Here is a 55,260-nt window from a genome sequence, read left to right as displayed (position 1 = left end):
ATATCCGGCGATGCCGCTCAGCAAGGCGCGAGAAGTGTACAACCGCGATTTCGCGGGGATGATTCAGAAGGGCCGCAGCATCAAGATCGCCGGAGACACCCGCCCCGGTACGGTCGCTGACCTGTTCGAAGCCTATGTCGCGGCCCTCAAGGAGGCCGGAAAGCCATCTTGGAAAGAAGCCGAAAAGGGCCTCAACAAAATCGCCGATACGCTCGGGCGCAACCGCCCGGCACGCGACATCGAACCGGAAGAGATCACGGCGATCATTCGCCCGATCTATGAGCGTGGGAAGCGGTCAATGGCCGACCATGTGCGATCCTACATTCGATCCGCATATAGCTGGGGTCTTAAATCCGAGCATGACTACCGCTCGACCGCAGCGCGCCGCTTTCGGCTCGTTTACAATCCGGCGGCGGGCATTCCGACAGAGCCCAAGAACGTCGGCACACGCTGGCTGGACGAAGATGAGTTCCTCCGGCTCTATCGGTGGCTGGAATGCCCCGACACGCCGGTCCACCCGCCCTATGCCCGTGCCGTCAGGATTCTCCTGTTGACCGGCCAGCGCGTCGAGGAGATCGCGCGTCTGCATGTCGATCAGTGGGACGCCAAGGAGCGGATCATCGACTGGTCCAAGACCAAGAACGGTAAACCCCACGCCATTCCTGTGCCCAAGATCGCGGCGGATCTCATCGAAGAGATAAAGCCCAACGAGCATGGCTGGTTTTTCCCATCGGCCAAAGACCCGTCAAAGCCCGTCAGCCACGGAACGCTCTACTCTTTTATGTGGCGCCAGCGCGAACGTGAGGTCATCCCTGTGGTGACGAACCGCGACCTTCGGCGCACATGGAAAACGCTTGCCGGCAAGGCCGGGCTCTCAAAGGAAATACGCGACAGGATTCAAAACCATACGCTTCAGGACGTCAGCTCGAAACATTATGATCGCTGGAACTACATGGCCGAGAAGCGCGCGGGCATGGCGAAGTGGGACAAGTTCGTCCGCGCCATGCTGGCGAAGAAGCGCCTGAAGGCGGCAGCTTGATGACGCGGCCGCCCAAATCCCCCGCCCCGCGTCGCGCCGGGACAGCCGCGCCGGCCGCCGACATCGACCCGCAAAGCTATGCTGCGTTCGTCGGCGACCTGAAGCAGAGGATCATCGAAGCCCGGCACCGCGCCAGCCTGTCGGTCAACCGCGAGATGATCCTGCTCTACTGGACCATTGGGCGGGATATTCTCACCCGGCAGGTGCGTGAGGGTTGGGGCGCCAAGGTCGTCGACCGGCTCGCCGGGGATCTCCGTCAGGCGTTCCCCGAAATGACCGGGCTTTCGTCCCGAAACCTCAAATATATGCGGGCCTTGGCCGATGCCTGGCCCGATCCCGAAATTGTGCAACGGATCGTTGCACAATTACCGTGGGGCCATAACGTCAGCCTGCTCGATACCGTAAAGGCGCCAGAAGAACGCGCCTGGTATGCCCGGCAGGCCATCGAGCATGGCTGGACGCGGCCCGTCCTTGTCCATCAGATCGAGAGCAATTTGTTCGCCCGCCAAGGCAGCGCGCTAACCAATTTCTCACGAACCTTGCCGGCCGCGCAATCCGAACTTGCCCAACAGCTTCTCAAAGACCCCTACACCTTCGACTTCCTCTCGCTCGGCCCGGACATGCTGGAGCGCGATCTCGAACGCGGGTTGATCGAACATCTGCGCGCGCTGATCCTCGAACTCGGCAAGGGTTTCGCCTTCGTCGGGAGCCAGTATCATCTCGAAGTGGGCGGTCAGGATTATTACCTCGACCTGCTTTTCTATCACCTCCGTCTGCGCTGCTTCGTGGTGATCGAACTGAAGATCGAAGACTTCAAGCCCGAGTTCGCGGGCAAGATGAATTTCTACCTCTCGGCCGTCGACGACCAGCTCCGTCACCCGGACGATCAGCCGACCATCGGCATCATTCTCTGCAAAGGCCGCAACGAGGTGATCGTCGAATACACCTTGCGCGACACCAGCAAGCCGATGGGCGTCGCGCAATACCGCCTCTCGCCGGTCCTGCCGCCACAGCTTCAACGCGACCTGCCGACCGTTGAGGAACTGGCGCGCGAATTTCCGCTCATGTCCGTGGTCAAGCTCCGCATCGAGATCGAGCGGACCTTGAGGGATTTCATGATCGACAATGGCGGCACGCCGGAACGACCGGCCGGTATCACCGAGATGGTGAGCGCCCTGCAGAAGCGCAGGGTCGCGCCCGCCAGCACGAAACCGTTCCTCGCTTCGCTCCGCGTCATGCTGGAAGCCTCGCATGGTGTCGATGTGGACGGGACAAGCGCGCAGCGCGCGATCGATGTCGGCACGACGTTCCTGGCGGAACTGAGGGAGCTGCGGGCACATAGCGGAAAGGACGGCTGAATGTTCCGTCGTCTCGCCGCCTGGATCGAGAAGCGCAGACAAATCCGCCAACGCTGGCAGCAGGACGCGCGGGCGATGATCGTGAAGCACGGCCATCACGCCTATTATGAAGCGCAGCGGCTCGCCGCACGCTGTCGTGCCCAGGGGAACGGGTCCGAGTTCTGGCATTGGGCCAAGGTTGCCTCGGAGGTCGCGCGCCTGTCGCCTGATGCGGAAATGGACATGAAGGTGGTGCAGGCCATCGCCGATGAGGAAATGCGATAGCTTCGGCATCATGATGAAATGGTGGTGGGGGAAAGCCTTCCCCCTGGCCGGCGCCAAGGTCGCCGGCACACCCCCTTCTGCGGGAGATTCCCCCGCAACACCCCCTTTTAGAGTGAGAGTGCGGACGGGTTTTGTCGTGACGGGTTGAGGGCTGGGAGAGAGGCTTCCGGCGCCCGTCGCGGAGAACCGCGATGTCCAGACATGAACGCACCCCTCGGACCGGCACCGACCGAGCGAACCTCTATGACGAAATCACCGGCAAGATCATCGCCGAGCTGGAGGCCGGCCGCGTACCGTGGGTCCAGCCCTGGGGCACCTCGGCGGCTAAGGCGCCGCTCGGCCTGCCGCGCAACGCCACGACCTCCCGTTGCTATAGCGGCATCAATGTCCTGATCCTCTGGGGGGCCGTCATCGAGCACGGCTTTCCCGGCCAGGGCTGGCTCACCTTCCGCCAGGCGCTGTCGCTTGGCGGCCATGTTCGCAAGGGTGAGCGCGGCACCACCGTCGTCTATGCCGACCGCTTCACGCCGGAGGACGAGAAGCGCCGCGCCTTCGAGGCAGGCGAGGAAGCCCACGCGATCCCGTTCCTGAAGCGCTTCACGGTGTTCAACACGGCGCAATGCGACGGCCTGCCCGACGACATCGAGGCGGCTGCGCCCCCGCCGCCGCCCGGCATGATCGAGCCCCAGGTCGAGGCGCTCATCAAGGCGACCGGCATCGACTTCCGCATCGGCGGCAACCGGGCATTCTACGTCCCGTCGCTCGACTATGTTCAGGTGCCGCCGCCGGCCGCCTATTACGAGCCGATCAACTGGCACCGGACGGCGCTGCACGAACTCGGTCACGCCAGCGGCGCAGAGCACCGGCTGAACCGAAATCTTTCCGGCTCCTTCGGCTCGAAGCTCTATTCGGTCGAGGAAATCACGGCCGAGCTGATCTCGGCCTTCTGCTGCGCCTCGCTCGGCATCGTCCCGACCGTGCGCCATGCCGACTATATCGGTTCGTGGCTGGAGGTGCTGCGCGAGGACAACCGCGCAATCGTCCGGGCCGCCTCGCAAGCGAGCAAGGCGGCGGACTGGCTCCTGTCTTTCGCGCCGGGCGCCGAGCGCCTTCCCGACACCAACGATATGCGGAGGGCCGCGTGATGCGCTTCCGCCCTGGGCATCGCCCCGAACCATATCGGGACACGTCGCGCAAACGCGCGGCGTTCCACCGCAAGCAGCGCCTCGAACGCGAGGCCCTGCCGCTCTTCGCCGAGGACATCGCCGCCACCCAGCATGGCGTCGACGAGGAAATGGCTCGCCGCACCATCTGGTGGGACGAGTATGAACGCGATCGCCGCGATCAACGCGCGGCCTGGTGGCGCAAAGGCCGTGCCCGGCTCTTTGCGCTGCCCGATCCCTTGCGCGCCCGCGTCCGCGAAATCTGGCGGACCTGCCCATATCCCGCCGATCCGGCGAGCTTCGCCGATTTCCTGCATCAGATCGCCGTCGGCAAGCTCGATCCCGAACGGCCGCCATGGGTCTTCCATCAGGCGCGCTCGGCCCGCATCACCCGCAATCCGTCGAGCTTCCACGACGCCTTCCGCCAGATCGGCAAGCGAAAGGTCACAGGCGGCCCGAACAGAGCCGACAGCGACGAGCGGCTGTTCTGCGGCAATCTCGGGTCGGGCATCCTGTTTCTGAACGAACGGGTGCATCCCATTGATCGCTCGGCGGGTTTCTACGCCGTGTCCGACCATCGCCTGCGCGATTCCCATCTTCGCCATGCCGATCATCGCGTTGAGATCGAAGTGCGCGGCGAATGCTCGGATGCCGACGTCGCGCTGATCGAGCGGCTGGCGCAGGCCGGCGAGACGCGGCCCGTCACCGTCCAGCGGATCGTTCCTGTCACGATCGCCGGAGGTACCCGGCCATGAGGCGCGGGCGTGGCGCTCTCCCGCTCGGCGTCCCGCCAGCCGCACCGCCGATAGAGGGAGAGAGGGGATGAGATTTCATGACGGGTTAGGTTCGAGAGAGAGGCTCTCGGCGCCCGTCGTGGAGTAAAGACCATGGCCAAAGCTGCCCGCAAGAAGAACCCCGCCGTCGCGATGATCGAGTTTTCCCGCACGCGCGACATTCCGTTCAACCGCATCCGGCTGTCGGACAGCAATGTCCGCGAGATCGACGTCGAACAGGGCCTCGACGAGCTGACCCAGGACATCGACCGCCGCGAAGACCTCGTGATGGGCCTCAATGTCCGCGCCGTCCTCGACGATGCCGGCGCCGAGACCGGCGACTTCGAGACCCCGGCCGGCGGCCGGCGCTACCGCGCCATCGCCCGCCTGGTCGCGGCGGGCCGCTTCGCCGAAGACGGTCTCATTCCCTGCCTCGTGAAGAAGGCCAATGCGAAGACCTCGGCCGTCGACGATTCCTATGCCGAGAACGTCATCCGGCTGGCGCTGCATCCGCTCGACCAGTTCAAGGCGTTCAAGCGCATGGTCGATGGCGGCATGTCGAAGGAGGAAGTCGCCGACGCCTATCGCACCACGCCGCGCTATATCGCCCAGCGGCTGCGCCTTGCCCGCGTCGCGCAGCCCCTCATGGACGCCTATGCGCGCACCGAGATGACGCTGGCGATGCTGGAGGCGTTCACCGTCAATCCCGATCATGCCCGTCAGGAGCAGGTCTGGGAGGCGATCCAGCGTTCACACAACCGCCAGCCCTGGTATATCCGCGATCTCCTGACCGAGACGACGGTTCCGACCGACGACAAGCGCGCGCAGTTCGTCGGCGTCGAAACCTATGAACAGGCCGGCGGCGTGATGCTGCGCGATCTCTTCTCCGACGAAGACGAAGGCTGGCTGGAAAATCCCGAGATGCTCGACCGGCTGGTCTCCGACAAGCTGAAGGGCATCGCCGATGACGTCGCGGCCGAGGGCTGGAAGTGGATCGAGGTCGATACCGATCTGCCCTACGGCCACGATCGCGGCCTTCGCGTCCTCAACGCCACGTTCCCCGATCTGACCGAAGAGGAACGCGCTACCCGCGAGGCGCTGGGCGAGGAATATGAGCGGCTCGAGGCGGAACACGCCGACTATGACGAGCTGCCCGACGACATCGATGCGCGCCTCGGCGAGATCGAGGCCGCGCTGAGCGCCTTCGAGAATCGTCCGGCGATCTATGACGCCGATGAGATCGCGCGCGCGGGCGTCTTCATCAGCATCGACCGCGCCGGCCAGCTCGTCGTCGCTCGCGGCTATGTCCGTCCCGAGGACGAGGCGCCCGTCACCGTCGACGGTGAGGATGATGCCGGCGATGGCGAGCGTGATGCCGAAGGCGGTGCGGTCGCGACCCAGGCGAGCGTCCAGCGCGCCGTCATCACCATCGGCGGCGAGCCGGTGGACGCGGAGGACGACGAGGACGACGCGATCAAGCCGCTCCCCGAACGGCTGGTGATCGAGCTGACCGCCCATCGCACGCTGGCGCTCCACGATGCGCTCGCCAACAACCCGCATGTCGCGATGACGGCGCTCCTGCACCGCCTGGTCATGCAGCGCTATCACTACTCGGCGCCGACCGGCTGCTTGGAGGTCTCCGTGCGACAGCGGCATCTCGGCGTGCAGGGCAGCGATCTCGGCGACACGCCCTCGGCCAAGGCCATCGACGAACGCTTCGACGCCTGGAAGGCCAACGTTCCCTCGGACGAAGGCGCGCTCTGGGACTGGATCGCCGCGCTCGACGATACGAGCCGGATGGCGCTGCTCGCCCATTGCGTCAGCTACGGCGTCAACGCCCTCTACGAGCGGCCGAACCCCCACAGCGGTTCCGGCGTCTCGCAGTTCGGCCTTGATTGTCGCCTGTCGGGTGCTGATCGCATCGCCCGCGCCACCGGCTTCGACATGGTGATGGACGGCGGCTGGAGGCCGACGGTCGATAACTATCTCGGCCGCGTCACCAAGCCCCGCATCCTCGAAGCCGTTCGCGAAGGCGCTGGCGAGCGCGCCGCCCAGCTCATCAGCCATCTGAAGAAGGGCGACATGGCGAAGGAGGCCGAGCGCCTGCTGGCCGAAACCGGCTGGCTGCCCGAGCCGTTGCGCCTGGTCGAACTCGACGGTGACGTCGCGGACGCGGACGATGCCGGTGATGGCGATGCCCTGCCGGACTTCCTGGTAGGCGATGGCGACGACGACGAAGCCACCGAGACCGAAGACGAGCAAGTCGTTCTCGTCGCGGCCGAATGATCGAAACGGCGGGGAGCGGCGTCGGTCGCTTCCCGCCGCCATTCATGGAGATGACCATGCCTGACCCTCATCCTGCCCACGCCGGCCGGGTCGTTTTTCAGTATCTCGTTCCGGTCCACGTCGAGGTCGAAGACGGCCTCGTTATCCCCGATCATGCCCGCACGAATTTCAACACCCTGCTGCGCGCGGCAGGCGACGGCAATCTGGCCCTCATGGAGTGCCTCGATGCCGCTTCCGGCGAACGGCGTTATGTCCTCTGCGCGGTCGGCCGCGACGGTGGCGATGTCATCATGACGCCATTCGGACATCTCGCCGACGGCAATCCCTATGACGCCTATCTCCCGCCGGACCCCGATGATCCGGCAGGCTTCCTCACAGCCGAACAATGCCGGGGCACGGCATGATGACCGTCGATGAGATATTCGCCGAGGACGGGCGCAATTCTCCCGCCGAACGCTCGCTTCCGTGGGAGGAAAGCCGCAACGGCACTGTCGTCGTCGTGGAGCCGAAGCCGCATTGGGCGTCCGACATGGTGGCGTTCCGACTGACCGATCGAGCTTGGTGCTACTATGCCGACTGGTGCGCGAACGGCTCCGGCGCGCGTTTCTTTGATCATCCCGAAACCCGCGGCGACGACGTGATGATGAAGGCGCGGGCCATGATCTCCCGCGAACTCGCGGACGGCCTATGGGCGGCTAGATAGTGGGCCGGGACGGGTCCGGGCAGTGAAGGGAGAGCCGGTCAGGTTTTCCCATTCCGCTCTCTGGAGACGTTTCCCATGTCCACCGATACCCTCGCAAAACCGGCCGCCAGCGGAACGACCTTCTATCTGGCATAACCCGAACTTTTAGCATATTACTTATATCAATGAGTCTTGAAGTATTGAGATGATAATGCACGAAAAGCAGGCCCTCGGCGCCTTCGCGGCGCTGTCGCAGGAAACAAGGCTGCGCATCGTTCGTCTTCTGGTGACGGCTGGACCCGAAGGCATGTCCGCCGGCGCGATTGGCGAAGCGATGGATAGCGCCTCGTCGTCGCGCATGTCTTTTCATCTGAGCCATCTCGAGCAGGCCGGGCTTGTCGAGTCCCGCCGCGAAGGGCGGTCGATCATCTACAGCGCTGTCCTTACGGCCCTTTCCGGCCTTGTCGAATTCCTCATGCGCGACTGCTGCCAAGGCCACCCCGAGGTGTGCCATCCGGCCATGGCCGCACTGTCCTCCTGCTGCGAACCCACGAAAGGCTCTATCCGTGGCTGACACCTTCATGGACGTCATCATCTATCACAACCCCGATTGCGGCACCTCGCGCAACACGCTGGCGCTGATCCGCAACGCCGGTGTCGAGCCGCATGTCGTCGAATATCTCAAGACGCCGCCGTCGCGCACGATGCTGACGCAGCTCGTCCAGCGCATGGGCATTTCCGTTCGCGCGCTGCTTCGTGAGAAAGGCACGCCCTATGCGGAACTCGGGCTTGGCGATCCCGCGTTGACCGACGGCCAGCTTCTCGACGCCATGATGGCGCACCCGGTCCTCATCAACCGGCCTATCGTCGTCAGCCCGAAGGGTGTTCGGCTCTGCCGCCCTTCGGAAGACGTTCTCGACCTGCTGCCACCGCAGCGAGGCGAGTTCATCAAGGAAGACGGCGAGCGTGTGGTGGACGAGCGCGGCCGCCGCGTAGCGACGGCGTGAGGAAAATCCATGTCCACCTTTGAACGCTATCTGACCATTTGGGTCGCACTCTGCATCGTTGCCGGCATTGCGCTCGGCCATGTCATGCCCGGCGTGTTTCAGGCCATCGGCGCGGCGGAAATCGCCAAGGTCAATCTGCCGGTGGCCGTGCTGATCTGGCTGATGGTCATTCCGATGCTCTTGAAGATCGATTTCGCCGCGCTCGGCGAGGTCGGCCGCCACTGGCGCGGCATCGGCGTGACGTTGTTCGTCAATTGGGCGGTGAAGCCATTTTCCATGGCGCTGCTCGGCTGGCTGTTCATCGGTTGGCTGTTCCGGCCGCTGCTGCCCGCCGAACAGATCGACTCCTATATCGCCGGCCTCATCATCCTAGCCGCCGCGCCTTGCACAGCGATGGTGTTCGTCTGGTCCAATCTGACCAAGGGCGAGCCGCATTTCACGTTGAGCCAGGTCGCGCTCAACGATGCGATCATGGTGGTGGCCTTCGCGCCGATCGTCGGCCTGTTGCTCGGCCTGTCGGCGATCACCGTGCCATGGGGCACGCTGCTCTTGTCGGTCGTGCTCTATATCGTGATTCCGGTGATCGTCGCGCAGATCGCGCGCCGCCGCCTGCTGGCGACCGGCGGGCAAGCCGCGCTCGACCGGCTGCTGGCGAAGCTCGGGCCGGTCTCACTCGTTTCGCTGCTGGCGACGTTGATGCTGCTGTTCGGCTTCCAGGGCGAACAGATCATCGCGCAGCCGATAGTCATCGCGCTGCTCGCTGTGCCGATCCTGATCCAGGTCTATTTCAACTCGGGGCTAGCCTATCTGCTCAATCGGGTCTCCGGCGAACAGCATTGCGTTGCCGGCCCCTCGGCGCTGATCGGCGCGTCCAACTTCTTCGAGCTGGCGGTTGCCGCCGCCATCAGCCTGTTCGGCTTCCATTCGGGCGCGGCGCTCGCCACCGTCGTCGGTGTGCTGATCGAAGTCCCGGTCATGCTTTCAGTCGTCTGGATCGTGAACCGCTCTAAGGGTTGGTACGAGAGCGGTAGCAAGACTGCTGCCATCGCAGAGGTGAATCGCTGATGACGATCCCATTTGGAGTTTGCGATGAGCGCGCACGATGAATCCGACCGGACCATTGCCCCTGCCGAAGGCTCCGTTCTCGAAGTCTTCTTCGCTTTCCTGAAGCTCGGCCTGACGTCCTTTGGCGGTCCGATTGCGCATCTCGGCTACTATCGGGACGAGTTGGTGGTCCGTCGCAAATGGATCGACGAGGCCGGCTATGCCGATCTGGTTGCGCTCTGCCAGTTTCTGCCGGGGCCGGCGTCGAGCCAGGTCGCGTTTTCGCTCGGCGTGCTGCGCGTCGATGGGCTGATCGGCGGTCTCGCCGCATCGCTTGCGTTCACGCTGCCGTCGGCGATCATCCTGTTCGCCTTCGCGCTTGGCGCGGCCGCGTTCACCGGACCTCTCGCGGAAGGCTTCCTCCATGGCCTGAAACTGGTTGCCGTCGCCGTCGTCGCACAGGCGATCTGGGGCATGGCAAAAAGCCTGACGCCGGACAAGCCACGTGCGGCGATCGCACTCGTCGCCATCGGCATCGCGGTCTTCGCCTCCGGGTCACTCGGGCAGATCGCCGCGATCGCGGGCGGCGCAATCCTCGGACTCTGGTTCTGTCGCGGCAACGGCGCGGCCGTCACCGGCCAGCTGAGCTTTCCGGTCTCGCGGAGAGGTGGCGCAATCTCTCTGGCCATTTTTGCTGCGCTGTTCGTGATCCCTCCGTTTCTTGCCAGCGCCTCTGGTCATCAGGCGATTGCGTTGTTCGATGCCTTCTATCGTTCCGGAGCGCTCGTGTTCGGTGGCGGCCATGTGGTCCTGCCGCTCCTGCAAGCGGAAGTCGTGACGCCTGGATGGGTGAGCAATGAATCCTTTCTCGCCGGGTACGGTTTGGCGCAAACGGTTCCGGGGCCTCTCTTCACCCTCGCCGCCTATCTCGGCGCGGTGATGGGACCGGAGCCGAATGGCCTCGCCGGAGCGGGCATCGCGCTCATCGGCATCTTTCTGCCGGGTCTGCTGCTAGTCTATGGGATGCTGCCATATTGGGACGCGCTGCGGCTGCGTCCGGCGGCTCAGGCGGCGATGCGTGGCGCGAACGCTGCCGTGGTCGGTATTCTTGGCGCGGCGCTCTACAATCCTGTCTGGACAAGCGCCGTGCTTTCCCCGCGCGATTTTGCTCTGGCGCTGGCTGGCTTTCTCCTCCTCACGGTCTGGAAGTCGCCGCCATGGATCGTGGTCGTGCTGCTCGCCGTCGCTGGTCTCGTTTTTGGCGGGGTGTTGAGATGAACCGTATCGGCATCGTTCTGGCTCTTCTGTCGGCCATCTTGTTCGGGGCCAGCACGCCATTTGCCAAGCTCATGCTTGGATCGGTCGATCCTTGGATGATGGCGGGTTTGCTCTATCTCTGCGCCGGTCTCGGCCTTGCCGTCATCCACGGATCGCGTACGGTCCTGCAACTGCCCGCCGTCGAAGCGCCGTTGCGGCGTGCCGACATGCCATGGCTCGCCTTGGTCATCCTGGCCGGAGGGCTGCTCGGGCCGCTGTTGCTGATGTTTGGATTGACCCGGACAGACGCGGCGACGGCCTCGCTCCTGCTTAATCTCGAAGGGCTCGCTACGATGGGCATCGCCTGGCTCGTGTTCAGCGAGAATGTCGATCGACGGCTGCTCCTGGGTGCTTTTGCCATTCTCATGGGCGCGGTCGTTCTGTCCTGGCAGGGACAGGCGTCATTGCAATGGGGTGCGATCCTGATCGCTGGCGCCTGCGTCTGCTGGGGGATCGACAACAATCTCACCCGCAAACTGTCCTCGGCCGATCCCGTGCAGATCGCCATGTTCAAGGGGCTGGTTGCCGGCACCATCAACCTCATCATAGCGACCCTCAACGGCAGCGCCCTTCCGCCGGCAGGCATCGTCGTGGCTGCCGGCGTGATCGGTCTGCTGGGCTATGGCGTCAGCCTCGCGCTGTTCATCCTCGCTCTCCGTCACCTCGGGACCGCGCGGACAGGCGCCTATTTCTCTCTGGCCCCATTTGTTGGTGCGGTGCTGGCTGTCCTGATTTTGGGAGAGCCGATTTCGGTGACGCTCCTCATCGCCGGAGGTCTGATGGGCTTCGGCCTATGGCTGCATCTGTCCGAGCGGCACGATCATGACCACGTTCATGAAGCGATGGAGCATGAACATCGGCACAGTCACGACGAGCATCATCAACATGAGCATGGTCCGGGCGATCCGGCCGGCGAACCGCATAGCCATTGGCATCGGCATGCCCCCCTGGTGCATCGCCATCCGCACTATCCCGATCTGCATCATCGCCACGATCACGGACATGCTCGCTCGTGAGACGGCCGAAGCAGATCCCCGATCCTTACGCTGAAAGGCGGATAAGTCGCTCTCGTCGCGGCCAAGTGACCGAAATGGCGCGGAGCGACCGCAAGCCGCCCTCCGCTGCGCTTTCATGGAGGTGATCGATACATGCGCCTCGCCATCTGGTGGAGCGCTTTTTTCGGGATGGCCACAGTCTTTACCCCAAGGCACTGAGAGATAGAGAGCGGCCGGGACGGGTTTGAGCCCGTCCGGTCCGAGAGAGAGCGCCGGCGGGCTTGCCCGTTTCCGCTCTCCCGAGGATTTCCCGATGAACGCTCTGCTTCCCCTTGCCGATACGCTGCCGGCGACGCCGCTCGCAGCGCCCGGCGATGCCGCCGTCGCCGTCCACGCGGCCGCTCTGTTGATCCTGCCACATCTCGAACGCGGCGCGCGTGTCGATGCCGTCGCCCTGCGCGGGGCGATGGAAACGGCGTTCGGCGGTTCGGACACCACCGGCCTCTGGGACTGGAAAACCGCCTATGAGGCGTGCGAGGTCGCCACCGTCCTGTTCCTGCGCAAATACGGAAAGGCGCTTTTCCGCAAAGCCGGTTCTCCGGTCGCAGCACTCCCGCTGCTCGGCAAGATCGTCGGGCTTCTGCCGACCCATACCCGCCGCTCGCAGGAGAGCCAGGCGCTCCAGCAATTCTCGACACCGATCCCGCTTGGCCTGGTCGCCACGACTGCCGCCGCGATCACGACCGCCGACCGCGTGCTGGAACCCTCGGCAGGGACCGGCCTGTTGGCGATCCTCGCGGAAATCGCCGGCGGCTCGCTCGTGCTGAACGAGCTGGCCGACACGCGCGCCGCGCTTCTTTCCTCTCTCTTTCCGACCATTCCCGTCACCCGCTTCGACGCGGCCCAGATCGACGATCATCTCGACGCCGCCACCGTTCCGTCTGTCGTGCTCATGAACCCGCCGTTCTCGGCCATGGTCCATGTCGAGGGCCGCGTGGCCGACGCCGCGTTCCGCCATGTCGCCTCCGCGCTCGCGCGCCTGGCTCCGGGCGGCCGCCTCGTTGCGATCACCGGCTCGAACTTCGGCCCGGAAGCTCCGGCCTGGACCGACGCCTTCGTCCGTCTGCAGGAGCGCGGCCGCGTCGTCTTCTCCGCCGGGATCGACGGCAGCGTTTACGCCAAGCATGGCACGACCTTCGCCACGCGGCTCACCGTCATCGACAAGCTGCCCGCCGATGATCCCACGGTCTTCCCGGTCTCGCCGGGCACCGCGCCGGATGCCGCGACCCTTATGGACTGGATCGGCGCATATCTTTCGCCGCGCCTGCCGGTCGATCCCTCCGTCATCGTTCCAACCGCGGCACCCGCCGCCGCGCGCAGCGTGCGCGGCTATCTCAACCGTGCCGCCAGGATCGCGCCCGCCGCTGTCGCGGCCGAGCCGGAAGGCGTCGCGCTCGCCTATGAGATCGTCGACACGCTGCCCGAAGCCGGAACCACCGACGATGGCCGTATCTCCGACGCCATCTATGAAGAATACGGATTGCAGGCGATCCGTATTTCCGGCTCTCAGGCTCACCCGACCAAGCTGGTGCAGTCGGCGGCGATGGCGTCCGTCGCGCCGCCGAAGCCGAGCTATTACCCGCATCTCCCCGCCAACATCCGCGATCTCCTGTCCGACGCCCAGCTCGAAACGCTGGTCTATGCGGGCGAAGCCCATTCGGACTATCTCGCCGGTTCGTGGACGGTGGACGAGACGTTCGATCTCGTCTCGGCCGCGCGCGACGATGCCGAGAAGGCCGTGCGCTTCCGGCGCGGCTTCTTCATCGGCGACGGCACCGGCGTCGGCAAGGGCCGCCAGTCCGCCGCGATCATCCTCGACAACTGGCTTCAGGGCCGGCGCAAGGCGGTCTGGATCTCCAAATCCGACAAGCTGCTGGAGGACGCCCAACGCGACTGGAGCGCGCTCGGCATGGAGCGCCTGCTTGTCACGCCACTGTCACGCTTCCCGCAAGGGCGGTCGATCACGCTGCCCGAAGGCGTCCTATTTACAACCTACGCCACGCTACGGGGCGACGACCGCGGCGAGCGGGTTTCCAGGGTCAAGCAGATCGTCGAATGGTTGGGCTCCGATTTCGATGGAGCCATCATTTTCGACGAGGCGCACGCGATGCAGAATGCCGCCGGAGGTAAGGGTGAACGCGGCGACGTCGCCGCCTCGCAGCAGGGCCGCGCCGGGCTTCGCCTCCAGCACGCGCTCCCGAACGCCCGCATCACCTACGTCTCGGCGACCGGCGCCACCTCCGTCCACAATCTCGCCTATGCCCAGCGGCTCGGCCTCTGGGGCGGCGAGGATTTCCCGTTCTCGACCAGGGCCGAGTTTGTCGAGGCGATCGAAGCCGGCGGCGTCGCGGCGATGGAGGTGCTGGCGCGCGACCTTCGGGCGCTCGGCCTCTATACCGCCCGCTCGCTCTCCTTCGACGGCGTGGAATACGAGCTGGTCGAGCACGCGCTGACGCCCGAGCAGACCCGCATCTACGACGCCTATGCCGGGGCCTTCGCCATCATCCATAACAATCTCGACGCGGCGATGGAGGCCGCCAACATCACCGGATCGTCCGGCACACTGAACAAGCAGGCGAAGTCCGCCGCCCGCTCGGCCTTCGAGTCCGCCAAGCAGCGCTTCTTCGGCCATCTGCTCACGTCGATGAAAACGCCGACCTTGATCCGGTCGATCACCGCCGATCTGGAAGCCGGTCATTCCGCCGTGATCCAGATCGTCTCGACCGGTGAGGCGCTGACGGAGCGGCGTCTGGCCGACATCCCGACAGAGGAATGGAACGATATTCGGGCGGACATCACGCCGCGCGAATATGTCCTGTCCTACCTCGAAACCAGCTTCCCGGTTCAGCTCTACGAGCCGTTCACCGACAGCGACGGCAAGGTCTCGTCGCGCCCGGTCATGCGTGACGGCCAGCCGGTCGAATGCCGCGAGGCCGTCGCCCGCCGCACCGCGCTGATCGAGAAGCTGGCGAGCCTGCCGGCCGTCCCCGGCGCGCTCGACCAGATCGTTCAGCACTTCGGCACCGACATAGTGGCCGAAGTGACGGGCCGCTCGCGCCGGATCGTCCGCAAGGGCCAGCGGCTCGTGGTAGAGAACCGTGCGGCTTCGGCCAACCTCGCCGAAACGCAGGCGTTCATGGACGACGACAAGCGCGTCCTGATCTTCTCCGACGCAGGCGGCACGGGACGCAGCTACCACGCCGAGCTGTCGGCGCGGAACACGCGCCTGCGTGTCCATTACCTCCTCGAACCCGGCTGGAAGGCCGACGCCGCCATCCAGGGCCTCGGCCGCACGCACCGCACCAACCAGGCGCAGCCGCCGCTCTTCCGACCGATCGCGACGGACGTGAAGGCCGAGAAGCGCTTCCTCTCGACCATCGCCCGCCGCCTCGACACGCTCGGCGCCATCACGCGGGGCCAGCGCCAGACGGGCGGGCAAGGTCTGTTCCGCCCCGAAGACAATCTGGAAAGCCCCTATGCGCGCGATGCGCTGCGCCAGCTCTACATGCTGCTGGTGCGCGGCAAGGTCGAGGGCTGCTCGCTCGACCGCTTCGAGTCAGCCACCGGCCTGAAGCTGATGGATTCGACCGGGATCAAGGACGATCTGCCGCCGATCACCACCTTCCTCAATCGGCTGCTGGCGCTCACTATCGAGCTTCAGGGCGTCCTCTTCACCGCCTTCGAGCAACTGCTGACGGCGCGCATCGAGGGCGCCATCACCAGCGGAACCTATGACGCCGGGCTGGAGACGCTGACCGCCGAGCGGTTCACCGTCACCGACCGCAAGACCATCTACGTCCATCCGGGCACCGGCGCCGAGACGCGGTTGCTCACCATCACGCAGCGCGAGCGCAATCGTCCGCTGACCCTGGACGCAGCACTCGGCCATCTCGATGACCGGCGCGCGAAGCTCCTCGTCAACGAGCGTTCCGGCCGGGCCGCCGTGCAGGTGCCGACCACCAGCATCATGCTCGATGATGGCGAGATCGAGCGCCGCGTGCGCCTGCTGCGCCCGATGGAGGGGCATAACATTCCCCTCAAGACCATGGCCGAAACGCACTGGATCGAGGCCGATCAGGATGCGTTCGCCGCCGCCTGGAGAGCCGAGATCGCCGAGGTGCCGGAGTTTGCCGACAGCACGATCCATGTCGTCACCGGCTTGCTGCTCCCCATCTGGAAACGCCTGCCGAATGAATCGACGCGCGTGTATCGCCTCCAGACCGATGACGGTGAGCGCATCATCGGCCGCAAGGTCTCTCCGGCCTGGGCCGCCAACGCGACCACGACCGGCACGATCGCGCTCACGCCCGATGACGCCTTCATGGCGCTGACGGACGGTCGCACGATCCTCGATCTCGCCGAGGGCCTTCAGCTTCGGCGCGCTCGCGTCATGGGCGCGAACCGCATCGAACTCTCCGGCTTCACCGACACCATGCGCGAGCGGCTCACCGTCTATGGCCTGTTCCACGAAATCATCTCGTGGAAGCTGCGCATGTTCGTGCCGGTCGACGCCAATGGGCCGATCGTGCTCGCAAAGCTGCTCGAACGCTGGCCTGTCGAGCGCATCGGTGAGCGGGAGGCGGCGTAAATGGCTCGCCTCGCAGCTTCCGAACTGGCGATCCGTCTCGGCCGACACGCCGAGGCGGTTTGCCGTCATTATCTGTCGTCCGGCCACCGAGCCGGACGATACTGGCAGGTCGGCGACGTCCGCAACACGCCGGGCCGGTCGATGTTCGTGCGGCTGGCCGGGCCGGAAACCGGCAAGGGCGCAGCCGGCAAATGGACGGATTCCGCAACTGGCGAGCATGGCGATCTTCTCGACGTCATCCGCGAAAGCTGCGGGCTGATCGACTTCAAGGACATTGCCGACGAGGCGCGGTCCTTCCTGGCCTTGCCGCATCCCGAACCCGAACACGGTGATCGTGGCTGGCGACCGGCATCGGTGCCGGCAGGATCGCCCGAAGCCTCGCGACGGCTCCTTGCCATGGCGAAGCCCATCGGCCGGACGCTCGTGGAAACGTATTTGCACAATCGCGCCATTACGGCTTTGCACGAAACCGGAGCCTTGCGCTTCCACCCCCGCTGCTACTATCGGGCCGACGAGAACGCGCCGACCGAGACCTGGCCGGCGATGATCGCTGCCGTCACCGACCCCGCCGGCGCCATTGCGGGCGCGCACCGCACCTGGCTCGATCCCGGCGGCTTCACCGAGGCGCGTCTTGGCCGTGCGCCGATCGAGACGCCCCGGCGTGCGATGGGTGATCTCCTGGGAAACGCCGTCCGCTTCGGCATGGGCAGCGAGGTGATGTCGGCCGGCGAAGGCATCGAAACGGTGCTGTCCGTCCGCACGGTTCTGCCCGCTATGCCGTCTCTGGCGGCGCTCTCGGCGGCCCATCTCAGCGCCATCCTGTTCCCGACGACGCTGCGGCGGCTTTACATCGCCCGCGACAACGATCCGGCCGGCGACGGTGCGATGGCGACCCTGACGGAGCGTGCGAGCGCGGTCGGGATCGAGGCGGTCGTGCTCACGCCACGGCTCGGTGACTTCAACGAAGATCTCAGGTTCCTCGGCCACGACGCACTGGCGGCACGGCTGCGGGACCAGATCGTCTCGCAGGACATAGCACGCTTCATGGTGCTGGCGGCCTGATCGGTCACGGTCAGGTGCAGCGGCAACGCGGTATCGTGGGGCCGGTTCAGCCATGGCGATCTGCCTCCGGCGCGGAGAGGCCACACCCACGGCCTTCTGAGAGGGCGATCGGGGCGTCAGGCGGGCCGGACAGGCAATGCCGGTTGCCAACGATTTTCCGCCGCGCCCCAAGGGGCGCTTTGCATCGCGAGGCAAAATCGCCGGCCCCCGTCATCCTCCTCTGCGTTCCGGCCTCCCGCTGCGCGTCCGGTGCAGGTCCGTCCCGCCCGCCGCCTTTCGTCGCCACGAAGGCCGCGATGGGCGCGGCCACGAGCCGAAGGCAGACCACCATGACCGAACACCACGATACCGACTACGAGCCGCACCACGAATCTTCCCCGACCGATCACGTCCTTCAGGAACTGGCGCTCTACGGCTACCGTCCCTTCGAGGACGAACCCGACCCGCGACCGCTCCCCGAGGGCAATGTCGTGGCCGGCAGCATCGCCGACATCTTCGACGCCCTCGTGGTGGCGCTCTCGGACACCCGCCTCGAACCCGACCTCGAAGAACTGCTCTGGGGCACGGTCAACCTCTTCCAGCGCGCGGGCGACCGGATCGCACGCGAGCTAGACGACAACGAAGTCGCGCAGCGCCGCCTTCAGAGGGAACAGGACGGCTCGGAGGTGAAGTCCGTAGAACTGGAGCGCCTGACGGCAGAGGGCCAGACCCTTCTCGAACGGCGCGACGCCTTCGAGTTGATGCGCGACCAGGCCGCCGAATACTTCGAGCGCCACACCCACTCCGTCTGGCGGCCGCGCACGGGTTCCATAGTCAACCATCGCAACCTGACCGCCGCAATGATCGACAGCCGCGACTTCCTCGCCGCGAAGAAGCAGGCCGAGAACGAGGTGCTCCTTCCGCCCGGCCCGAAAGTGGCCTTCACCGGCGGTCTCGACTACAACGACCATCGCCTGATCTGGGCCAAGCTCGATCAGGTTCACGCCAAGCACCCCGACATGGTGCTGCTGCACGGTGGAAGCCCGAAGGGCGCCGAACTCATCGCCGCGAAATGGGCCAGCAACCGCAAGGTCACGCAAATCCCCTTCAAGCCCGACTGGACCAAGCACGCCAAGGCAGCGCCGTTCAAGCGCAACGATGCGATGCTCGACACCATGCCGATCGGGGTCATCCACTTCCCCGGAACCGGGATTCAGGACAATCTCGCGGACAAGGCCCGCAAGCTCGGCATCCCGGTCATGAAGTTCGACGGCGGCGCGTAAGCGCCGCCGAAAGGCGGCTGCGACAGCCGCCAATACTTGACGACGCGGCAATGAGAAGGCTTTTATGATGTTTCCTTGCAGAACCGGCGACGCAGCATAGTCGCAGGCGGAGCGTATCTTCGGGCAGCCTGTCGTGATCCTCAACCATTCAAGTGGAGGTCTCCATGACGCTGATCCTTCTTGCCATCTCGCTCACCATCACCTTCTGCGTGATCGCCTGGCACCTCGCCATCTACGCGCTACCGGTGATGACGGGCATCACCGCGTTCCAATATGTCTATGCGACCGGCTCGGGCTTCTGGTTTTCCGCCCTTGCGGCCATCGGTGCGGCCATAGGCTCCGTCGTGCTGGTGATCGCCGTGCTTGGCTTTGCCAAAAACCCGGCCTTGCGCCTGATCGCACTCGCCGTCTTGGCCATTCCGGCCGTGATCGCCGGTTACGCGCTGGTTCATGGCGTGACCAAGCACGTAATCGACTCGGCCATCGCCATCAATATCCTCGGCGGGATCGGCGGTTTGGTCATCGGCATAGCGGCGGTGCTGAACCTCAATTCGGTCGGAACGGCTGCGCTTTCGCGTTGATCGTGTTGTTCTGATGATGCTCGCGGCATGGGCCAGGAAGGATGGGTGTCGCCCTTCGGGCCGCTCATTCGGCTGCGCCGGAACCACGCCTATGGCGCGTTTCCGCCATTCGGCTTCAATCGCTGACACGGAGCGGCAGCGATCCATCGCTCCCATGACCATCCCGGCAGCGTTCACGCCAAGCCCCCCGCCGTCCGGTCAGAACAAAATCTCATCGGGTTGCTGAATGCGCCATCGCCGTGTCGGTCGCGCCGTCCGGCCCGGTGCGTCGGCATCGGGCGAGATCTGCGAGCGCGGCGGTCGACGCGGTGCTGATCGGCCAGTGGGTTGCGCGACGAGCTGCGCTGCGAACCAGAACCTTCATGCCATCCGCAAGGCTCTGAAGCGAGCCTCGTGCCGTCAAAACGATGATCCGGCAATTGGTGCGGACACCCCGGCAGGCGTCTTGTTCTCGCGGAATCCCGGTTTGCCTCCGAAGCCGGGGCGCGGATCGACAGGCGAACGGGGCGTGGCCGGAGCGCCTCCGGGGCGGTGCGTCTGGCCCTGTCTCATCTGCGGCCAGCAAGGATGCTGTTCTGACCCGGTCTCCGTCGGGCTTACGGAAGCACCATTCCCTCCGACTGACTGATCCCCTAAGTCCGTTCTGTTTCCTTCCGGCAACCCCCGCGGTTTCCGGCCGTGTTGCCGCGCAAGCGCGGCTGCCCGCCCCACCCGGACCTTGGGGGTCAAGCCGCCGCCGAAGGCGGCGATGCAGGAGTATCCAGACGGCCTTGGCCGGGTCTCGTCGGAGGGAATGGTTCCTCCGAGAAGCAACGGAGACCTACAATGCAGAACATCGTCATCCTCGCTGGCAACATTGGCCAGGACCCGGAAACCCGCGCCACCCAGGGCGGCACCCGCATCACCCACTTCACCCTCGCAACCTCGCGCCCGCGCTACTCGGAAGGCAAGGTGGTCCGCGACGACAGGGGCTACCGGGTGCACGACACCGAATGGCACCGGATCACCGCCTTCAACGGCCTCGGCAAGACGATCGAGGAGCATTGCGAAAAGGGCATGAAGGTTCTGGTTCGCGGCCGCATCCACTACACCAAATGGACCGACCAGCAGGGCAACGACCGCTACGGCTGCGAGATCATCGCCGAGACCGTCGATTTCCTGAACCGGGCGAAGCAGACCGAGAACGACGACGGCAAGTTCATCGACGACGATGACATCCCGTTCTGATCGGACGGCCGAAGACCCGGCGGCGAAAGCCGCCGGGATTTCTCATGTTCGCCCAGGACCGACGCCGCCCTGTGTTGCGGCCCCTGAATGCTGCGTGCCGCTTTACGCAGAGGGATCAAACTGACCGGCGCACGCGAGGCGCATATTCGGCGGCGGGCATCACGCGGACCATAGACAACCGCGGACGATCGCGACCGTCAGGCAGCGAGCCAGGGCAGCGCCGGCAAGGGCAATGCAGGGCCAACCGGCTCCGGCAAGCGGAAACCACCCCGTTCTTGTGGCTTAACCTTGGTTCCGGTCCCAGCCTTCCAGGGTCAACCCTCATGGGGTCCGCTACGCAAGCGTGCGGTCGCTTCGTCTTCGCCTGCGCGATGACCCCGGCCGAGCCCAAAACACTTCGGGCGCCCGTCGAGCGGGGAATGGTCCCCGCCAAAATCGGGAGCCGGACAATGACCCTCGCAACTGCCAACGCCTACGCCGCCAGTCTCGCCTCCACCTTGATGGTCGCCATCGTCATCTTCCGCGCCGGCGACGGCACCATGAGCGTGATGCCCGCCACGGAATATGACGGCGACGATGACACCATCGTCTCCGAGATCGATCCCTTCGCGTGAAACGGGGCGGATCATCCGCCCCTCCACTTTTTGGACGCCGCCCGCACAACGCGGTCGTCGGCGCGCTGCGGGCCGAGACCGCCTTTCAGGCGCCCCGATACCGCGCAGCCCCGCGAATCACTGCACCGGAACCACGTCGCCGCAGATTTCATGCAGCGTCTTTAGACTGGCAAAATAGAGCAACGACGACTAAAATAGTCGTAGTTCTGGAATGCGCGTAGGTCCGAATGGGAGGTGATCATGCATGATCACCGCCCGACAATCACGGGCCGCACGCGCGTTGCTGGGTTGGACGCAGGAGACGCTCGCTGACAAGGCCCGCATAGCACTGACCGCACTCAAGCGCCTCGAATCCGAAAGCGGGCTCGAGGTGTATGAGGCAACACGCGATCAGACACGCAGGGCTCTTGAAGCCGCTGGCATCGTCTTCCTGTCGACCGACCGAGGGCAAGGAGTGCTATTGGTCGATGATCGCGGAAACAATCCCACTCGATCCAATCCCTCGCGCTGATCCGCGACCGGCAAGACTTGCTGGTGCACGCGGTCGATCCATTTCGGATCAATCTTGGTTAATAGACATACGTCGCATATCTACCGAGTCGGCATAATGATCGAGCCATTCGATGACCTCGCCCCGTCCGGACAAGATCTCACCGACTATGACAGGTCGCACGTCAAGCTCTACATGCGTCTGCTGGATGCGGTCGCCGACGGCGCCCATTGGGAGGAAGCCGTGCAGGTCTTGTTCGGCCTCGATCCTGCCCGCGAGCCAGAACGGTGCCGACGCATCCATGACAGCCATCTCGATCGTGCTCGCTGGATGACGCATACCGGTTATCGGCACCTTCTTCGACAGGCGCACGGCTGATCGGCCGGCAGGCGGCGTGATGCCCTTTCGACATCACCCGATGCTCTCCCCCAAGCTTCCAAATTACGCCCGGCCCGGCAAAAGTAATGCGCTCGACTTGCACGCACCATGCGGGGAGTTGATGCGATGAGGCCCGATACATCAGACTGGCGGAACGACCGCAGCTACGATTTCCTCGATGCTCTGCCGATCGAGGGCCTCGCCTGGGAATGCCTTCGCAGGCACCATCCTTATCAGGACCAGTACGCCACCCTGGTCCGCGCCCGCACCGAAACCTTGCCGCTGCCTCGCGAGCAGCAGCAGCGTTGGGGGTTGCGATTTCCCGGCAAGACCAGGTCTTTCCGCCGCGCAACAACAGGTGATCTGGTCGCCGTCGAGCGATCCAGCCGTGGTCTTGCTGTCGGAGCGGCCAAACTTCCTGCCCACCACCTCAAATGCTCTCGCCGACAGGTTCGTCGCGGAGCGTGACGGCCCCGAAGGGTCATATTCCAGTCTTACCGAACACGATCTACAGGTTCTGCTCCTTCCCGGTACGTCTCCGGGCGATCAACTCGCTGCCGTCATTCCACTTGATGATGACATCCTCGATCGCATCGATGCGCTAACACGCCTCGCGCGCACCTGGCTCGGGCGCCCGCCGCTGCCCGATACGCGCATGACGGTCGATCAACGCCGCCGCTTTCGTCTGAGGCTCCGCGCCGCAGACGGCCGCATGAACGGCGCCACCTATCGCGAGATCGCCATTGCGATCTATGGCGCGGCGCGCGTCGATACAGAGCCCTGGAAGACATCGCCACTCCGCGACGCCGCGATCGCCTTCGTCGAAGCCGGAATGGCGCTCATCGATGGAGGCTATCTGCGCCTGCTCCGGCATCGCCGTCGCGTCTAGCCTACTCCGCGGCAGGGGTGGGGATTTCAGCCACCCCAAGTTCCCCATCCCTCCCGCCGGCTTTCCTCCGCCACCGTGGTCGCTGTCAGCCGCTGATCGCCAGCGGTGCCCAGCAACCCCACGGAGGCCCGCCCCATGCGACCCGATATCACCGCGATCCCGCCACGCTACCTGCGGACCAAGGAAGCTGCCGAGTTTCTCAGCCTGTCCGCCCGCACGCTCGAAAAACACCGGACCTACGGCACCGGCCCGGCCTACCGCAAACTCGGCGGGCGCGTCGTCTATGCCGTCGACGATCTCGAAACCTGGGCCGAGCGCGGCGCCGTCACCTCGACCTCCGATCCGCGCGGCTCCGTGCTTCCCGCAAAGCGCCAGACGCTGCCGACCGGCCAGATCGCCGGCCGATACGCACGCTGATCGTGGCCGGTCCCTTTCATGGTGGTGCGGCGTCGTGACCCTTCGGAGCGTGGGCAGCTCGATCTGTTTCGCGCGCTCCCCGGCGACTTCGCGCCACGAGACGCGCAGGATCTCATGGCCTATCCTTTCTTCTCCCTCTCCAAATCCCATCGCGTCGCCCCGATCGACTTTTCGGCCGGCGACATCACGATCCGCGTCGAGGCCGTTCCCGATCACGGCATGGCCACGATCTGGGACGCCGACATCCTGATCTGGGCCGCCAGCCAGATCGTGGAAGCCCGCGACAACGGGCTGCGCACCTCCAGGCTGATGGCCGCGACGCCCTATGAAATCCTCACCTATGTCGGACGCGGCACCAGCTTGCGCGACTATCAACGCCTCAAGGCGGCGCTGGACCGGCTGCAATCGACCACGATCTCGACATCGATCCGCCAGCCGGTCGAGGGCCGTCGCCACCGCTTCTCGTGGATCAACGAATGGCAGGAGCGCACCGACCGCCACGGGCGGCCGGACGGCATCGAGCTGATCGTCCCCGACTGGTTCTACAAGGCCGTCCTCGACGACGCGCTCATCCTCACCATCGACCCGGCCTATTTCGATCTCACCGGCGGCCTCGACCGCTGGCTCTACCGCATCGTGCGCAAGCACGGCGGCCGCCAGCGCGACGGCTGGCGGTTCGACCTGCGCCACCTCCACGTCAAATCCGGCAGTCTGTCGCCGTTCAAACGCTTCGCGTTCGAGCTTCGCGATATCGTGCGGCGCCAGCCGCTGCCCGGCTATGTCCTGTCGCTGGAGATGGAGATCGGCGGGCGCACGCTGCTCGCCTTCGAGCCGCTCCCGTCCTGTGGAAAACCTGTGGACGGGCTCGTGCTATCGGGAACCCGGACTATCGTGCCATCGGGAACCCGAGGCTCGTGCTATCAGGAACCGAAACCGGCCTTAAGGTCTGGAAATCGCAGGCGGATTCGCGCCCTTAACTTAGAGTCTAACCAAGAATCTAACTTTGAAGAGCGCGCGCGCGATGTGGAAAAGCTCATCCGCGGCGCCGCCAGAAGCCTCAACGTAGCCGCGAAAAAGAACTTTCCGACCGCGCAAGCCTGTCCCCGAAGGGCCTCCGGCGACATCCTCACGTCCGAGAGCGGCGATCCCGAAGCGCCCCGGCTCCCCCTCGATCCGCCGGGGGAACGCCGATGATCGTCGCGCTTCTCAATCAGAAAGGCGGCGTCGGGAAGACGACGCTCGCGCTCCATCTCGCCGGTGAACTCGCGGGACGCGGGCAGCGTGTCACGCTGATCGACGCGGACCCGCAGGGCTCGGCGCTCGACTGGTCGCAGCAGCGCAGCCGCGAGGGCCTGCCACGCGCGTTCGGCGTCGTCGGCCTGGCGCGCGATACGCTCCACCGCGAAGCGCCCGAGCTGGCGCGCGATGCCGATCACATCGTCATCGATGGCCCGCCGCGCGTCGCCGGCCTCATGCGCTCAGCGCTGCTCGCCGCCGACCTCGTGCTGATCCCGGTGCAGCCGTCGCCGCTCGATGGCTGGGCCTCGGCCGAAATGCTGTCGCTCCTCGCGGAAGCGCGCATCTACCGGCCGCAGCTCGTCGCCCGTTTCGTTCTCAATCGCTGCGCCGCGCGCACCGTCATCGCCCGCGAGACGGCCGAGACGCTTGCCGATCACGATCCGCCGGTCCTCGCCGCGACCATCGGCCAGCGCATCGTCTTCGCCGACGCCGCGCAGTCCGGGCGGCTCGCCTCGGAGATCGACAGCCGCTCGCCCGCCGCCCGCGAGATCGCTGCGCTCGCATCCGAGATCGGGCGGCTGCGTATCGGGAGGGACGGCTCATGATCGTCCTTACCGGCGACTGCCGCGAACTCATGCCGCCGCGTGGCCCCTTCGACATGATCCTCGCCGATCCGCCCTATGGCGACACCTCGCTTGCCTGGGATCGGCGCGTCGAGGGCTGGCTGGCGCTGGCGCGCGCCGCCCTCAAGCCCACCGGCTCGATCTGGGTCTTCGGCTCGCTGCGCAGCTTCATGGCGACCGCCGACAGTTTCTCGGACGCTGGATTGCGCATCGCGCAGGAGATCGTCTGGGAGAAGCAGAACGGCTCCAGCTTTCATGCCGATCGCTTCAAGCGCGTGCATGAGCTGGCCGTGCAGTTCTATCCGGCCGAGACGGCCTGGCGCGACATCTACAACGACGTCCAGACCACGCCCGATGCGACGGCACGCACAGTCCGCCGAAAGCAGCGTCCTCCCCATACCGGCCAGATCGACGCCGGTCACTATGTCAGCCAGGACGGCGGGCCGCGCATCATGCGTTCGGTCATCTACCTGCGCAATTGCCACGGCCACGCGATTCATCCGACCGAAAAGCCGTCGGTGCTGCTCGAAATCCTGATCCGCACGAGCTGCCCGGAAGGCGGGCTGCTCGGCGACTGGTTCGCAGGCTCCGGCGCGGCCGGCGAAGCCTGCCGGCTGTCCGCCCGCCGCTACATTGGCTGCGAGATCGATCCCGACATGGCCGAGCGCGCCCGTTCACGGCTGCCCTCCCTGCTGCCCTTCGGCAGCGGAGGCGCGTCATGACGGCCCGCACCGAAAAGCGCGGTTTCGCCACGCGCCCGGCCGATCCCGAACAGTGGATCAAGACGGCCGAGAGCCCGCCGCGCGCCGCCGAGGCGAGCGCCTACACGGCGCGGCTCACCATCGATGTGACGCCTGAGCTACGCGGCCGGATCAAGATCGCAGCCTTCGGGCGCGGCGTCACCGTCACCGACATGCTGCGCGAGCTGCTGTCGCGCGAATTTCTCCCGACACCAGGAGACCCCACATGAACGACACCGCGGCCCCCCGCGTGCGCGGCGGCCCGATGCCGTCCGCGCTCTCCCATGATCGCATGACCCGCGTCGAACTGACGTGGATCGAGAAGAAGATCGAATACTGGATCAGGTTTGGCCAGGCGGCGAACGAACAGATCGTCGACCGCCGCCAGCGCATTCTCTCTTTCCGGCCGAACACCGTCTTCGCCTTCGTCCGCTGGGCTTCCAACGACTTCGGCTCGATCATCTCGCGCATCGACATCGTGCGCGCGATCGAACCGGGCGAGGCTTACCAAACGCTGCCCTTCGTGCGGCCGGGCGGCGAAATCCTGCTGAAGATCGAGGGCTGGCCCAAGGTCGAGGACGTGCTGCGCCACGTCGATGCGATCGAGGCGATCGGCATCGAGGCGGACTCGGTCTCGCCGGACCACTGGCGGCACGTCCACAACCGGATGGCCGCCGCTCAACGCCCACGCGCCTATACGCTCGAACAGCATCGCGCCTTCCTCCTGCGCAGGAAGGTCCAGCCATGACGCGTGCCAGCCTCATCGCCGTCATGGCGCTCGCCACGCTGGGCATCGGCTATCCGACGCTCACGCCGACGCCGATCAAGCTCCTGTGGAACGCCTCGGCCAGCGCGCCCATCGGCCTCTATACGATCGACTACGACGGGCCGTTCGACGTCACCGATCTTGTCGCGGTCGACGCGCCCGAACCGCTCGCCGCCTTCATGGCCGAGCGCGGCTATCTGCCCAAGGGCGTGCCGCTCATCAAGCGCGTGCTCGGCGTGTCCGGACAGACCGTTTGCCGAACCGGCCGCGCGATCACCGTGGACGGGATCGCCATGGGCGCGGCGCTGGAGCGCGACCGCATCGGCCGGGAACTGCCGGTCTGGCAGGGCTGCCGCCGCATCCAGACCGGCGAAGTCTTCCTCATGAACTGGCAGGTCCGCGACAGCCTCGACGGTCGCTACTTCGGCCTGACCTCCACCGACCGGATCATCGGCCACGCGGTCCCGCTGTGGACCGATGAAGGCGGCAACGGCCGCTTCGAGTGGCGCGCGCCGACGCGCTGACGCGGCGCCCGGCCTTCGCATTCCCCCAACCATCCAGCCCACCAACCAGAAGGAGACTGCAATGCCCAACCATCTCTTTGAACCGACCGCCAACGGCTATGCCGGCCGCGTCCGGCTGTTCGGCATCGACGAGGCGATCGTGCTCGTCGGCATCGATCCAAGCGACGCCGAAAACGCGCCGGCCTATCGCATCCACCTCGATGACGAGGACGGCGCCGAGATCGGCGCGGCGTGGAAACGTGTTGGCGAACGCGCCGGTGACTACATCGCCCTGGAGATCGACAGCCCGCTCTTTCTGACCGTGTTTCGTCCGGCGCTGTTCCAGGCCGATGACGACGGCCGCACCTTCCGGCTCGCCTGGAAGCGGCCCCGGCAGCGCGAAGACCGGAGCTGACCGATGCCGGCTCCGATCCTCTCCATGCTCGCGGCCCGGCGTGTTGGCCGGGCCGGATCGGCACGTCGCCGCGCCGTTCTCGCCGCCCTCGGCGTGCTCGCCTTCTGCGCGGGGCCGACTGGGGCGACGGCGCAGACCGCGCCGGTCGCCCGTCCATCCGCCGCCGATCCCTATGCCGCCCACATCACCGAGGCGGCGCAGCGGTTCGGCATTCCCGAACGCTGGATTCGCGCCGTGCTGCGCGCCGAGAGCGCGGGCGACGTGCGCGCGATCTCCTCGGCGGGCGCATTGGGACTGATGCAGGTCATGCCCGACACATGGGCAGGCTTGCGCGTCCGCTACCGTCTCGGCCGCGATCCCTATGACCCGCACGACAACATCATCGCGGGCGCGGCCTATCTGCGCGAAATGTGGGACCGCTACGGCAATGTCCCTGCGATGCTCGCGGCCTACAACGCCGGTCCCGGCCGCTATGACGATCATCGTGCGACGGGCCGCGCCTTGCCTGCCGAAACGCGGGCCTATGTCGCCGCGCTCGTGCCGGTTCTCGGCGGCGCGGTCGCACCCGAAACGTCCGTCCGGCGAGCCGATCCGCCACCCGACTGGCGCGAGGCGGCGATCTTCGTCGTGCGTTCCGCCGACGCTCGCCCCGCCGGTTCGCGGTCGGACAAAGCGCGTTCGGACGACAGCCGATCCTCCGTCACGGCGCGGTCATCCGATCCGGCCGCGACATTGGATTCGCCCCTTGTCGTCGCACGCTCCAGCCCCGGAGAGCGCCCATGAGCGTGCGGGCCGTCCTTCGCATCCCCTCGCATTCCGGCGCGTCATGGAGGGGACAAGGGGCAGAGGCAGGCAGAACAACCGGACGATGGCGAGATAAAAAGGCGCACGGTGCGCTTTGGTCAGTCGGTTGTTTTTGTTCAGGTTTTCGGCGCGTTCCGCACCGTGCCGCGCTTTCGCGCACCGTGCGCTGCGCGCCCATCTTCCTGATTTTACTGTTCCTTTCGCACCGTGCAGGGCTGCGCCATGGCCGATGACAGCGAATTTCGCATCCGGCCTGGGCGCATCCGCTCGACCCGCGCGCAGCAGGCCCGGCCTTTCATTTCGCAGGCGCTCGCCGCCGCGCAGAAGGCCGGGGGCCGCGTCTCCCGTTCCGGCAAGATCACGACGGGCAACCACTCGCGCTTCGGGCGCGGCCAGCGCGCCAGCATCCAGGCCAATCGGCTGCTCACCGGCCGCTCGCGCATCGTCGTCATCAAGACCCGCGTGGTGCGCCATAGCGCACGCGCCGCACCGCTGGCGGCACACCTGTCCTATCTACGCCGCGACGGCGTGACCCGAGACGGGGAGAAGGCGCGGCTGTTCGGGCCGGAAGGCGACAATGTGGACGCCCGCGACTTCGCGGCGCGCTGCGAGGACGACCGGCACCATTTCCGCTTCATCGTCTCGCCCGAGGACGCCGTGGATATGGCCGACCTCAAGATCCACGCCCGCGAGCTGATGGGGCAGATGGAAAAGGATCTCGGCACGAAGCTCGATTGGGTCGGCGTCGATCACTGGAACACCGATAACCCCCACATCCATATCATCGTGCGCGGCCGCACCGACGACGGCCAGGACCTCCTGATCTCCCGCGACTACATCAAGGAGGGAATGCGCGCCCGCGCGCAGGATCTCGTGACGCAGGAGCTCGGCCAGCGCACCGATCTAGAGATCAACCGCAATCTGGAGCGGCAGGTCGAGGCTGAACGCTGGACGCAGCTCGACCGGCAGCTTGTCCGCGACGCCGGCAAGTCCGGCATCATCGACCTCGCGCCGCAGCCCGGCCAGCAGCCGGACGAGTTTCATGCGCTGAAGGTCGGCCGGCTGCGCACCCTCGAAATCCGGGGGCTCGCCGGACAGGTCGGCCACCAGCAATGGTTCATCAAGCCCGAGGCGGAATCCACGCTGCGCGAACTCGGCGAGCGCGGCGACATCATCAAGCGGATGCACCGGGCGCTGACGGAACGCGGCATCGAGCGTGGCTCGGCCAGCTATGTGCTGGCCGGCGAGAGCCTCGACGTTCCCGTCATCGGCCGCCTGGTCGAACGCGGCCTTGACGACGAGCTGAAGGGAACGGCCTACGCCGTGGTCGATGGCGTGGACGGCCGCACCCATCACATCCGTCTGCCGCATCTCGACGCCACCGGCGACAGCCCGCCGGGATCGATCGTCGAGTTGCGCGCCTACGAGGATGCGAAGGGCGATCGTCGTGTTGCGCTCGCCGTCCGCTCCGATCTCGATCTCCAGCATCAGGTGAGCGCCACCGGCGCGACCTGGCTCGACCGGCAATCCATCGCCCGCGAACCCGTCGCCATGTCGGACGGCGGTTTCGGCGCCGAGGTGCGGGACGCGATGCGGCAACGCGCGGAGCGTCTGGTCGGCGAAGGTCTCGCCGAGCAGCAGGGCCGCCGCGTCATCTTCAGCCGCAACCTGATCGACACGCTCCGCCGCCGCGAGGTCGATGCGGTGGCCGGCAGGTTGGCGAAGGAGACCGGCCAGCCGTTCAAGCAGGCCGGGAATGGCGAATACGTCGCCGGCACCTATCGCCAGCGCCTGACGCTCGCCTCCGGCCGCTTCGCCATGATCGACGACGGCCTCGGCTTCCAGCTCGTGCCCTGGTCGCCATCCCTCGACAAGCAGCTCGGCCGCCATGTCTTCGGCGTCGCCCGCGACGGCAGCGGCGTCGACTGGGATTTCGGGCGCAAGCGCGGGCTCGGCCTCTAGCTTCAACAGAGAAGGAACATCGCAATGTCCGCGACCAAAATCCTATGGGGACAGATTCTGATCGTCTTCCTCATCGTCCTCTCCACCACCTGGGGCGCGACCGAATATGTCGCCTGGAGCCTGGGGTTTCAGGCGCAGCTCGGGCCGCCCTGGTTCGTCCTGTTCGGCTGGCCGTTCTACCATCCGCCCGCCTTCTTCTGGTGGTGGTTCTCCTATGATGCCTATGCGCCGGAGATCTTCACCCAGGGCGCGTTCATCGCCGCGTCCGGCGGCTTCATCGCCATCGCCGTCGCCATCGGCATGTCGGTCTGGCGGGCGCGCGAAGCCAAGGACGTCGCTACCTATGGCTCGGCGCGCTGGGCCGAGAAGGAAGAGGTGAAGGCCGCAGGGCTGCTCGATCCCGATGGCGTGGTGCTCGGCCGCTACGAACGCGAGTATCTACGCCATGACGGACCGGAGCATGTGCTGTGCTTCGCGCCGACGCGATCGGGCAAGGGTGTCGGCCTTGTCGTGCCGTCATTGCTGACCTGGCCGGGCTCCGCGATCGTTCATGACATCAAGGGCGAGAACTGGACGCTGACGGCGGGCTTTCGCGCCCACCACGGCCGCGTGCTGCTCTTCGATCCGACCAATCCGAAGTCCTCGGCCTACAATCCCTTGCTCGAGGTGCGCCGCGGCGAGTGGGAAGTGCGCGATGTGCAGAACATCGCCGACATCCTGGTCGATCCCGAAGGATCGTTGGACAAGCGCAACCATTGGGAAAAAACCAGCCACTCGCTTCTGGTCGGCGCGATCCTGCATGTCCTCTATGCCGGCGACGACAAGACGCTCGCCGGGGTCGCCGCCTTCCTCTCCGATCCGAAACGCCCGATCGAGTCGACACTCGCGGCGATGATGACGACCAGCCATCTCGGTGAAGCGGGGCCGCATCCCGTCATCGCCAGCGCCGCGCGCGAGCTGCTCAACAAATCCGACAACGAACGCTCCGGCGTGCTTTCCACCGCCATGTCGTTTCTCGGATTGTACCGCGATCCCGTCGTGGCCGAGGTGACACGGCGCTGCGACTGGCGGATCGCCGACATGGTGGGCGACAAGCTCCCGACCACGCTCTACCTCGTCGTGCCGCCCTCCGACATCAATCGCACCAAGCCGCTCATCCGCCTCATCCTCAATCAGATCGGCCGCCGCCTGACCGAAGACCTGCAGGCGAAGGGCGACCTTCATCGCTTGCTCCTGATGCTCGACGAGTTTCCGGCGCTGGGGCGGCTCGACTTCTTCGAGAGCGCGCTGGCCTTCATGGCGGGCTACGGCCTCAAAGCCTTCCTGATCGCGCAGTCACTGAACCAGATCGAAAAGGCTTACGGCCCGAACAACTCGATCCTCGATAACTGCCATGTGCGCGTGTCCTTCGCCACGAACGACGAGCGCACCGCCAAGCGCGTGTCCGATGCGCTCGGCACCGCGACCGAGATGAAGGCGATGAAGAACTATGCCGGGCACCGGCTGTCGCCCTGGCTCGGTCATCTGATGGTCTCGCGCTCGGAGACCGCCCGCCAGTTGCTCACCCCCGGCGAGATCATGCAGCTCCCGCCGAGCGACGAGATCGTCATGGTCGCCGGCACGCCGCCGATCCGGGCGAAGAAAGCGCGCTACTATGAGGATGCCCGTTTCCGCGAGCGCCTGCTGTCGCCGCCCGACCTGAAACGCCCCGACAAGCCGCGCCCCGACGACTGGAGCAGCCTGCCGATCCCGACGCGGCCCAAGGCCGGCGATGCCCAACCGGCCGATCCATCCGACGATGAGGACACCACGGACTCCGAACGCCGGCTGCAACCCGAACTCAGCCGCGCCAAGCCGACGGAAAAGAAGGAACCCATCGCCAACGAGTTCGAGATCGAGCTTCCCGACGAAAGCGACGAGGACGCCACGCGCAACCGCCGCCTGATCCAGCAGGTCCAGGGCGTTGCGCGGCAAGTGTCGCTCGATCCCAATGACGGCATGGAGCTGTGAGCGCCATGACCGGCCATCGGAAGAAATCGAAGTTCACGGTCTATCTCGACCCCGACGTGACGCAGGCGCTGGCGGATTTCGCCGCGCGACGGGACCAGTCGCAATCCATGATCGCGGAAGCCGCCATCGCATCCTTCCTGTCGCCCGACGATGCCGAGCGGCGCGAGGCCGTCGTCGCCAAGCGCCTCGACCAGATCGACCGCCGCATGACCCGCCTGGAGCGCGACGTCGGCATCGCCGTCGAGACGCTGGCTGTGTTCATCCGCTTCTGGATCACGACCACGCCGGCCTTGCCGGAGCCCGCCGCGCAGGCGGCGCGCGCCAAGTCGGCCGAGCGGTATGAGGCGTTCATCACCGCGCTCGGCCGGCGGCTCGTCAAGGGTCCGAAGCTGCGACAGGAGATCCCGGAGGATATCGATTCAGTAAAGGCCGATCAAGGAGGGCAGGATTAGCCGTCTTGTGTGGGGAGACCTAAAGGCGTATATACATCCCCGTATTCACGGGAGGTTCCCATGCCCCATATCGCCAAGGTCTTCCAGTCGGGCAATTCCCAAGCCGTTCGGCTGCCGAAGGATTTTCGCTTTGCAGTCGATGAAGTCGAGGTTTTGCGTGAGGGCGACTCCGTAATCCTGCGACCGAGGCCGGACGCCTCCAAGCGCTGGACGTCGCTGCGCGCGGCTATCGAGCGCGGCTTCAGTGCAGACTTCATGGCCGAAGGCAGGGAGCAGCCTGAAGAGCAGAACCGTCCCGATCTCGATCGGGCGTTTCAATGACGAAATGGCTTCTCGACACCAACGCCGTCATCGCGTTGGTCACACGTCGTTCGGAGCCTCTCCTGCGCCGGGTCGAAGCCGCCGAACCCGGCGCGCTCGCGGTCTGTTCCATCGTCGCCCATGAACTCTATTTCGGCGCCTATCGCAGCCAGAAGGTGGAGTTCAATCTGGAGACGCTTCGCCTTCTCTTTACCGATCTCGAAATCCTCGATCTTGATCGCGAGGACGCGCGAGCCGCCGGAGAAATCCGGGCGGCGCTTGCACGGCGCGGCACACCGATCGGTCCCTATGATCTCCTGATCGCCGGCCAGGCGCTGGCGCGCGGCCTGCCGCTCGTCACCAACAATACCGCAGAATTCGAGCGCGTTGCCGGATTGCGACTGGAAGACTGGACCAGGGATTGACGCTCGCGGCAATAACGCCGCTCACTCACCAGCAGAGCAAATTCCAGTAAGCGTAGGTCGCTGACGCGCACTCCCAACAGGGGCCGAAGCCGCGACAGGAGATCCCCAAAGACGTCTCCGACTCGGAGCCGTGACGATCGCGCGCGTCATCTGGTGAGGATCACGACGACAACAAGATCATGGCCTCACCGCCGTTCTCCTGTATTTTCACGCCACACTACTACTACGACCGATACTTGTTGAACCGGCCCGATTTCGGGCTCTTTTAATCGACCCCATTCCGGGGACTGTCTGTGGCGCCTCGTGAGGAAACGGGGCCGACATGACCACTTCTCATCAGAAACCGGAGGCGATCCAGCGCGGCGCGCGGATGCTGCGCACCGCGCTCGGTCCCGCCATTTCGCGGTTCCTCGAAGACGTAAGCATCGTCGAAGTGATGTTGAACCCGGATGGCCGCATCTGGGTGGATCGGCTTTCCGAAGGTCTGGCCGATACGGGCGAGCGGCTGTCGGCCGCTGACGGCGAACGCATCGTGCGTCTGGTCGCCCACCATGTCGGCGCGGAGGTTCACGCCCGGTCCCCGCGTGTCTCGGCCGAGCTGCCCGAAACGGGAGAACGGTTCGAGGGGCTTCTTCCGCCCGTCGTCGCCGCACCGGCCTTCGCCATCCGCAAGCCCGCCGTCGCTGTCTTCACGCTCGACGATTACGTCAATGTCGGGATCATGACCGCCGACCAGGCCGCGACCCTGCGCGCGGCCGTCGCATCGCGCGCCAACATCCTCGTCGCGGGCGGCACTTCGACCGGCAAGACCACGCTGACCAATGCGCTGCTCGCCGAAGTGGCGAAGACGCAGGATCGCGTCGTCATCATCGAGGACACGCGCGAGCTGCAATGCGCCGCGCCCAATCTGGTGTCGATGCGCACCAAGGAAGGCGTCGCCACGCTTTCCGATCTCGTCCGCTCCTCGCTCCGTCTGCGCCCCGACCGCATCCCCATCGGCGAGGTGCGCGGCTCCGAAGCGCTCGACCTCCTCAAAGCCTGGGGCACCGGACATCCGGGCGGCGTCGGCACCATCCACGCCGGGACCGGCATCGGCGCGCTGCGCCGCCTCGAACAGCTCATCCAGGAAGCCGTCGTCACCGTCCCGCGCGCCCTGATCGCCGAGACGATCGACCTCGTGGCCGTCCTATCCGGGCGCGGCTCCGCGCGCCGGCTCGCCGAACTCGCCCGTGTCGAAGGGCTCGGCCCGGACGGGGACTACCGCATCAGCCCCGCAACCCTTGACCAACCTGGAGAACCTTCATGATCCGCATCCCCATGCGCGTCCGTCGCACCGTCGCGACCGCCGCCGCCGTCGCTTACGTCAATCTCGTCCTGGCGCCCGCCGCCCACGCCTCCGGCTCCTCGATGCCGTGGGAAGCGCCGCTCCAGAAAATCCTCCAGTCGATCGAAGGCCCCGTGGCCAAGATCGTCGCGGTCATCATCATCATCGCGACAGGCCTGGCGCTCGCCTTCGGCGACACGTCGGGCGGCTTTCGCAAGCTGATCCAGATCGTGTTCGGCCTGTCGATCGCCTTCGCCGCCAGCTCGTTCTTCCTGAGCTTCTTCAGCTTCGGCGGCGGGGCGCTGGTCTGATGGCCGTCGCCTTTGAGCAACTGGATGTGCCGGGGTTCACCGTCCCGGTTCACCGCGCACTGACCGAGCACATCCTGCTCGGCGGTGCGCCCCGTTCCATCGCGATCCTCAACGGGACGCTGGCCGGAGCCGTGGGCCTCGGACTGCGCCTCTGGCTGGTCGGCCTCGCGATCTGGGCCATCGGCCATGTCGCGGCGGTCTGGGCGGCCAAGCGCGATCCGCAATTCGTGGAAGTCGGCCGACGCCATCTGCGCGTCCCGGCCTTTCTCGCGGTCTGAGGGAGGCGACGCCCATGATGAATCTCAGAGAATATCGCCGCGCCGCAGCCCGCCTTGCCGACTTCCTGCCCTGGGCCGCGCTCGTCGGCCCCGGCGTCATCGTGAACAAGGACGGCTCGTTCCAGCGCACGGCGCGCTTCCGTGGCCCCGATCTCGATAGCGCCGTCGCCGCCGAGCTGGTCGCGGTCGCCGGCCGCATCAACAACGCCTTCCGCCGGCTCGGCTCCGGCTGGAGCATTTTCGTCGAGGCGCAGCGCAGCGAGGCCGCGACTTATCCCGACAGCCCGTTCCCCGATGCTGCGTCCGGCCTGGTGGAAGAGGAACGCAAGGCCGATTTCGAGGAAGCCGGCATCCATTTCGTGTCGGACTATTTCCTGACCATCCTCTATCTGCCGCCCGCCGAGGACGCCGCCCGGGCCGAGACATGGCTATACGAGGGCCGCGAGCAAACCGGCGTCGATCCCCATGAGGTGATGCGCGGCTTCATCGACCGCACCGACCGCGTGCTGGCGCTGCTCGACGGCTTCATGCCCGAATGCGGCTGGCTCGACGATACCGAGACGCTGACCTATCTCCATTCGACGGTTTCCACGAAACGCCACCGCGTCCGCGTGCCGGAAACGCCGGTCTATCTCGATGCGCTGCTCGCCGATCAGCCGCTGACCGGCGGGCTCGAACCGCGCCTTGGCAGCGAGCATCTGCGGGTCCTCACCATCATCGGCTTTCCGACCGCGACGACGCCCGGCCTGCTCGACGATCTCAACCGGCTCGCTTTCCCCTACCGCTGGTCGACCCGCGCGATCCTGCTCGACAAGACCGACGCGACCAAGCTGCTGACCAAAATCCGCCGCCAATGGTTCGCCAAGCGCAAGTCGATCGCCGCGATCCTCAAGGAAGTCCTGACGAACGAGGCGTCGGCGCTGGTCGATACCGATGCGTCCAACAAGGCGGCCGACGCCGATATGGCCTTGCAGGAGCTGGGCGCCGATGTCGCCGGCATGGCCTATGTCACCGCGACGATCGTGGTGTGGGACGCCGATCCGCGTCTTGCCGACGAAAAACTGCGCCTTGTCGAGAAGGTCATCCAGGGCCGCGACTTCACGGCCATGGTCGAGACCGTCAACGCGGTGGACGCATGGCTCGGCTCTTTGCCCGGCCACGCCTACGCCAACGTGCGCCAGCCCCCGATCAGCACTTTGAATCTCGCCCACATGATCCCGCTTTCGGCGGTGTGGGCTGGGCCGGAACGGGACGAGCATTTAGGTAGCCCCCCCTTGCTTTACGGCAAGACCGAAGGCTCGACGCCGTTCCGGTTGAGCCTCCATGTCGGAGACGTTGGCCACACGCTCGTCGTCGGGCCGACAGGCGCGGGCAAGTCCGTGCTGCTCGCCCTCATGGCCTTGCAGTTCCGGCGCTATGCCAACTCTCAGGTCTTCGCCTTCGATTTCGGGGGCAGCATCCGCGCCGCCGCGCTCGCCATGGGCGGTGACTGGCACGATCTCGGCGGCGGGCTGACCGAGGGTGACGACTTCTCCGTCTCGCTTCAGCCGCTCGCGCGCATCGACAATACCTATGAGCGCGCCTGGGCCGCCGACTGGATCGTCGCCATCCTGACGCGCGAAGCGATCCAGATCACGCCCGAGGTGAAGGAGCACATCTGGACCGCGCTGACCTCGCTGGCCTCCGCGCCGATCGGGGAACGCACCATCACCGGCCTGTCGGTGCTGCTTCAGTCCAACGATCTGAAGCAGGCACTCCGTCCGTTCTGCGTCGGCGGGGCCTATGGCCGGCTGCTCGACGCCGAAGCCGAACATCTCGGCTCGGCCGCTGTGCAGGCGTTCGAGATCGAGGGCCTGGTCGGCACGGGGGCAGCGCCCGCGGTGCTTTCCTATCTCTTCCACCGCATCGGCGACCGACTCGACGGGCGACCGACCTTGCTCATCATCGACGAGGGCTGGCTGGCGCTGGACGATGAAGGGTTCGCGGGCCAGCTCCGCGAATGGCTGAAGACGCTGCGCAAGAAGAACGCATCGGTCATCTTCGCCACGCAGTCGCTCAGCGACATCGACAATTCCAGCATCGCGCCGGCCATCATCGAAAGCTGCCCGACGCGGCTCTTGCTCCCGAACGAGCGTGCGATCGAGCCGCAGATCACGGCCATCTATCGGCGCTTCGGCCTCAACGACCGGCAGATCGAAATCCTCGCGCGCGCCGTCCCTAAGCGCGACTATTACTGCCAGTCGCGGCGCGGCAACCGCCTGTTCGAGCTGGGCCTGTCCGAAGTCGGCCTCGCGCTCTGCGCCGCATCCTCCAAGTCCGACCAGACCCTGATCGCCAACCTCGTCGCCGAGCACGGCCGCGACGGCTTCCTCGCCGCGTGGCTGCGCGCCCGCGACGTCGGCTGGGCCGCCGATCTCATCCCGACGTTCTCGTTCCCCCAAGCAGCAAAGGAGTCCTGACTATGCTTACCCTTCGTATCCGCTCGCGCGCCATGGCGCTCGCCGCGACCATGCTGGCGGCAACCCCGGTCGCGCTCTCCCCGATGGTGGCGACGCCCGCCCACGCGATCATCGTCTTCGATCCGAGCAATTACGCCCAGAACGTGCTGACGGCCGCGCGCACGCTGGAGCAGATCACCAACCAGATCACCTCGCTCCAGAATGAAGCGCAGATGCTCATCAACCAGGCGAAGAACCTGGCGAGCCTGCCTTACTCGGCGCTCCAGACCTTGCAGCAGAACGTGCAGCGCACCCAGCAGCTTCTCAGCCAAGCCCAGGGCATCGCGTTCAACGTCCAGCAGATCGACCAGATGTTCACCCAGAAATACGGCAACGTCTCGATGTCGACGACCGACAAGCAGATGGTCGCCGACGCCCGTTCGCGCTGGCAGAACACCGTTGGCGGGCTTCAGGACGCGATGCGGGTACAGGCCGGCGTCGTCTCCAACATCGACACCAACCGCACGCAGATGTCGGCGCTGGTCAGCCAGAGCCAGGGTGCGACCGGCGCGCTTCAGGCGACGCAGGCCGGCAATCAGATCCTCGCCCTGCAATCGCAGCAGCTCTCCGATCTCGTGGCGCTGCTCGCCTCCAACGGCCGGGCCAGCGCGCTCACCGAGGCCGAACGCACCGCGGCGGCCGAACAGGGCCGCGAGCAGCGTCGCCGCTTCCTGACGCCGAGCTCGGGCTACCAGCCCGGCAACGCCCAGATGTTCAACAGCGGCAAATAAGGCCGGAAAGGAGGAAGCTCATGGACGGCAAGATGCTGGCCCGGCTGGGCGCTATCGTATTCGTCGCGGTCGCCGTCACGGCAACCGCGATCGAAATGACCCGCAAGCAGGACGCGCTGGCATCGCCGTCGGCGCGTCAGCAACAGCGCGAAGGTGATCCGCTGCGCGAGAGCCAGCGCCGGTGCCAGCAACTTGGTCAACAGGCAGCAAGCGATCCCGAATGCCTGCGCGTCTGGGCCGAAACCCGCGACCGCTTTCTCGGCCACGCGCCGGCGCCGGTCGCACCGGCGGCGTCCGCCAGCACGGAAGGGCAGTGAGCCATGGGCGGCGCAGGCGTCATCGACAATTTCCTCGGCGTATTCACCAAATACATCGACAGCGGCTTCGGCCTTCTCTCCGGCGAAGTGGCGTTCATCGCGACCACGCTGATCGTGATCGACGTGACGCTCGCCGCGCTCTTCTGGAGCTGGGCTGGCGATGACGACATCATCGCGCGCCTGGTCAAGAAGACGCTGTTCGTTGGCGTCTTCGCCTATCTGATCGGTAACTGGAACAACCTCGCCAAGATCGTCTTTGACAGCTTCGCTGGCCTCGGTCTCAAAGCATCGGGCACGGGCTTTTCGACCGCCGACCTGATGCGCCCCGGCAAGGTCGCACAGACCGGCCTCGATGCCGCCCGGCCGCTCTTGGAGGCGATCTCGCCGCTGATGGGCTGGATCTCGGTGTTCGAGAACCTGATCCAGATCGTGTGCCTGCTGTTTGCCTGGGCGCTCGTGATCCTCGCCTTCTTCATCCTGGCGATCCAGCTCTTCGTCACCCTGATCGAGTTCAAGCTGTCGACGCTCGCCGGTTTCGTCCTCATTCCCTTCGGTCTCTTCGGCAAGACCGCCTTCATGGCCGAGCGCGTGCTGGGCAACGTCATTTCCAGCGGCATCAAGGTTCTGGTGCTCGCCGTCATCATCGGCATCGGCTCGACGCTCTTCGGCGAGTTCACCAAGGGCTTCGGCGGCACGACGCCGACCGTCGACGACGCCATGGCGATCGTGCTCGCCGCTCTCTCGTTGCTCGGCCTCGGCATCTTCGGCCCCGGCATCGCCAACGGCCTCGTCTCCGGCGGTCCCCAGCTCGGCGCGGGCGCAGCCATCGGCACCGGCCTTGCCGTGGGCGGCGCAGCCCTTGCGGCAGGCGGTGCCGCGGGTCTCGCCCTCAAAGGCGGATCGGCGGCGTTCTCCGGCGGCGCTGCCGTGGCACGCGGCGGCGCCACCGCGGCAGGCGGGGCATCGGCCGCCTATTCGCTCGGCTCCCTGGGGCAGTCCGGTGCGGCAGGCGTTGCCTCCGGCATGGGCGGCGTTGCCCGTGCCGCAGGCTCGGCCGCCGTCTCGCCGCTGAAGCGCGCCGTGGCCCGCGCCTCCGAGAGCATGAAATCCAGCTTCTCCGATGGCGCCAAGGCCGGGCTCAGTGCGACCGGCGGCTCCTCGACCATGGGAACGGTCGGCGGTGAAGCCGCCGAGGCCGCATCCACGCCGATAGCCATGGCGGGCGGCGCTCCCGATTGGGCCAAGCGCATGAAGCGCAGCCAGCACCTTTCTCACGGCGTCAGCGCCGCCGCCCATGCCGTCAAGTCCGGCGACAGCCACGGCTCCGGCTCTTCCATCAACCTTTCCGAAAGCGACCGCTCATGAACATCTTCAAAAGGCCCGCCGTGCATTACGGCAAGACGCCCGAACCCGAGACGCCATACCAGAAGGCCGCGCAGGTCTGGGACGACCGTATCGGCTCGGCCCGCGTGCAGGCGAAGAACTGGCGCTACATGGCCTTCGGCGCGCTGATCCTCTCGGCAGGCTTCGCCGGCGCGCTCGTGATCCAGTCGGCGCGCGGGACCGTCGTGCCGTGGGTGGTCCAGGTCGACAAGCTCGGCCAGGCGCAGAGCATTGCGCCGGCCAGCGCCGACTATCGCCCGACCGATCCGCAGATCGCATGGCATCTCGCCCGCTTCATCGAGCAGGTACGCTCGATCCCGGCCGATCCGATCATCGTCCGCCAGAACTGGCTTCGCGCCTATGAATGGACGACGGATCGCGGCGCGGGCGCGCTCAACGACTATGCCCGCACCAACGACCCCTTCACCAAGGTCGGCAAGCAGCAGATCGCCGTCGACGTCTCCAGCGTCATCCGCGCTTCACCGGACAGCTTCCGCGTCGCCTGGACCGAACGGCAATTCGAGAACGGCGTGCTCGCCTCGACCCAGCGCTGGACCGCGATCCTGACGATCGCGCTTCAGCCGCCGCGCGACGCCGAGCGGCTGAAGGCCAATCCGCTCGGCATCTACGTCAACGCCATCAACTGGTCGCGGGAGATGGGCCAATGAAGCCGGCAATCCGTATCGCCGTCCTTCCGGCTTTCCGTAGATCCGTGAGCGTTGCGCTGATGCTGTCCGCGACGGCGCTCGCGGGCTGCGCCAGCATGACCAAGCCTCCGGCGATCAGCTACGACGCCAGCGTGCCGCCTTTGCCGGCCATTCCCGCCGCCGTCATCGACGAGCGGCCGAAGCCGGTGCTGATCCCGCCGGCCTGGACGGTCGCACGCGGCGGCGAGACCGCGGGCACCCCGACCGGCCGCGTCGAGAACGCCAATGCCGCCGCCCGCGTGCAGCCGCGCCGCGAGGGCTATTACAACGCCATCCAGATCTACCCGTGGTCGGAAGGCGCGCTCTATCAGGTCTATGCCGTTCCCGGCCAGATCACCGACATCGCGCTGGAGCCGGGCGAAAGCCTCACCGGCGCGGGACCGATCGCGGCCGGCGACACGGCGCGCTGGATCATCGGCGATACCGAGAGCGGGTCCGGCGTCACGCGCCGCGTCCATATCCTCGTCAAGCCGAGCCGGCCCGACATCACCACCAACCTGATCGTGACGACCGACAGGCGGACCTACATGATCGAGCTGCGCTCCGGCGAGAAGCCCTACATGCCGTCGGTCGCCTGGGCCTATCCGCAGCCGCCGGCCAGCCAGCGCCAGAGCGTTCCGGCCACGCCGGTCATTCCGGCCGTGGCCGCCCGCAATTATCGCTACGCTCAGACCGACTCCGGCAATCCGCCGTGGAAGCCGATCGCCGTCTATGACGATGGCCGTCACGTCTATGTCGAATTCCCGCGTGGCATCGTCCAGGGCGAGATGCCGCCGCTCGTCGTCATCGGCCCGCAAGGCGAAGCCCAGATCGCCAACAACCGCATCTATCAACACATCCTGATCGTCGATCGCCTGTTCGGCGCGGCCGAGCTGCGCCTTGGCGCGGGCGACAAGCAGCAGACCGTCAGGATCGTCCGCACCGACGGGAGGCCATCCTAATGACCGATACCACCAGCACCGAGACCAGCACCCCCGTCGCGCCGATGCGGCTTCGCGCCGAACCGCCGCGCGTCACACGCCTCTCGCGCAAAATGCTCGCGAGCGTCGCGGCCGTCGCTCTGGTCGGCATTGGCGGATCGCTGATCTACGCGCTCCAGACGCGCGGGCCGGACGACGGCGGCGCCGAGCTATATTCCACCAACGGCCGCCAGACCGCCGATGGCCTGGCCGGCTTGCCCAAGGACTATACCGGCCCGGTTCTCGGCCCGGCGCTGCCCGGCGATCTCGGCGGTCCCATCTTGAGCGCGCAGAACAACGGTCAGCCGATTGCAGCACCCGTCACCCCGACGCCCGGCGTCAGCGAGGCCGAGCAGCGCCGCCGCGCCGAGGAAGAGGCCGCGCGCCTCAGCGCCGTCTTCTTCCAGTCGCGGCAGGGATCGACGGCCTCCAGCACGGCGGGCGCGATGCCCGGTCTCGCCGGGCTCGATCTCTCCGGCGCCGGCGCGGGCGGACAGGCCGCCACGGGACAGGACAAGCAGCTCGCCTTCCTCAACGCGGCGGCCGACCGGCGCACGGTCACGCCCGATCGCGTGACGCCGCCGGCGTCGCCCTTCGTGCTTCAGGCCGGCGCGGTGATCTCGGCCGCGCTCATCACCGGCATCCGCTCCGATCTTCCTGGCCAGATCATCGCCCAGGTCACGGAGCCGATCTATGACAGCCCCACCGGACGCATTCTGCTCGTGCCACAGGGCACGCGGATCATCGGCCAGTACGACAACAACGTCCAATATGGTCAGCGCCGCGTGCTGCTCGTCTGGAACCGGCTCATCATGCCGAACGGCCGCTCGATCGTCCTCGAACGCCAGCCTGGGACCGACACGCAGGGCTATGCCGGTCTTGAAGATGGTGTGGACTATCATTGGTGGGATTTGGCGAAGGCCGCCGGGCTCTCGACGCTGCTTTCGGTCGGGGCGGAGCTTGCCGTCGACGATCAGGACCGGCTGCTCCGCGCCATCCGCAACGGCGGCCAGGACACGATCAACGACGCCGGACAGCAGATCGTCCGCCGCCAGCTCAACGTCGCACCGACGCTGACCATCCGGCCGGGCTTCCCGGTCAGGATCGTCGTGACGCGCGATCTCGTCCTCGAACCCTATGGAGGCTGACATGATGAAGCTGAAACTCGGTCCCCTCGCGGACGACAAGCCCGTGAAAGTCGCGGTAGAGCTGCCGGCGTCGCTCCACCGCGACCTGACCGAATATGGCCGTCTTCTGGCCGGGGCCGCCGCTCCGATCGAACCGGCAAAACTCATCGTGCCCATGCTGGAGCGGTTCATTGCGACAGATCGCGGGTTCGCAAAGGCGCGGCGCCCCATGCAGAAGCCCGAGTGAATCCGGCAAGGTAGGCCGCGCCGCACGGCCTGAAGAGGAACCCCAACCACGGCTGACGTTCAACCTGGAGGTGGCTCGTGGTCAGGCCCGGTGGACGCCGGATAGATGACTTTTCCCTGCGCGTCCTTCTGCACGCCCAGCGTCGGCGTGGCGTGCTCGCTATGCCCCGGCGCCATCAGATGATCGACGGCGTGGCCAGTCAGTAGCAGATGGTCGGTGATGATGCGGCGATGGCATCGCCACCAGACCGCTTCGGAACACATCAGGGCCAGGCGGTGATCGCGGCCGAGGCTCACCAGATCATGAAACGCGCCGACGAACGCCTCGCCGAGCGCATAGTCAGCATAGTTGTGGAAGCTTTGCACCCGCCATAGCGCATTGAGGCTTTCGTTCACACCGGTCTGCTTTGGCCGCCTGCCGCCCAGGTCCGGCATATGTCGGTAACCGATCTGTGCCCGCGCCAGGTCTTCCGGCAGACCGTCGATATTGAAGGCAGGATTGCTACGCGACCGGGGAAAGGCGCGCACGTCGATCACCATCTCGACCCGGGCGGCGCCCAGCATGTCGAGAAATTCGCCGAGGCTGCGATTGGAATGGCCGATGGTGACGAATTGCGCGGCCATCAATCGATCTTCGTCAGCGCAGCTTCCTTGTGAGCGGCGACATGGTCCGTCTTGTCACTCTTGATCTCGTACTGCGGATCGTCCTTCGACGCCCGGTGTCGATGGCCCTTGTAGTCGAAATCCGCATGATGAACCCGGATGATCTTGCCTGTCACATGACCGGCTTCGGAGTTCCAGCTCACATGGTCGCCAATGGAATATTTGGTCATGGTCGCAGCCTCTCTTCGCAGCCGGCGGATCAGTCGCGCAGCAGTTGTTGGCTTCGGTCGCCCGGCACCGTTGCAGCAATCATCTCCATGAGTGTGTCGATGACCTCGCGTGTCGCATCCCATTTCGCGGCTTCGTCCAACGCCCGATTCTGGAAACCGAGGCACACCGCGCCATGCACCGCCGACCAGAACATGAAGGCATATCGATTGAGGTCCATTCCCGGCAAAAACCCCTGGGCCTGGCAGCCGCGAAGACCCGTGAGCAACAGCTCGAATATTCGGCGGCCAGGATCGCCTGACAGGGGATCATCACCAATCCCGAGGCTGGGCGGAGGTGCGAACATCAGCCGGTACAGGGTCGGATTGTCGAGTGCGAAGCGGGCATAGGCGTAGCTCCCTTCACGCAGGTAGCCAAAGGGGTCTGCGTGCATCCGCTCCGAGAGCGTCAGTTTCTCATTATATAGCCGGTTGAAGCCCTCTTCCCGCACCGCCCGCAACAGAGCGCCCTTGTTGCGAAAATAGCCGTAAAGCGCAGGCGGCGTGCAGCCGACCGCCTGTGCCACCGCCACCAACGGAACATCGAAATCGTCACGCGCCGCCAGCAGGCGAACCATTTCCGCGACCGCTCGCGGCGCGATGTCGAGTGTGTCTTCTTTTCTTGGACGCGCCATCAGCCCCGAAACCCACTTTTTACGCCCGATCTTCCGCTAGGCTTCGACCCTCAGCGGCCGTTGCATCAATCACAGCACACCGGAGCGCCATGTATACCATACGTTAACTTAACGTCGTTCATTTATCATTGACGCCGTGCGGTGTGCGACTCATCATGCCGCATACTGAATGTCGTTAAGTTCTTTGAGGGCGGCATGATGCAACGACACGATCATAACGACAACGCCATCTGCGCTTTCGCGAACGCGGTAGCCAACAGCCTTGAAACGGGCTGGAGACCCTGATGGCGAGCGCCGATCACGACGGCAGAAGCTTTTCTGACGGCGCCAAGATCGGCTCCCTTTCCGATCTTGCGTTCGGGGCTGAGCGACATAGCCGGATCAAACTGCACCATCTGCGTTATTTCGTGACCGCTGCCGAATATGGAAGCTTTCGACAGGCAGGTCGCGCCCTCGGCATCCAGGAATCGACGATCAGTCGCCGTATCCGTGACCTCGAGGATCAGCTCGGCGCATCGCTCTTTCATCGCCACGCCAGCGGCGTCAGCCTTACGGTTGCCGGGCAGAAATATTTGCCAGGGGCTCGGACCGCCCTCCGACATATTCATGCTAGCGCGGTCGATGTCGCAGCCGTAGGCCGAACCGAAGAAGGGCACATCAAGATCGGCGTCCTCTCATCCATCGCTTCCGGCTTCCTGTTCGATCTGCTGCGCACCTTCGGTAAGCGATACAAACGTGTTCATGTCGATCTCATCGACGGCAATCAGCCCGAACATATCGCCGCGGTGCGGCAACTCCAATTGGACGTGGCGTTTGTAACAGGCTCCTCACTGCGGGACGGTTGCGAAGTCGAGCAGCTCTGGTCTGAAGAGGTGTTCGCCGTCCTCCCGTCAGATCACCCGCTTGCAGATCAAACAGAACTTGCATGGCGCGATCTGGCGGGCGAGCGCTTTATCGTCAGCGAAGCGCCGCCCGGCCAGGAGATCCACGACTATCTGGTCGGGCGCCTCGGGGACCTCGGTCATCATCCCGATATCCATTGCCAATATGTCGGCCGGGACAATATGCTCTCCTTGGTCGCTGTCGGCCGCGGTCTCACGCTCACCAGCGAAGCCATGACCGTCGCGCAGTTTCCAGGGATCGCCTACCGGCGCATGGCCGGTGAAATACTGCCGTTCAGCGCCGTGTGGTCGGCGCGCAACGATAATCCTGCATGCCGCCGGCTGCTGAGCCTCGCCCGCTCCATCGCGCGATCGGCAAGACGGTAAGAACCGCTCACGTTGTGCGCCACCGAAACCGAAAAGAATGAGACGCCGGCGTGCGATCGCGCGGATCACCGGCCGCAACATCTGAACCAGACGTCGCGGTCGGCGGCGTTTTCGACCAACGTCCGAACCTTGGAACGTTCAAGGCCCTCCGGCACTTCTGTATCAATCTCGAGCCGGATCTTCACCCGACTGCCCGGAAGCGCCGTGAGTTGCTCGATGATCGCCTCGACAATCTGATGAATGTCCCGCGCAGGCCGCTCCGGTGAGACTATCACGGCGCTGGTGAAGCGCGTCGGCTTCCTCTCTGTCGGCGGTGTCGCCGACCCACCACCCGCATCGAGCCCGCTGGGCGTCGGTGTGCCGCCATCAGGGCTTCCAGGTGCGCGCCCAAGGGCCAGGTTGCACCGGTGCGGGACAGTGCGCTTCGACCCCATTCGGTTTGATGGTGCTGTCGCTGTCGATGACCAGGGACGTGTTACTCGCACGTTCGATCGCAAGCCCCAGGTAGATGCCCGTCTTCTCACCCCACCGCTCGGCATAGGCGAAAGGACCGAGCAGCATGCCGCTGATCGTCGCCTGCACGCCTTCACCAGTACGTCCTACTCTTTCAGGTGCGGCAGGTAGATGTAGCGATTGAGATATTCCCGCAGATTCTTGAGCGACAACCGTGGCTTGAGCTGCACGCCGGTGCTAGTGAGCGTCACCATGATCATGGGAAGGGTCGAATATCAATCCAACCGTTTTGGACTGAAGTGTGCTTTCGGCACCACGCGATAAAAATAGTGCATTCAGACGCTCGCGCTCGGCAAGCTGCGTTCCAGCTTTCGGGCCGAGGACCATCAGAGCCGTAGCCCAAGCATCGGCTTCTGCGCAGGTTCGCGCGATGACGGTGACGGAGGCCGGCGGTTCAGGCAGGGGCGCTCCGCGGCGCGGGTTCATCGTGTGCGACAATCGTCGGCCTCCGGCCATGAGCCAATGCCGGTAGTCGCCGGAGGTTGCGACTGCTGCGTCCTGTAAGGCAAGGATCGAATGCGGAGCGCGGCGGTCGGGATCGGGCGCCTCGACAGCGATCACCCACGGCTCACCGGCGGGATGCAGGCCGAACGCGCGCATCTCGCCATCAATCCCGACCAGACCTGAAGCGATGCCGAAGCCGTGCAGCACCTCGGCCAGCCTGTCCACGCCGTACCCCTTGGCGATACCATTGAGGTCGAGGTCCACAGGCGCCAATCTTCGCGCCCTTCCACCGTCGACATCCAGCTCCACGATCTCATGGGCGGGCGGATGCGGCATTTCGAGCGCCTTTCGAATTCGGGCCTCGTCGACCGCTTCCGGACCGAATCCCCATGCACGCACAGCCGCACCGACGCCGACATCAAACGCACCGCCCGAGGCGCGGCCGATATCGAAGGCGAGCCGCAGCACTTCCACCAGGCAGGGCGGAACGCTTATCCACGCACCGGGACGGCCAGCATTCAAGCGCATGAGATCGCTGTTCGGATTCCAGGTCGACATTTGCGTGTCGACTTCATTCACGGCGGCTTGCAACGCCTGCCGGACCGCTTCCGAGTCAAGTCCATCCGGCGCATAGAACGACGCCGACCAGCGTGTACCCATCGTCGGTCCGTTCATTGAGAGCCGGTTCTGTTCAGTAGATGTCTTCAACATAGCGTCCCTGCGCCTTCAGCAAGCTCGGCGTCAGCCCCATCGGGGCAAGAATGTCGCCGAGCGCTGTGGAAACACCAGTCGCCATATCCCGGCCGCCGCAGACCATGATCCGAGCGCCTTCGCGCACGAGACGCACGATCTCTGTCGCCTCATGGCGCAGACCATCCTGGACGTAACGAGGGTTTCGCCCGCGCGAGCAGGCCGGCACGACTAGCCGGAGGCGCCCTTCTGCCTGCCAGTTCGCAAAATCCTCGCGATAGAGAAAATCGCTGTCGGGATGGCGCATGCCGAAAAATAGATAAACCGGCCGGCATCGCGTATTGGCGCGCACGAAGCCCGCAAGAGGACCGATCCCCGTTCCGGCTCCGATCAGGATCAGCGGCCTGCGCGTGGTTCCGGCATGGAAGCCGGGATTGCGCCGAACGAAGCCCCTGATCCGATCGCCGGGCCTCAGTTCGTAGAGTTGACCCGAGCACAAGCCGGCCGGATGCTTCTTCACGACGATCTCGACGAAGCCGTCGCGGCGGCCCGAAGCCAGCGAATAGAACCTGGGAACGGCCGAACCTTCGGGCAGGATGCCAAGCAGATCGCCGGCGGCAAAATTGCCGGGCGCGCGGGCGACAAGCCGCCGCCAGAGCGCAGCCTGTGGCAAGGCAAATCGCAGGATGACCGTGGGAGCTTGCACCTTGGCGCCATAGTCGCGGCGCGAGACGAGCGTCAGATCGATGGAGGCGGGTTGTACCGGCTGATGGACGAGATCGAGGTCGAGACCTGTCGCCGCGCCCAATGAGCGGCCCCAACGGGCGAAATCCTGTGGTGACTGCCGGTCCACCGTGTCGAAGGGGATGAGCGTCTCCCAGCCTTTACGCTCCGCGGTTTCGGTAACGGCTCGCGCATAGGCGCAATAGCCGGGAAAGCTGCGGTCGCCGAAGCCAAGCACAGCCATGGGGATCGCCGGAGCGGCGGCAAGAGCGTTCATGCGTTCGAGGAACCCTTTAGCAGAGGCAGGCGTGTCACCATCGCCATAGGTGGCAGCAAGGATAAGGATACGCCTGGCCCGCCCGTAGCGCGCGGGATCGAAGGCGGACATCGGGGCAGCGTGGACAGTCTGGCCTGCCCTGGAGAGCACCGCATGAAGCGTTGCCGCAAATCCCCAAGTGGTGCCGCTCTCGCTGCCGACCAGCAGGATCGTCTCGGCACGGCTGGCAGGAACATTGCCGCGAATGCAAGAGCGCCCGCGCCACCCGGCAAGCCACAGGATGAAGCCCGTCGCAGCCATGACCGGAACGCCGAGCGCCATCAGTCCGAGAACCAGCCCCAATGTGGCCGCTCCTTGTCCGGTGTGCAGCATGTAGATCGTTTCTGAGACTCGCTGCCATCCGGTAAGACCGGTCCAGGCCAGGAGCTTGCCATCGCCCTGATCGATGTAGCCGGTTCCTTGGTCGGTTTTCAGCGTAAAGACATCGCTCGCATCATCTGGCGTGGGAAACGACAAGCTGCGCAGTTCGGCGATGGGTATGGCCCGAAGGGCGGCCATGTCTGCGACAGTCATGCCCGTTCGACCGCTCGCATCCGTCTGCGCAATCGGGGATGCAGCTTCATCCGGCAAAAGATCGAAGGTCGAGGCCGTCATCCACAGGGCTGTGGCTGAGGACAGCAACAATCCAGCGACCGCCAGCCGTGCGATCTCGACATGCAGCCTTCCGGAAAGCGGGCCGCGCATCGGCGAGAACCAAAGCTGCCAGCCTCCGGCCCGGCGCGCGACAAGCACCACTCCGGAAATCGCCAGCACCATCATTGCGGCCGCGCCTGCGGCTGTCACTATGCGGCCGCCATCTCCAAGAAACAGCGACCGATGCAGGTTCGTCAGCCAACGTTCGACCGGTTTCGGATCGGCAGATGCGATGCTTTGCCCTGTCACCGGATCGATCATCGCCGCCTGTGCGGCGCCGTTCTCGAACCAATAGGCAATGATCCGGCCCGACGGCGCTCGCCGTATCTGTTCCAGTTCGGGATGGGCGGCCTGGATGCGCCCCGCCACATCGGCGACGGACACCGCCGCCGTGGCCTGCGGCGAAGACAGGCGCTCGACGGCCGGGAAAATCGAAAGCGCCGCACCGCTAAGGCTGAGCACCAGAAGCAGGAGCCCGGCGATGAGCCCCGGCCAGCGGTGAATGAGACGAGACATACCGTTCACCGCCTAGCGGGAATAGGCGAGCGAGGCGACATAGAGCCGGCCACGCGCGGGCGTCCCTGCGCCGTCACTCGTCAGCGGGATCGCTACGTCGTTCGGGCTGTCGCGCATGTCTTCCACGGCGGCATCGACATGCAGCGTATAGCCCGCGTCGAATAGCGCATCGGCCAAGTCGAGCGAGATTTCCAGCGTGCGCCCAGCACCAACGCTGGCGCCGGTGATGCCATCAATCCCGGAGGGATTACCGCCCGTCGCACGATACCAAGCCGACAGGTGCCCGTAATATTTCGACTTGCCCCCGGCGACCCAGACCGTACCTGCGTACTTCCCCTGTGGATCGATGACATAGAAGGCGAGATAGGCCCCGTCTCCGCCATACCGGTTCAATGTGGTCGTCACCGTGATGGGACGGGCCATCGCGAGGCCAGGAAGGGTCAGCGCCGTCGTCAGCGCCAGTGCCGCAAAAATGGATTTCATGCCGATCTGCCTTTTCCAGAGAAGCGGATCGCGGATAACCAATTGGTTCGAGATCCGACGCCCCACTCTGGCAAGGCCACCTGAGCATCACCTGACAGCAAAAATATTTTTGCTTCAGTGTTTCGTCAGGAAGCGATGAAATACCAAACGCCTAGAAAGAACAAAACCGCAGATCGGTGGTCAGGTCAGCGGTCGTGTTCCTAGCGAACGCCATGCTCGGTGTTTGTCGCGGACGCGAAATCTGAAGTTGCGCTGGTATTGGTCTAGTCGTGGGCAAGCGGAATAAGGCCAAGTGCCGTTTCCTCAAGTGCCGGAGTTCCATCCGAGAAGGCGTCCGTAATCCTGATCAAGCCAAAGGGGACGGTCCTGGCTTGCCAGTGGAATTCGCATTGGCTTAGCCGGATTGTTTGCCTGGCGGAGAACGGCCGGAATGCCTGATGGGCTCCGAACCGCATCGAGCCCGTTTGCGTCAGCCGAACCGTTTCGTCCACAAACTCTTCTCGAGCGCCCAGGCGCTTGGCAATATCCCCGACACCGTAGGCAATGGCGGCGGGGACCCTGGCAGCTTGTTTATCGCAGGCTTCAATCGGAAACACTCAACGCAGGGACATGCGCCGCAGCGTGCCATCGCGCAGGACGAACTGGTGCCAGATGGCCATCAGGGCGTGCAGTCCGGCGAGGATGAGGATGATGGTTCCGGCATTCTCATGCAATTCGGCGATCAGGCCGGGTCGCCCCTGAACGGGCTCGGTGAGCGCAGGAAGCTGCAAGCCGAAGAACGATACTGAGACACCCATGCGTGAAGCCGTGTACCAGCCAGTGATCGGCAGCGCGATCAAGAACAGGTAGAGCACCGCGTGCCCGGCCTTCGCGGCAGCCGCGAGCCAACCTTGCGTATCGGCTTCGGGCGTGCGGCCGGCCACCCGCAGAACTAGCCGGGGCAACATCAGGGCGAGCACCGCAAGCCCGAGCGAAAAGTGCAGCAGGGGCGGGTTCTCGGCGACCTTGCGACCGCCCTCGGCCGTGAACCAGGCGCCGAGCACCAGAAGGGCGGTTAGCCAGTGGATAACGATCATGCTCGCCGAATAGCGATGCGACTTGTCGGGCATATTGAGGTCTCCTTGAGATGCGCCGGAGCGAAAGTGCGGCGGCTTATTTCACGACAGCCTTTGGCCGCGTATTCGTCCCGAGCAGGCCGTTCGCAGATGCCCCGTCGGCAGCTTCCCGCCCGATGTTCTGCGTCCGTTGGCGTTCGGCTCCGTGATGGTCGTCATCCCGATCCTTGTAGCGGAGCTTAACGATTTCGAGCGTCGCAGGGTCGATCTTGGCTTTGAAGGGGCGACCTCCTTCATCGGTTCCGCGGATTTCGTAGCAGCCGTCGTCGATCTTGATCCGGGTGACGGTCCAGCCCCGCCCAGCCGCCATCGTCTGCACCGCCTCGCGCGGCTGCCACTGCTCCATCGGAACATGGCAATCGTCGTCCGCCCTTGCGGTCCCTAACCCGGCGAACGTCAGAACGAGGATTGCCGCCGCCATCTGCTTCATCATCTGATTGTTCCCGATCAACGCGATATAGTCACAACCATGGCAGGTTATCCTGACGAATCGCTGAAGCAGCGACTGATACCCCTTCAGCAAACCGACAGGTTCAAACCGTAGAAAAGCAGCAGAAGGGGGAACCGATCCCAGGATGAGAGTCTTGCTCGTTGAAGACGATGCGATCCTCGGCAAGGCCGTTCGCGATCACATCGCCGCCAGCCATTCCGTCGATTGGGTGAACCGGCTCGACGCCGCGCGCGAGCATCTCGATAGCGCGGCCTACGACCTCATCCTGCTGGACCTGATGCTTCCCGACGGGCTGGGTGTCGGCTTCCTGCGAAAACTGCGTGCCGCAGGAAGTGTGACGCCGGTCATCATCCTGACGGCGCTGGACCAGATTTCCGACCGCATCGAGGGCCTCGACGCCGGCGCGGACGACTACATGATCAAGCCCTTCGATCTTTCGGAGCTGTCGTCGCGTTTGAACGCGGTCGCGCGGCGCTACAGCGGCAATCCCAATCCCCTCATCGAGATCGGCGACCTGTGCGTCGATCTTGCCGCCAAAACCGTGAAGCGCGGCGGACGCTCCGTCGAACTGACCGGACGGGAATGGGCGCTGTTCGAGACCTTCCTGCAACGGCCGGGCGTCGCGCTGACCAAGGCCCAGCTCGAGGACCGGCTCTATGCGTTCGGTGCCGAAGTGGAGAGCAACACGATCGAGGTCCATGTCAGTCGGCTGCGCAAAAAGCTGGGGCATGCTGTCATCGATACGGTTCGCGGCATCGGTTATCGTCTCGGAAGCGCGCGATGAAACGCCCGAAAAGCCTGCAATGGCGGCTTTCGCTATGGCTCGGCCTCGGCATGACGGTGCTTTGGGCAGTCGCCGCCGTGGTTACGGTTTACAGGCTGCACAACGAGATGAACGAAGTCTTCGACAGCGCGCTGGAGGAGACTGCGCAACGGATTCTGCCGCTTGCGGCGCTCGAAATCCTCGGGCGCGATACCGACGATTCGGAGCAGCGCGTGGCGACGCTGCGTCAGCATGACGAATACTTCACCTATGTCGTACGTGACGAAGCGGGCAAGGTTCTACTCAGCTCGCACAATGCGGATCTGGCGGTTTTTCCGCCATTCTCGGGAATGGGCTTCACCGATACGCAAACCCATCGGCTCTATTCCGACGCCGCGCTGCAAGGCAGCCTGACGATCACCGTCGCCGAACCGCTTTCGCATCGGCGAATGGCGGCAGAACACGCCTCACTGGATCTCGCCCTGCCACTCGGCATTATCGTTCCCCTCAGCCTCCTCGGTGTCTGGCTCATCGTTCGGCTGTCGATGACTCCCGTCCGAGCTTTCCGATCACAGATCGAGGCGCGCGGCGGCGGCGATCTTGCTCCGGTCAAAGCCGACAACCTGCCTTCCGAGGTGGAACCAGTCGCTCATTCGGTGAACCGGCTTCTTGAACGCCTGAAACGGACATTGCAGGCGGAGCGCACGCTGGCGGCGAAATCCGCCCATGAACTACGAACGCCGGTCGCGGCTGCACTGGCACAAGCGCAAAGGATGATCATCGAGGCTACCGATGACACGACCCGCGAACACGCGCGCGACATGGAAACTGCCCTGCGGCGTCTTTCCCGGCTGACCGAAAAGCTGATGCAGCTTGCAAGGGCCGAGGGCGGCCGCCTGCTGGCGGAGAAGCCTGTCGACATCGCAGTCATCCTGCGCATGGTCGTCAGCGAGTTCGGCGAACACACCCCTGGCGCCGGTCGGGTCGAGCTGATGCTTCCCGACAATCCGGTATCCGCTAATATCGATCCGGACGCCTTCGCCGTTCTGGCGCGCAACCTCATTGAAAACGCCCTGAAGCATGGCGACCCGAAGGAGCCTATCAGCGTCGCGCTATCGGCTGAGGGCACCCTGCAAGTCACGAATGCCGGTCCGGCCGTGCCGGCGGAGACGCTTGCCCGACTGTCCGAGCCTTTCGAGCGGGGCCAGTCAGATGCGGACGGCGCGGGTCTCGGCTTGGCCATCGCCAAAACGATCGCCGCTGGCACGGGCGGCAGGCTTGATCTGATCTCGCCGATAGAGGGGCGGCGGGACGGTTTCGCGGCCGTATTTTTCTCCGGCAAGCAATAGCGCAACCAGCAGCCTGCTCCCGTTAGCCCAGATACGGCGAAGGCACGCACGCCTCGGAATGAATGCCTTTGCCGACCGTCCGGACGCGTCTCGACTACGCGTGGCCCTATTTCTCCTTCCGTGGCGCACCCCCATCGTCACCGAAGCGTTTGACCTTTCCATCAACAACCTCCAGTGTCGCCGGGTCGACTTTGACCTTGAGGATGTTGCCGCTGGCATCGGTCACCCGAAGCTCGTAACAGCCGTCGTCGATCTTCATCCTGTCAATGGTCCATTCGAAGTCGCTTGCAAGCTTCGCCAGCGCTTCGAACGATTGCCTCTTTTCGGGCGATACATCGCACGCCTCGCCAGCAAGGGCGGCGCCAGCCGGCAGCATCACCAGCAATGCAAGCATCGTGAAAGACTTTTTCATGGTTCCAACTCCTCAGTTGCCCTCATCTACGCGTGCAATCATGCAACGCCTTGCTGATGGGCTCCTGAAGAACGATGATAATTCCTGTCAGCTTCCAGTCAGCGAGGCCGCGTGGCAGTCGATACCGACAATGGGCTCAGCCCACCAAGTGACCTGAAGGATGGCTTTGGGGATAATCCTCTGTCGACGGGTAATGCAACACCGGCGATGCGGCGGAAACGCGGGCACCTCGAACCTCGACAAGAACTGGGCCGGCCTTTCGGGCATCATTGTAAATCGCTGTTCGTTGCCCGATAGATACACTGGTTCCTTTCGAAGCGTCATGGGCTCCCGAATGGTACCACCAGATGAAATCGGTCTTTCGCGGGAGTGTGCCAGCAAATCATGGACGGGGACGCCCTTCTCAGCCGCCTGGCGGTTTCGCTATCGATCGGCTTGCTGAT

63 protein-coding genes (2 of these 63 cut by a window edge) are annotated in these 55,260 nt (G+C 65.3%); 52 read left to right on the top strand and 11 right to left on the bottom strand.

Annotated features, from left to right (window positions below; translation table 11 throughout):
- From ACWH43_RS09640 to ACWH43_RS09405, 48 genes are all read left to right on the top strand, one after another.
- Positions 1–1,039: the 3' portion of a site-specific integrase gene (locus ACWH43_RS09640; protein WP_260347843.1), read on the top strand. It extends 203 nt beyond the left edge of the window; 1,039 of the gene's 1,242 nt are visible here — the last part of the coding sequence; its start codon lies beyond the left edge, outside the window; the stop codon is at positions 1,037–1,039.
- Positions 1,039–2,397 (top strand): PDDEXK nuclease domain-containing protein, encoded by a 1,359-nt coding sequence (locus ACWH43_RS09635; protein ID WP_260347842.1) that lies wholly within the window; start codon positions 1,039–1,041, stop codon positions 2,395–2,397. Before ACWH43_RS09640 ends, ACWH43_RS09635 begins: the two co-directional genes overlap by 1 nt.
- Positions 2,398–2,661: a hypothetical protein gene (locus tag ACWH43_RS09630; protein ID WP_260347841.1), complete on the top strand. Its 264-nt coding sequence runs from the start codon at positions 2,398–2,400 to the stop codon at positions 2,659–2,661.
- 191 nt (positions 2,662–2,852) lie between these two features.
- Positions 2,853–3,806, top strand: a complete 954-nt coding sequence (locus ACWH43_RS09625; protein WP_260347840.1) for an ArdC family protein — start codon at positions 2,853–2,855, stop codon at positions 3,804–3,806.
- The gene (locus ACWH43_RS09620; RefSeq protein WP_260347876.1) at positions 3,806–4,579 is read left to right on the top strand and encodes a hypothetical protein; all 774 of its coding nucleotides are present in this window, start codon (positions 3,806–3,808) and stop codon (positions 4,577–4,579) included. The genes ACWH43_RS09625 and ACWH43_RS09620 overlap by 1 nt, the downstream gene beginning before the upstream one ends.
- A 132-nt stretch (positions 4,580–4,711) precedes the next feature.
- Complete coding sequence (locus tag ACWH43_RS09615; RefSeq protein ID WP_448153447.1) at positions 4,712–6,883, top strand: ParB/RepB/Spo0J family partition protein; 2,172 nt, start codon at positions 4,712–4,714, stop codon at positions 6,881–6,883.
- A gap of 143 nt (positions 6,884–7,026) precedes the next feature.
- Positions 7,027–7,287 carry a DUF6117 family protein gene (locus ACWH43_RS09610; protein WP_260347875.1) on the top strand — a complete coding sequence of 87 codons (261 nt, stop codon included), beginning with the start codon at positions 7,027–7,029 and terminating at the stop codon, positions 7,285–7,287.
- Entirely contained in the window at positions 7,284–7,586 is a 303-nt protein-coding gene (locus ACWH43_RS09605; protein ID WP_260347838.1) for a hypothetical protein, read from the top strand. The genes ACWH43_RS09610 and ACWH43_RS09605 overlap by 4 nt, the downstream gene beginning before the upstream one ends.
- 190 nt (positions 7,587–7,776) lie before the next feature.
- Positions 7,777–8,139 carry an ArsR/SmtB family transcription factor gene (locus ACWH43_RS09600; RefSeq protein WP_260347837.1) on the top strand — a complete coding sequence of 121 codons (363 nt, stop codon included), beginning with the start codon at positions 7,777–7,779 and terminating at the stop codon, positions 8,137–8,139.
- A 7-nt stretch (positions 8,140–8,146) separates the two neighbouring features.
- Positions 8,147–8,572, top strand: a complete 426-nt coding sequence (gene arsC / locus ACWH43_RS09595) for an arsenate reductase (glutaredoxin) (RefSeq protein ID WP_260347874.1) — start codon at positions 8,147–8,149, stop codon at positions 8,570–8,572.
- 9 nt (positions 8,573–8,581) lie between these two features.
- Positions 8,582–9,637, top strand: coding sequence for an ACR3 family arsenite efflux transporter (gene arsB, locus ACWH43_RS09590; RefSeq protein WP_260347836.1), 1,056 nt, complete (start codon positions 8,582–8,584; stop codon positions 9,635–9,637).
- A 24-nt stretch (positions 9,638–9,661) separates the two neighbouring features.
- Positions 9,662–10,894: a chromate efflux transporter gene (chrA, locus tag ACWH43_RS09585; protein WP_260347835.1), complete on the top strand. Its 1,233-nt coding sequence runs from the start codon at positions 9,662–9,664 to the stop codon at positions 10,892–10,894.
- The gene (locus ACWH43_RS09580) at positions 10,891–11,949 is read left to right on the top strand and encodes a DMT family transporter (RefSeq protein ID WP_260347834.1); all 1,059 of its coding nucleotides are present in this window, start codon (positions 10,891–10,893) and stop codon (positions 11,947–11,949) included. The genes chrA and ACWH43_RS09580 overlap by 4 nt, the downstream gene beginning before the upstream one ends.
- A 292-nt stretch (positions 11,950–12,241) precedes the next feature.
- Complete coding sequence (locus ACWH43_RS09575; protein ID WP_260347833.1) at positions 12,242–16,576, top strand: strawberry notch family protein; 4,335 nt, start codon at positions 12,242–12,244, stop codon at positions 16,574–16,576.
- Positions 16,577–17,638 (top strand): DUF7146 domain-containing protein, encoded by a 1,062-nt coding sequence (locus ACWH43_RS09570; RefSeq protein WP_260347832.1) that lies wholly within the window; start codon positions 16,577–16,579, stop codon positions 17,636–17,638.
- Between the two features lie 329 nt (positions 17,639–17,967).
- Entirely contained in the window at positions 17,968–18,900 is a 933-nt protein-coding gene (locus ACWH43_RS09565; protein WP_260347831.1) for a DUF2493 domain-containing protein, read from the top strand.
- Positions 18,901–19,064: 164 nt separating this feature from the next.
- Positions 19,065–19,481 (top strand): hypothetical protein, encoded by a 417-nt coding sequence (locus tag ACWH43_RS09560; RefSeq protein ID WP_260347830.1) that lies wholly within the window; start codon positions 19,065–19,067, stop codon positions 19,479–19,481.
- Between the two features lie 825 nt (positions 19,482–20,306).
- Positions 20,307–20,708: a single-stranded DNA-binding protein gene (locus tag ACWH43_RS09555; protein ID WP_260347829.1), complete on the top strand. Its 402-nt coding sequence runs from the start codon at positions 20,307–20,309 to the stop codon at positions 20,706–20,708.
- A 449-nt stretch (positions 20,709–21,157) separates the two neighbouring features.
- The gene (locus tag ACWH43_RS09550; protein ID WP_170138923.1) at positions 21,158–21,322 is read left to right on the top strand and encodes a hypothetical protein; all 165 of its coding nucleotides are present in this window, start codon (positions 21,158–21,160) and stop codon (positions 21,320–21,322) included.
- Between the two features lie 244 nt (positions 21,323–21,566).
- A complete protein-coding gene (locus ACWH43_RS09545) occupies positions 21,567–21,833 on the top strand; it encodes a helix-turn-helix transcriptional regulator (protein WP_260347828.1) in 267 nt (88 codons plus the stop codon).
- Positions 21,834–21,929: 96 nt separating this feature from the next.
- Positions 21,930–22,190, top strand: a complete 261-nt coding sequence (locus tag ACWH43_RS09540; RefSeq protein ID WP_260347827.1) for a DNA -binding domain-containing protein — start codon at positions 21,930–21,932, stop codon at positions 22,188–22,190.
- Between the two features lie 108 nt (positions 22,191–22,298).
- Positions 22,299–22,658 (top strand): transcriptional regulator domain-containing protein, encoded by a 360-nt coding sequence (locus ACWH43_RS09535; protein ID WP_311734771.1) that lies wholly within the window; start codon positions 22,299–22,301, stop codon positions 22,656–22,658.
- Complete coding sequence (locus ACWH43_RS09530) at positions 22,549–23,079, top strand: DUF2285 domain-containing protein (protein ID WP_377785399.1); 531 nt, start codon at positions 22,549–22,551, stop codon at positions 23,077–23,079. The genes ACWH43_RS09535 and ACWH43_RS09530 overlap by 110 nt, the downstream gene beginning before the upstream one ends.
- Positions 23,080–23,214: 135 nt before the next feature.
- Positions 23,215–23,496 carry a helix-turn-helix transcriptional regulator gene (locus ACWH43_RS09525; protein WP_260347824.1) on the top strand — a complete coding sequence of 94 codons (282 nt, stop codon included), beginning with the start codon at positions 23,215–23,217 and terminating at the stop codon, positions 23,494–23,496.
- 18 nt (positions 23,497–23,514) lie between these two features.
- On the top strand, positions 23,515–24,690 hold the full coding sequence (locus tag ACWH43_RS09520; protein WP_260347823.1) for a replication initiator protein A: 1,176 nt from the start codon (positions 23,515–23,517) through the stop codon (positions 24,688–24,690).
- Positions 24,687–25,340, top strand: coding sequence for a ParA family partition ATPase (gene parA / locus ACWH43_RS09515; protein ID WP_260347822.1), 654 nt, complete (start codon positions 24,687–24,689; stop codon positions 25,338–25,340). The genes ACWH43_RS09520 and parA overlap by 4 nt, the downstream gene beginning before the upstream one ends.
- Positions 25,337–26,080, top strand: coding sequence for a DNA-methyltransferase (locus ACWH43_RS09510; RefSeq protein ID WP_260347821.1), 744 nt, complete (start codon positions 25,337–25,339; stop codon positions 26,078–26,080). The genes parA and ACWH43_RS09510 overlap by 4 nt, the downstream gene beginning before the upstream one ends.
- A complete protein-coding gene (locus tag ACWH43_RS09505) occupies positions 26,077–26,328 on the top strand; it encodes a hypothetical protein (RefSeq protein WP_260347820.1) in 252 nt (83 codons plus the stop codon). Before ACWH43_RS09510 ends, ACWH43_RS09505 begins: the two co-directional genes overlap by 4 nt.
- Positions 26,325–26,846, top strand: a complete 522-nt coding sequence (locus tag ACWH43_RS09500) for a DUF2840 domain-containing protein (protein ID WP_260347819.1) — start codon at positions 26,325–26,327, stop codon at positions 26,844–26,846. The genes ACWH43_RS09505 and ACWH43_RS09500 overlap by 4 nt, the downstream gene beginning before the upstream one ends.
- Positions 26,843–27,388, top strand: coding sequence for a S26 family signal peptidase (locus ACWH43_RS09495; RefSeq protein ID WP_260347818.1), 546 nt, complete (start codon positions 26,843–26,845; stop codon positions 27,386–27,388). Before ACWH43_RS09500 ends, ACWH43_RS09495 begins: the two co-directional genes overlap by 4 nt.
- A complete protein-coding gene (locus tag ACWH43_RS09490) occupies positions 27,342–27,782 on the top strand; it encodes a DUF736 domain-containing protein (RefSeq protein WP_260347817.1) in 441 nt (146 codons plus the stop codon). Before ACWH43_RS09495 ends, ACWH43_RS09490 begins: the two co-directional genes overlap by 47 nt.
- Before the next feature lie 24 nt (positions 27,783–27,806).
- A complete protein-coding gene (locus ACWH43_RS09485) occupies positions 27,807–28,565 on the top strand; it encodes a lytic transglycosylase domain-containing protein (protein WP_448153446.1) in 759 nt (252 codons plus the stop codon).
- Between the two features lie 243 nt (positions 28,566–28,808).
- Positions 28,809–30,548, top strand: coding sequence for a relaxase/mobilization nuclease domain-containing protein (locus tag ACWH43_RS09480; protein WP_260347815.1), 1,740 nt, complete (start codon positions 28,809–28,811; stop codon positions 30,546–30,548).
- A 24-nt stretch (positions 30,549–30,572) separates the two neighbouring features.
- A complete protein-coding gene (locus ACWH43_RS09475; protein ID WP_260347814.1) occupies positions 30,573–32,558 on the top strand; it encodes a conjugal transfer protein TraG in 1,986 nt (661 codons plus the stop codon).
- A gap of 5 nt (positions 32,559–32,563) precedes the next feature.
- A complete protein-coding gene (locus ACWH43_RS09470; protein WP_260347813.1) occupies positions 32,564–33,010 on the top strand; it encodes a CopG family transcriptional regulator in 447 nt (148 codons plus the stop codon).
- Positions 33,011–33,070: 60 nt separating this feature from the next.
- Positions 33,071–33,331: an antitoxin gene (locus tag ACWH43_RS09465; protein WP_260347812.1), complete on the top strand. Its 261-nt coding sequence runs from the start codon at positions 33,071–33,073 to the stop codon at positions 33,329–33,331.
- Positions 33,328–33,735, top strand: coding sequence for a type II toxin-antitoxin system VapC family toxin (locus ACWH43_RS09460; RefSeq protein ID WP_260347811.1), 408 nt, complete (start codon positions 33,328–33,330; stop codon positions 33,733–33,735). The genes ACWH43_RS09465 and ACWH43_RS09460 overlap by 4 nt, the downstream gene beginning before the upstream one ends.
- A gap of 322 nt (positions 33,736–34,057) precedes the next feature.
- A complete protein-coding gene (gene trbB / locus ACWH43_RS09455) occupies positions 34,058–35,041 on the top strand; it encodes a P-type conjugative transfer ATPase TrbB (RefSeq protein WP_260347810.1) in 984 nt (327 codons plus the stop codon).
- Positions 35,038–35,370 carry a TrbC/VirB2 family protein gene (locus ACWH43_RS09450; protein WP_260347809.1) on the top strand — a complete coding sequence of 111 codons (333 nt, stop codon included), beginning with the start codon at positions 35,038–35,040 and terminating at the stop codon, positions 35,368–35,370. Before trbB ends, ACWH43_RS09450 begins: the two co-directional genes overlap by 4 nt.
- Positions 35,370–35,648, top strand: a complete 279-nt coding sequence (locus tag ACWH43_RS09445; RefSeq protein ID WP_260347808.1) for a VirB3 family type IV secretion system protein — start codon at positions 35,370–35,372, stop codon at positions 35,646–35,648. The genes ACWH43_RS09450 and ACWH43_RS09445 overlap by 1 nt, the downstream gene beginning before the upstream one ends.
- 14 nt (positions 35,649–35,662) lie before the next feature.
- Positions 35,663–38,107, top strand: coding sequence for a conjugal transfer protein TrbE (trbE, locus tag ACWH43_RS09440; protein WP_260347807.1), 2,445 nt, complete (start codon positions 35,663–35,665; stop codon positions 38,105–38,107).
- Positions 38,108–38,109: 2 nt separating this feature from the next.
- A complete protein-coding gene (gene trbJ, locus ACWH43_RS09435) occupies positions 38,110–38,877 on the top strand; it encodes a P-type conjugative transfer protein TrbJ (protein WP_260347806.1) in 768 nt (255 codons plus the stop codon).
- Positions 38,878–38,897: 20 nt separating this feature from the next.
- Positions 38,898–39,194, top strand: a complete 297-nt coding sequence (gene trbK-alt / locus ACWH43_RS09430) for a putative entry exclusion protein TrbK-alt (protein WP_260347805.1) — start codon at positions 38,898–38,900, stop codon at positions 39,192–39,194.
- 3 nt (positions 39,195–39,197) lie between these two features.
- Complete coding sequence (gene trbL / locus ACWH43_RS09425; RefSeq protein WP_260347804.1) at positions 39,198–40,559, top strand: P-type conjugative transfer protein TrbL; 1,362 nt, start codon at positions 39,198–39,200, stop codon at positions 40,557–40,559.
- A complete protein-coding gene (gene trbF / locus ACWH43_RS09420; RefSeq protein WP_260347803.1) occupies positions 40,556–41,245 on the top strand; it encodes a conjugal transfer protein TrbF in 690 nt (229 codons plus the stop codon). The genes trbL and trbF overlap by 4 nt, the downstream gene beginning before the upstream one ends.
- Positions 41,242–42,225, top strand: coding sequence for a P-type conjugative transfer protein TrbG (gene trbG, locus ACWH43_RS09415; protein WP_260347802.1), 984 nt, complete (start codon positions 41,242–41,244; stop codon positions 42,223–42,225). The genes trbF and trbG overlap by 4 nt, the downstream gene beginning before the upstream one ends.
- Positions 42,225–43,391 (top strand): TrbI/VirB10 family protein, encoded by a 1,167-nt coding sequence (locus tag ACWH43_RS09410; protein WP_260347801.1) that lies wholly within the window; start codon positions 42,225–42,227, stop codon positions 43,389–43,391. Before trbG ends, ACWH43_RS09410 begins: the two co-directional genes overlap by 1 nt.
- Before the next feature lies 1 nt (position 43,392).
- The gene (locus tag ACWH43_RS09405) at positions 43,393–43,617 is read left to right on the top strand and encodes a DUF2274 domain-containing protein (RefSeq protein WP_260347800.1); all 225 of its coding nucleotides are present in this window, start codon (positions 43,393–43,395) and stop codon (positions 43,615–43,617) included.
- A 59-nt stretch (positions 43,618–43,676) separates the two neighbouring features.
- Here the strand turns inward: ACWH43_RS09405 and ACWH43_RS09400 are convergent, their stop codons facing one another.
- Genes ACWH43_RS09400 through ACWH43_RS09390 form a run of 3 tightly spaced genes read right to left on the bottom strand, consistent with a single transcriptional unit; the run spans position 43,677 to position 45,120 of the window.
- On the bottom strand, positions 43,677–44,240 hold the full coding sequence (locus ACWH43_RS09400; RefSeq protein WP_448153445.1) for a DUF488 domain-containing protein: 564 nt from the start codon (positions 44,238–44,240) through the stop codon (positions 43,677–43,679).
- Positions 44,240–44,449: a hypervirulence associated TUDOR domain-containing protein gene (locus tag ACWH43_RS09395; RefSeq protein WP_260347798.1), complete on the bottom strand. Its 210-nt coding sequence runs from the start codon at positions 44,447–44,449 to the stop codon at positions 44,240–44,242. Before ACWH43_RS09395 ends, ACWH43_RS09400 begins: the two co-directional genes overlap by 1 nt.
- 29 nt (positions 44,450–44,478) lie before the next feature.
- Positions 44,479–45,120, bottom strand: coding sequence for a TetR/AcrR family transcriptional regulator (locus tag ACWH43_RS09390; RefSeq protein WP_260347797.1), 642 nt, complete (start codon positions 45,118–45,120; stop codon positions 44,479–44,481).
- Positions 45,121–45,404: 284 nt separating this feature from the next.
- On the opposite strand from ACWH43_RS09390, the gene ACWH43_RS09385 reads away from it, so the two are divergent.
- The gene (locus tag ACWH43_RS09385; protein ID WP_260347796.1) at positions 45,405–46,388 is read left to right on the top strand and encodes a LysR family transcriptional regulator; all 984 of its coding nucleotides are present in this window, start codon (positions 45,405–45,407) and stop codon (positions 46,386–46,388) included.
- A 366-nt stretch (positions 46,389–46,754) separates the two neighbouring features.
- On the opposite strand, the gene ACWH43_RS09380 is transcribed toward ACWH43_RS09385, so the two are convergent.
- From ACWH43_RS09380 to ACWH43_RS09350, 7 genes are all read right to left on the bottom strand, one after another.
- Complete coding sequence (locus ACWH43_RS09380; RefSeq protein WP_260347795.1) at positions 46,755–46,970, bottom strand: hypothetical protein; 216 nt, start codon at positions 46,968–46,970, stop codon at positions 46,755–46,757.
- Between the two features lie 108 nt (positions 46,971–47,078).
- The gene (locus ACWH43_RS09375) at positions 47,079–48,056 is read right to left on the bottom strand and encodes an FAD:protein FMN transferase (RefSeq protein ID WP_260347794.1); all 978 of its coding nucleotides are present in this window, start codon (positions 48,054–48,056) and stop codon (positions 47,079–47,081) included.
- On the bottom strand, positions 48,037–50,244 hold the full coding sequence (locus ACWH43_RS09370; protein WP_260347793.1) for a PepSY domain-containing protein: 2,208 nt from the start codon (positions 50,242–50,244) through the stop codon (positions 48,037–48,039). The genes ACWH43_RS09375 and ACWH43_RS09370 overlap by 20 nt, the downstream gene beginning before the upstream one ends.
- Before the next feature lie 12 nt (positions 50,245–50,256).
- Entirely contained in the window at positions 50,257–50,727 is a 471-nt protein-coding gene (locus tag ACWH43_RS09365; protein WP_260347873.1) for a DUF2271 domain-containing protein, read from the bottom strand.
- A gap of 263 nt (positions 50,728–50,990) precedes the next feature.
- Positions 50,991–51,218: a DUF6920 family protein gene (locus tag ACWH43_RS09360; RefSeq protein ID WP_375796985.1), complete on the bottom strand. Its 228-nt coding sequence runs from the start codon at positions 51,216–51,218 to the stop codon at positions 50,991–50,993.
- Positions 51,219–51,323: 105 nt separating this feature from the next.
- The gene (locus ACWH43_RS09355) at positions 51,324–51,836 is read right to left on the bottom strand and encodes a cytochrome b (protein ID WP_260347792.1); all 513 of its coding nucleotides are present in this window, start codon (positions 51,834–51,836) and stop codon (positions 51,324–51,326) included.
- A 43-nt stretch (positions 51,837–51,879) separates the two neighbouring features.
- Positions 51,880–52,275, bottom strand: coding sequence for a PepSY domain-containing protein (locus ACWH43_RS09350; RefSeq protein WP_260347791.1), 396 nt, complete (start codon positions 52,273–52,275; stop codon positions 51,880–51,882).
- Positions 52,276–52,417: 142 nt separating this feature from the next.
- Here ACWH43_RS09350 and ACWH43_RS09345 point away from each other — a divergent pair, with 142 nt between their 5' ends.
- Together ACWH43_RS09345 and ACWH43_RS09340 are read left to right on the top strand one after the other, a co-directional pair.
- The gene (locus ACWH43_RS09345; protein WP_260347790.1) at positions 52,418–53,077 is read left to right on the top strand and encodes a response regulator transcription factor; all 660 of its coding nucleotides are present in this window, start codon (positions 52,418–52,420) and stop codon (positions 53,075–53,077) included.
- Positions 53,074–54,405, top strand: coding sequence for a sensor histidine kinase (locus ACWH43_RS09340; protein ID WP_260347789.1), 1,332 nt, complete (start codon positions 53,074–53,076; stop codon positions 54,403–54,405). The genes ACWH43_RS09345 and ACWH43_RS09340 overlap by 4 nt, the downstream gene beginning before the upstream one ends.
- 106 nt (positions 54,406–54,511) lie before the next feature.
- Here the strand turns inward: ACWH43_RS09340 and ACWH43_RS09335 are convergent, their stop codons facing one another.
- Positions 54,512–54,817: a PepSY domain-containing protein gene (locus tag ACWH43_RS09335; protein ID WP_311734770.1), complete on the bottom strand. Its 306-nt coding sequence runs from the start codon at positions 54,815–54,817 to the stop codon at positions 54,512–54,514.
- Positions 54,818–55,201: 384 nt separating this feature from the next.
- Here ACWH43_RS09335 and ACWH43_RS09330 point away from each other — a divergent pair, with 384 nt between their 5' ends.
- Positions 55,202–55,260, top strand: partial view of an MgtC/SapB family protein gene (locus tag ACWH43_RS09330; RefSeq protein ID WP_260347788.1) — the 5' end (the start) only. Its footprint extends 1,201 nt past the window's final position; the window shows 59 of its 1,260 coding nt (coding positions 1–59); the start codon lies at positions 55,202–55,204; the stop codon falls past the right edge of the window.

Source organism: Allobosea minatitlanensis, from assembly GCF_964020775.1.
This window is presented reverse-complemented; position numbering and strand designations above follow the sequence as displayed.

Coding starts and splice junctions, on each gene's coding strand:
- ACWH43_RS09445 (WP_260347808.1), top strand. CDS start 35,370: ATGGCCGTCGCCTTTGAGCAACTGGATGTGCCGGGGTTCACCGTCCCG.
- ACWH43_RS09375 (WP_260347794.1), bottom strand. CDS start 48,056: ATGTTGAAGACATCTACTGAACAGAACCGGCTCTCAATGAACGGACCG.
- ACWH43_RS09480 (WP_260347815.1), top strand. CDS start 28,809: ATGGCCGATGACAGCGAATTTCGCATCCGGCCTGGGCGCATCCGCTCG.
- ACWH43_RS09400 (WP_448153445.1), bottom strand. CDS start 44,240: ATGGCCGCGCAATTCGTCACCATCGGCCATTCCAATCGCAGCCTCGGC.
- ACWH43_RS09555 (WP_260347829.1), top strand. CDS start 20,307: ATGCAGAACATCGTCATCCTCGCTGGCAACATTGGCCAGGACCCGGAA.
- ACWH43_RS09570 (WP_260347832.1), top strand. CDS start 16,577: ATGGCTCGCCTCGCAGCTTCCGAACTGGCGATCCGTCTCGGCCGACAC.
- ACWH43_RS09495 (WP_260347818.1), top strand. CDS start 26,843: ATGACGCGTGCCAGCCTCATCGCCGTCATGGCGCTCGCCACGCTGGGC.
- ACWH43_RS09385 (WP_260347796.1), top strand. CDS start 45,405: ATGGCGAGCGCCGATCACGACGGCAGAAGCTTTTCTGACGGCGCCAAG.
- chrA (WP_260347835.1), top strand. CDS start 9,662: ATGAGCGCGCACGATGAATCCGACCGGACCATTGCCCCTGCCGAAGGC.
- trbB (WP_260347810.1), top strand. CDS start 34,058: ATGACCACTTCTCATCAGAAACCGGAGGCGATCCAGCGCGGCGCGCGG.
- ACWH43_RS09620 (WP_260347876.1), top strand. CDS start 3,806: ATGCGCTTCCGCCCTGGGCATCGCCCCGAACCATATCGGGACACGTCG.
- ACWH43_RS09505 (WP_260347820.1), top strand. CDS start 26,077: ATGACGGCCCGCACCGAAAAGCGCGGTTTCGCCACGCGCCCGGCCGAT.
- ACWH43_RS09475 (WP_260347814.1), top strand. CDS start 30,573: ATGTCCGCGACCAAAATCCTATGGGGACAGATTCTGATCGTCTTCCTC.
- arsB (WP_260347836.1), top strand. CDS start 8,582: ATGTCCACCTTTGAACGCTATCTGACCATTTGGGTCGCACTCTGCATC.
- ACWH43_RS09405 (WP_260347800.1), top strand. CDS start 43,393: ATGATGAAGCTGAAACTCGGTCCCCTCGCGGACGACAAGCCCGTGAAA.
- trbF (WP_260347803.1), top strand. CDS start 40,556: ATGAACATCTTCAAAAGGCCCGCCGTGCATTACGGCAAGACGCCCGAA.
- ACWH43_RS09340 (WP_260347789.1), top strand. CDS start 53,074: ATGAAACGCCCGAAAAGCCTGCAATGGCGGCTTTCGCTATGGCTCGGC.
- ACWH43_RS09450 (WP_260347809.1), top strand. CDS start 35,038: ATGATCCGCATCCCCATGCGCGTCCGTCGCACCGTCGCGACCGCCGCC.
- ACWH43_RS09500 (WP_260347819.1), top strand. CDS start 26,325: ATGAACGACACCGCGGCCCCCCGCGTGCGCGGCGGCCCGATGCCGTCC.
- ACWH43_RS09520 (WP_260347823.1), top strand. CDS start 23,515: ATGGTGGTGCGGCGTCGTGACCCTTCGGAGCGTGGGCAGCTCGATCTG.
- ACWH43_RS09395 (WP_260347798.1), bottom strand. CDS start 44,449: ATGACCAAATATTCCATTGGCGACCATGTGAGCTGGAACTCCGAAGCC.
- ACWH43_RS09575 (WP_260347833.1), top strand. CDS start 12,242: ATGAACGCTCTGCTTCCCCTTGCCGATACGCTGCCGGCGACGCCGCTC.
- ACWH43_RS09605 (WP_260347838.1), top strand. CDS start 7,284: ATGATGACCGTCGATGAGATATTCGCCGAGGACGGGCGCAATTCTCCC.
- ACWH43_RS09580 (WP_260347834.1), top strand. CDS start 10,891: ATGAACCGTATCGGCATCGTTCTGGCTCTTCTGTCGGCCATCTTGTTC.
- parA (WP_260347822.1), top strand. CDS start 24,687: ATGATCGTCGCGCTTCTCAATCAGAAAGGCGGCGTCGGGAAGACGACG.
- ACWH43_RS09540 (WP_260347827.1), top strand. CDS start 21,930: ATGATCGAGCCATTCGATGACCTCGCCCCGTCCGGACAAGATCTCACC.
- ACWH43_RS09510 (WP_260347821.1), top strand. CDS start 25,337: ATGATCGTCCTTACCGGCGACTGCCGCGAACTCATGCCGCCGCGTGGC.
- ACWH43_RS09560 (WP_260347830.1), top strand. CDS start 19,065: ATGACGCTGATCCTTCTTGCCATCTCGCTCACCATCACCTTCTGCGTG.
- ACWH43_RS09625 (WP_260347840.1), top strand. CDS start 2,853: ATGTCCAGACATGAACGCACCCCTCGGACCGGCACCGACCGAGCGAAC.
- arsC (WP_260347874.1), top strand. CDS start 8,147: ATGGACGTCATCATCTATCACAACCCCGATTGCGGCACCTCGCGCAAC.
- trbK-alt (WP_260347805.1), top strand. CDS start 38,898: ATGGACGGCAAGATGCTGGCCCGGCTGGGCGCTATCGTATTCGTCGCG.
- ACWH43_RS09635 (WP_260347842.1), top strand. CDS start 1,039: ATGACGCGGCCGCCCAAATCCCCCGCCCCGCGTCGCGCCGGGACAGCC.
- ACWH43_RS09565 (WP_260347831.1), top strand. CDS start 17,968: ATGACCGAACACCACGATACCGACTACGAGCCGCACCACGAATCTTCC.
- trbG (WP_260347802.1), top strand. CDS start 41,242: ATGAAGCCGGCAATCCGTATCGCCGTCCTTCCGGCTTTCCGTAGATCC.
- ACWH43_RS09410 (WP_260347801.1), top strand. CDS start 42,225: ATGACCGATACCACCAGCACCGAGACCAGCACCCCCGTCGCGCCGATG.
- ACWH43_RS09550 (WP_170138923.1), top strand. CDS start 21,158: ATGACCCTCGCAACTGCCAACGCCTACGCCGCCAGTCTCGCCTCCACC.
- trbE (WP_260347807.1), top strand. CDS start 35,663: ATGATGAATCTCAGAGAATATCGCCGCGCCGCAGCCCGCCTTGCCGAC.
- trbJ (WP_260347806.1), top strand. CDS start 38,110: ATGCTTACCCTTCGTATCCGCTCGCGCGCCATGGCGCTCGCCGCGACC.
- ACWH43_RS09615 (WP_448153447.1), top strand. CDS start 4,712: ATGGCCAAAGCTGCCCGCAAGAAGAACCCCGCCGTCGCGATGATCGAG.
- ACWH43_RS09630 (WP_260347841.1), top strand. CDS start 2,398: ATGTTCCGTCGTCTCGCCGCCTGGATCGAGAAGCGCAGACAAATCCGC.
- ACWH43_RS09600 (WP_260347837.1), top strand. CDS start 7,777: ATGCACGAAAAGCAGGCCCTCGGCGCCTTCGCGGCGCTGTCGCAGGAA.
- ACWH43_RS09335 (WP_311734770.1), bottom strand. CDS start 54,817: ATGAAAAAGTCTTTCACGATGCTTGCATTGCTGGTGATGCTGCCGGCT.
- ACWH43_RS09485 (WP_448153446.1), top strand. CDS start 27,807: ATGCTCGCGGCCCGGCGTGTTGGCCGGGCCGGATCGGCACGTCGCCGC.
- ACWH43_RS09535 (WP_311734771.1), top strand. CDS start 22,299: ATGCGGGGAGTTGATGCGATGAGGCCCGATACATCAGACTGGCGGAAC.
- ACWH43_RS09365 (WP_260347873.1), bottom strand. CDS start 50,727: ATGAAATCCATTTTTGCGGCACTGGCGCTGACGACGGCGCTGACCCTT.
- ACWH43_RS09545 (WP_260347828.1), top strand. CDS start 21,567: ATGATCACCGCCCGACAATCACGGGCCGCACGCGCGTTGCTGGGTTGG.
- ACWH43_RS09355 (WP_260347792.1), bottom strand. CDS start 51,836: ATGCCCGACAAGTCGCATCGCTATTCGGCGAGCATGATCGTTATCCAC.
- ACWH43_RS09350 (WP_260347791.1), bottom strand. CDS start 52,275: ATGATGAAGCAGATGGCGGCGGCAATCCTCGTTCTGACGTTCGCCGGG.
- ACWH43_RS09470 (WP_260347813.1), top strand. CDS start 32,564: ATGACCGGCCATCGGAAGAAATCGAAGTTCACGGTCTATCTCGACCCC.
- trbL (WP_260347804.1), top strand. CDS start 39,198: ATGGGCGGCGCAGGCGTCATCGACAATTTCCTCGGCGTATTCACCAAA.
- ACWH43_RS09390 (WP_260347797.1), bottom strand. CDS start 45,120: ATGGCGCGTCCAAGAAAAGAAGACACACTCGACATCGCGCCGCGAGCG.
- ACWH43_RS09370 (WP_260347793.1), bottom strand. CDS start 50,244: ATGTCTCGTCTCATTCACCGCTGGCCGGGGCTCATCGCCGGGCTCCTG.
- ACWH43_RS09525 (WP_260347824.1), top strand. CDS start 23,215: ATGCGACCCGATATCACCGCGATCCCGCCACGCTACCTGCGGACCAAG.
- ACWH43_RS09345 (WP_260347790.1), top strand. CDS start 52,418: ATGAGAGTCTTGCTCGTTGAAGACGATGCGATCCTCGGCAAGGCCGTT.
- ACWH43_RS09460 (WP_260347811.1), top strand. CDS start 33,328: ATGACGAAATGGCTTCTCGACACCAACGCCGTCATCGCGTTGGTCACA.
- ACWH43_RS09465 (WP_260347812.1), top strand. CDS start 33,071: ATGCCCCATATCGCCAAGGTCTTCCAGTCGGGCAATTCCCAAGCCGTT.
- ACWH43_RS09490 (WP_260347817.1), top strand. CDS start 27,342: ATGAAGGCGGCAACGGCCGCTTCGAGTGGCGCGCGCCGACGCGCTGAC.